The organism is Paenibacillus macerans, assembly GCF_900454495.1.
GTDB lineage: Bacteria > Bacillota > Bacilli > Paenibacillales > Paenibacillaceae > Fontibacillus > Fontibacillus macerans.
The window spans coordinates 1038090-1095760 of record NZ_UGSI01000001.1 but is presented as its reverse complement, the minus strand read 5'-3'; the positions used below and the strand labels follow the sequence as shown (position 1 = coordinate 1095760).

The window sequence follows — 57671 nt, the reverse complement described above, 5'->3', positions numbered from 1 at the left end:
AACAAAAGCTTTGACGATATGCCCGCGAATTTCGTCGGGACTCGCCACGGCGGCGCATTCCTTGACGGCAGGATGCTTCATCAGCGCTTCTTCGACTTCAAACGGCCCGATCGTATATCCGGAACTGATGATGATATCGTCGCCGCGCCCCTCGAACCAGAAATAGCCTTCTTCGTCCATTCGCGCCCGGTCCCCGGTAATAAAATACTCACCGCGCACGTTTTGTTGCTTCCGCTCCGGCTCCAGGTAATAGTTTTTAAACAAAGCCGGCATGCTAACATGAACGGCAATATCCCCGACTTGTCCCGCCGGAAGCGGAGTTCCCCGCTCGTCGACCACCTCCGCCACGCCCGGGGAAACCGCTTTGCCCATCGATCCCTGCTTAAGCGGAGTATCCTTCAGATTGCCGATCAGCAGCGTGCTTTCGGTTTGCCCGTATCCGTCGCGAATGGTGATGTTCAATTCCTCTTGAAATTTCCGGATCACTTCATCGTTTAGCGGCTCCCCGGCGGAAACGGCGCTGCGCAGGCCGGATAGGTTATAACCGCCTAGCCCGTCCGTTTTCGACATGATCCGATATTCGGTCGGCGTGCAGCACATGACCTGAATGCCGTAATTCTCCAATAGCTGCAGGTAGCGATGCGGTTGGAACGTCCCCTGATATACGAAACCGGTCGCCCCATTCCCCAGCACCGACAGGAACGGGGTCCAAATCCATTTTTGCCAGCCCGGCGCGGCTGTGGCCCACACTGTATCGGCGCTTCGAATGTCCAGCCAGGCCGAGGTGATCCTGAGATGCGCGTAACCCCACCCATGGCTGTGCACGACGCCCTTCGGATTGCCGGTCGTTCCGGACGTATAAGCCAAAATGGCCATATCGTCGCGGTGAGTCCGCACCGCCTCAAAGGTGTCCGGCTGCCCGTCCATCAATGAATCGAGCATAACCCACCCGGCTGGAGCGGGGACGGTTTCGTTGCTTCCGGCAACCGCGATGCGAAATGCCCATGACGGCAGCTCCTCATCAATGTTGTCCGCCTCCCCGGTCGCATTGTGCCAGGCGATGACCGCCCGCGCCCCGGAGTGCCGAAGCCGGTAAGCCAAGTCCTTGGCCCGCAGCATCTCGGACGAAGGAATGATCGTCAGCCCCAGCTTCAAGCAGGCCACATAAATTACGTAAGCATTAATATGCCGCGGCATCATCACCAGCACGCGGTCCCCTTTGTTTAATCCGAGCCCGGACAATCCTCCGGCAAGCCGGTTCGCCCCGGCCAGCAGGTCTCCGTATGAAATTTCCTCATAATCGCCTTGCTCGCTTAACCATTTTAAAGCCGTTTTCCCCGGGTCGTGGTTCTCCATCTCCGATGTTATATTGTAAAATTCCGGCGCCAGCCACTGCTCATAGTTCAAGTTGATCTATCCCCTTTTAAACTGAAGTTGCCAGTTATTTCGATCAACTCATTATACCACATAATAGTACCAGGTTCTAAGACTGGACGTGAAAAAACCTGCAAAAAGGTTTGCAGGTTTAACCGGACTAAAGCTTGCCGCCCTCCGTGATGACCTCATTGGGATCGGTATCGGGCCCCAGCTCGTCTTTGACGTATTTGTTATACAGTTGGAGCAGGAACTGCTCCTTCCCCAGATTTTCCAGCTCGGTATTGACCCAATCCCTCAGCTCCGTGTTGCCTTTTTGGACAGCCGGAGCGATCGGCGCTTCTTTTTCCAGCTTTTCTTCGATCAGATGAAACCCCGGGTTATCCTTGGCCCAGCCGATTAAGATGAAATTGTCCTGAGCGTAGCCGTCGCCGCGTCCGTCTTTCAGCGCCTGCAAAGACTCGGTGTTTTTATCGTATTTGACCAGTTCGATATCCGGGCGGTTTTCCGTCAGAAAAATATCGGCGGTCGTTCCCTTGGTTACGATGATTTTCTTCCCCTTCAGGTCGTCCAGCGTTTGAATTCCGCTGTTGTCTGCGACGAGCACCTGGGTCGCCACTTTCATCGTCGGGTTGGTGAAGTCTACCTGCTCGGCCCGTTCGTCCGTGACCGTCATATTGGCGACGATCAGGTCCACCTTGCCGCTTTGCAAGTAAGGAATCCGGCTGGCCGGCTCGACCGTGACGAATTCAATTTTCGTTTCGTCGCCGAGCAAATCCTTGGCGAACCGTTTGGCCAAATCGTTGTCAAAACCGATGAAATTTCCTAGTTCGTCCGTAAACCCGAAAGGCGGCTTGTCGGAAAATACGCCGACGATCAGTTTGCCGCGGTCTTTAATGGCCTGAATGCCGCCGCCGGAAGCCTCCTTGGCTCCCGCCGAGCCGCCGGCCGCGCCGGAGGAATCGCCGCCGCAAGCGGTCAGCATCCCCGCAAGCAGCAATAAAGATAATACAGATAATGCCCGTTTCCATGAGTTTTTCATAGGTTTCCACTCCCTTTTCCGGTTTCGATGGCAAAAAACTGCCCCAAAAACTGCCTGGCCCGTTCGCTTCGCGGTCCCGCAAAAAATTCATCCGGCTTTGCGGTTTCGCGGATTTCCCCCTGATCCATAAACACGATCCGGTCCGCCACGGCGCGGGCAAAACCCATTTCGTGCGTGACGATCAGCATGGTCATCCCCCGTTTCGCCAAATCCAGCATCACCTCCAGCACCTCTTTGACCATTTCGGGATCCAGCGCGGCCGTAACCTCGTCAAACAACATGACCTGCGGGTGCATGATCAGCGCGCGCACAATCGCAATCCGCTGCTGCTGTCCGCCGGAGAGCTGGCGCGGATAGGCGTCCTTTTTGTCCGCCAGGCCTACCCTTTCCAGCAACTGCAGCGCTTCCGCCGCCGCTTCGGCTCTTGAGCGTTTTTGTACCTTCAGCGGTCCCAGCAAAATATTTTCCAGTACCGTCATATGGGGAAACAGATGATAGCTCTGAAACACCATGCCGATCTTTTGCCGGACCTGCTGCCAGATCGCCTTGCCCGCAGTAAGGTCCTCGCCCTGAAAGCGAATGCTCCCGCCCTGCACCGGTTCAAGACCGTTCAAACATCGCAGGAGGGTGCTTTTGCCGCAGCCGCTAGGTCCGAGAATAACGACGACTTCGCCTTGCGCCACTTCCAGGTCGATCCCGTTCAGAACCGGATGTTTGTCGAAAATTTTCACGACGCCCTCCAGGCTTAATAAGCTTTCGCCCATGTCCTGTCCCGCCTTTCCGTTAAGTTGAACTACTCCGCCCACTTCTTCTCCAGCCGCCGCGAATAGACGGACAGCGGATAACAAATCAGAAAATACAAGGCAAACAGCGCGCCGTAAATGATGATCGCCGCCAGGCCGTATTTGTAATTCCGTTCGATGATTTGCTGCCCCGATTTGATCATTTCCGTAACTCCGACCAGCACGGTCAGCGAACTGGTCATCACGATCCGGGTGAACACGTTGATGCTCGGAGGTATCATCCGGCGCACCGCCTGCGGGATCAGCACATATATGTACAGCTGGCGGGTATTAAGCCCGATCGCTTGGCCCGCTTCAAGCTGGCCTTTAGGCAGCGACTGCAGCGCGCCGCGCGCCACCTCGCCGATTTCCGTCATGCCCCAAAGCGACAAAACCAGCACGGCCGAAGCAAAAGCGGGAATGTCGATCCCGAAAAACAACGGCAGGCCGAAAAAAAAGAAAAACAGCCAGACCAGCACCGGTACGCTGCGAAACAGCTCGAGCACCGCACGCGTTGCAATCCGCAGCCACAGGCGCCGCGAAGTGCGGAGCGCTCCAAACCCGAGGCCGCAGACGATGCTGATCGCAATCGTATAAAGCGAAATTAAAACCGTTTTCCATACGCCGCGGCCCAGCTCCGGCAAACTGAAGACAAGCAGTTCAATTCCCGTACGCTCCATGCCGGTACCTCCTTTCGATCCAGCTCAGCCCGAAAGACAGCGGCAGAAAAATAAGCAAATAACAGAAGGTCATCATCAACAGCATTTCATACGTTTTATAGTACAAAGAGATATAGCTTGTCGTGGTGAACAGCAGCTCGGGCACCGCGATCGCGGAGACGATGGTCGTCTCCTTCAGCAGAAAGATGAAGTTGGCGAACAGCGACGGAATCGCGATGCGCAGCGCTTGCGGCAGCACGATGTGCCGGAACAGCTGCCGGCGGGACAGGCCGATGGCCAGCCCCGATTCCTCCTGATTTTTGTCCACCGCTTCCAGCCCCGAACGGAACACTTCCGTAAAATAACCGCCGCCCAGAAACGCCATGGCGATAAAGGCGACCGTCAGCCCGGGCAGCTTGATCCCGAGGGAAGGGAGGCCATAGTACAGAAAAAACAGCTGGATCAGCAGCGGCGTGTTGCGGGCAACTTCCACATGTGCGCGGACAAGCGTCCTAAGAACCGGCACCCTGAAATAGAGAATCATGGCGTAAAGCACGGCCACGGCCAGCGACAGCACGATGGCGATGACGCCGATCCGCAGGGTAAGGCCGGCCGCGCGGACGAAGTCCGGAATATGTTCAATCATAAAATCCGTATCGAGTTTCATGCTGCGTTTCCCCTCCCCCGTTATGCCGCCTGTATACCCGGATTAAGAAAGCCGGGAAGGGATAGATTCCCCGATGTTAAGCAGCGGCGGCTCTACCTGGGCCGTTTCCGGATATTTGACGCCGGCTCCCGTGTTCAGCACGACGACCGTTTCGCCCTCCTTGATCCATCCTTGCTCCGCCAGCTTGCGGGCCGCCGCGAAAGCCGCCGCTCCCTCCGGACAGATGAACGCTCCTTCCAGCCGGGCGATTTTCCACTGCTCCCGCAGCAGCTCCTTGTCGCTGACGGCCACCGCCGCCCCAGCGGTCTCGTAGACCGCCCGCAGCACCAGAAAATCACCCAGCGCTTTCGGCACATTGATGCCAAACGCCGCCGTTGCGGAATCCGGCCAAAATTCCGAGCGCTCTTTTCGCTCCTGCCAGGCCTTGACGATCGGCGCGCAGCCCTCCGCTTGTACGGCCACCAGCCGCGGCAGCCGGCCGCGGATCCAGCCGATTTCGCGCAGCTCCAGCAGCGCCTTGTAAATCCCGATCAACCCCACGCCGCCGCCGGTCGGATACAAAATCACATCAGGCAATTTCCAGCCCAGCTGCTCGCAGATTTCGATCCCCATCGTCTTTTTGCCTTCGATCCGGTACGGCTCTTTCAGAGTGGAGGCGTCATACAGTCCGTCCTCCGCAACCGCCCGGGCGACGATTTGCCCGGCATCGCTGATCAGACCGTCCACCAGATACAGCCTGGCGCCGGCCAGGGCCGCCTCGCTGCGCGTGATCGCGGGCGCGTTCTGCGGCATGACGATCGTCGCCTCAATGCCCGCCCGCGCCGCATACAGCGCCCATGCCGCGCCGGCGTTGCCGTTGGTCGGCATGGCCAACTTCTGTACGCCGAGCTCCACCGCCTTGGAGACGCCCACGGCCGCGCCGCGGGCTTTGAAACTGCCGCCGGGCACCAGGCTTTCGTCCTTCATGCACAAGCGGGAAATCCCGTAATCGAGCCCCAGACGCGGCATATCGAGCAGCGGCGTCATCCCTTCCCCTAGCGTGACGATATTTTCGCGATTTAGGACCGGTAACAATTCATGATAACGCCAAAGCGTATTTTCGCGGCCAACCAGCGAATCGCGCGTCCAATCCTTGCCGAGTTCATTCAGACGGTACCGGGCCAGCAGCGGCGCACCGCACGGACATAACTGCCGGACCTCGTCCGCCCCGCAGGTTCGTCCGCAAACCGGACATTCCAAATGCGATAAATAGCTGAAGCTCATGCTCAAACAACCCGCTTTCCGTAATCTTATAAAGAAGTAAAAATATTAAAATTTATACAAAATCCTAACCGTGCGCACCTCCATTATTATTCATATAATTCCAATTTGTCAACACGGAATTATACACATAATACATGCCCGCATTCAAAAAAATGACAGCGATCACCGCCGCAAAACTTTCGGGCCAACGATCGCTGTCAAATAGAAAACGCCTCTACCTGGCCCGCTTGGCGCTTTTGCGGACCATACCCGAAATTCGGCCGCCCTGCGGGTTTGCCATGGCCGTCCGGTACAACTCCAGCAGCTGCCGGCTCGGCTCGTTCCAGCCTTGGGTCAGGGCGGCTTCCCGGGCTCGGTCCCCGATGCGGCGCAGCAACTCTTCATCCTGCAAGGGGAGAATGGCGTTAACCAGACTGCCCGGGACTTGTGGGTCGTACAGAAACCCGGTGATCCCTTCCTGGATTTGCTCCCGGCTGGGCGGGCTTGCGGCCGCCACGACGGCAAGTCCGGAAACCATCGCCTCCAGCAGGACGAGCCCCAGCGTTTCGGTCGTCGAAGGGAATACGAAAATATCGCTGGACGCATAAGCCTGGGCCAGCTGTTCCCCGTGCAAAAAGCCGGTAAACACCGTCCGCGTACCGGCGAAATGGGATTCAAGCCGTCCGCGGTGCGGTCCGTCGCCCACGATCGCCAGCCGGAAATCGTCCGAGGCGAGCAGAACGTCGCGGAGACGTTCGATTTCTTTCTCCGCGGCCAATCTGCCCACGTACAGCAGCAGCCTTTTGTCCGGTTCGCCGCCCGAAAGCATCCGGCGCATCTCATCGCTTCGGCGCCGGGCGCCGAACAGCTCCGTGTCCACCCCCCGCTGCCAAAGCCGGACATTGCCGAACCCGCGTGACAACAGCTCTTCCTGCACCGCCCCCGACGTGCAAAGATTCAAATCGGCACGGTTATGCAGCAGGCGCAAATATCTCCAGAGGACCGGCTTCAGCCAGGGAAGCTTGTAAAAATCGGCGTACTGCGGGACATGGGTATGATACGAAGCGACCAGCGGGTAGCGGCGCCCATACCATATGCCCGCTGCCCCCAGCACGGCCGGATTCACCACATGAACAAGGTCCGGCTTGAACGTCTGCAGCGCCTTGCCGACGCGTCGGCTCGGCAGCGCCAGCGGCAGGTTCGGGTACAGAAAAAACCGCAAGCTCGGAACTCCGATCACCTGGGCCCCTTCCACTTCGCTCACGCCCTGATCGGGGGCGACGACGAGCGCTTCGTGACCTTCCCGGACCAGCCAGCGGATGCTTTGCGTCAGCCGCGTGACGACGCCGTTTGTGGATGGATAAAACGTTTCGGTAATGAAGGCGATTTTCATTTGGCTTGTACGCCCCCTTTTAGCCCCAGCTCACATCGGGCAGCACATTGCTCATAACGACGCGGTCTTTATATTTCTGGGCGGTTTCGAAAATACCCAGCAATACCTCGTCCGTCAGCAGGTTCGGCGTAAGGCCAAGCTGCTGCAGCTTCGTATTTTTCGCGTGGAAATAATGCGATTCCTTTTCAACCCGAGGGTTGGGCAAATGGGCGATTTCCGTCTTATGACCTTCCCGTTCCGCCACTTTTTTTACCTTTTCCGCCAGCTCCAACACCGAAAACTCCTCGGTAAACTGGTTAAATACGCGAAACTCCCCGCGGTCGGCCGGATGATTGACGGTAATTTCGATACAGCGCACCGTATCCGTAATATTGAGAAAACCCCGGGTTTGCCCGCCTCGCCCGTACACGGTCAAATCGTGGCCGATCGCCGCCTGAATCAAAAAACGGTTTAGCGCCGTGCCAAACACGCCGTCGTAATCAAACCGGTTCATCAGCACCGGATCAAGCCGCGTCTCATCCGTATGCAGCCCGTAAACGACGCCCTGATTGAGGTCGGTCACCCGCAGCCCCCATATCCGGCAAATAAACATCAGGTTATGGCTGTCATGCACCTTCGACAGATGGTAAAAAGACCCCGGCTGCTTCGGATACGGCAGCACGTCCTTGCGCCCATTGTGCTCGATCTCGATATACCCTTCCTCAATGTCGATATTCGGCGTCCCGTATTCTCCCATCGTGCCAAGCTTGATCAAATGGCAGTCCGGCGCCAGTTCGCGGATCGCATAGGCCACGTTCAGCGTCCCCACTACATTGTTGACCTGGGTGAACACCGCGTGTTCCCGGTCGATCATCGAATACGGAGCCGACCGCTGCTCGGCAAAATGCACGAACGCCTCCGGGCGGACCTGGCGCATAACCTCGCACAAAAAGTCGTAGTGGTTCAAATCCCCAATATAATACCTGATCGTATTGCCCGTGAGTTCCTCCCACTTGGCCGCTCGCGCCTGAAGCGAAGCGATCGGGGTCAAAGAATTTGAGCGCAGCTCTTCATCCCATTTTCTCCTCGCCAAATTGTCGATGATCGCCACCTCATGCCCTTGTTTTGACAAATACAGCGCCGTTGGCCATCCGCAAAAACCGTCGCCGCCCGCAATAAGAACGCGCATTTTTTGGCCGACCTCCTTTAAATGATCGATGCTGAAATTTAAATTGGACTTGAGTTAACGATAACACCGCAATATTAAGGCGGCATAAAATGGCGGGAACTTTCCGGCAAGGCACGCGCATTTCGGCGAGGTACGTGCATTCCGGCGAGGTACGCTTTCCTTCATGGTCAGCCCGTTTCCGGCACGCTTTCGGCTTTCCCTTCTCTTTCCTTCTCTTTCCTGCCAGCGCACAGCCTCCAGTCCCTTTCGGCTTTACCGTTCTCCTCCTTCGCTTAGCATCCAGCCTTTCGCGCTTCCTCCCTTCGCCCTTCAGAAAGTGCTACAATAGATCATGTATACATAAGCGAAACTAAGACTCGGAGGAGATCAGCCTATGGAACCATTTGATACCCTGCTAGAAAAATACGCAGAACTGGTCATCAAAATCGGGGTCAGCGTGCAGCCCGGGCAGTGCTTGATGATCTACGCTCCCTTGGAAACCGTAGAGTTCACGCGGCTGCTCGTAACCAAGGCTTACCACGCCGGAGCCAAATATGTTCACGTCGATTGGGAGGATGAGCAAATTACCCGGATCAGGTACGAAAACGCTTCGGACGAATCGCTGTCGTATTATCCGCAGTGGCTCGCGGACATGGCCGAGCAGTTCGGGGCGGAAGGCGGCGCGGTGCTGCGGATTAAAGTGCCCGATCCGGAGCTGCTGGCCGGCATCCCGTCCGCCAAAGTATCCGCCGCCGTTAAAGCGGCCGCCAAGGCGCGCGAGAAGCATTTCGCCCAAACCCGCAACAATCAGATCAGCTGGTCGCTGATCAAAGCGCCCACGCGGGCCTGGGCCGATAAAGTGTTTACCGACCTGCCGGAGGAGCGGCGCATTCAGGCGATGTGGGAAGCGATTTTCCAAATGAACCGCGTCTACAGCGATGATCCGGTGGCGGCCTGGCGCGAGCATATCGATGAGCTTAAACAAAAACAGGAATACATGAACGCGAAACGTTACAAGCTCCTGCACTATCGTGCGCCAGGAACCGATCTATCCGTGGAGCTGCCCGAAGGCCATCTATGGCTGGGGGGCGGCGACTACAACGCGGCGGGCAATTATTTCGTGGCCAATATGCCGACGGAAGAAATTTATTCGATGCCCCACCGCAGCGGTGTAAACGGCACCGTTGCAAGCACGATGCCCCTGAATCTGAACGGTCAGCTGGTGGAAGGTTTAAAGCTGACATTCCGGGACGGCGAAGTGGTGGAATATGACGCCGAATCCGGCCGGGAGCATCTCGCCAACCTGCTGAGCACCGATGAAGGCGCCCGCCGCCTCGGCGAAGTTGCTCTGGTTCCGCACGATTCCCCGATTTCGCGGCTGAAGCGGATTTTTTACAACACCGGCATCGACGAGAACGCCTCTTGCCACTTGGCGCTCGGCAGCGCCTATCCGGTCAACATCGAGGGCGGAACCAAGCTGAGCAAAGAGGAATTGACGGCCAGAGGCGGCAACGTCAGCTTAACGCACGTCGATTTCATGATCGGCTCCGCGGAGCTCGATATCGACGGCGAACTGGCCGACGGCACGATCGAGCCGGTCTTCCGCAATGGCAACTGGGTGTAAGCTTTCAGACCCAAGGTTGGAGATGGGTGTTCTCCCATTGCGTTGCGGAACGGAGAATGGCCGTCACTTTAACCTCTCATTGGAAAAATCCAATAGATTGACGGGAATCGTACGCTATTGGGAGCTCTCATTGGAAATATCCAATAGAATTCACTCAAACCTTCCGTTTTGCGTCCTGCTGAACCTCATCTATTGGAAATATCCAATCAAGCCGCTGTATGTTTCACTTACTTTCCATTCTATTGGATATTTCCAATCAGAATGTGTTAAGAAAACAAGCCTTGAACCAAATGCAAAAAGAAGCTTCCTTTCCGCATCTGCCGCGAATCGGAAGCTTCTTTCGCTTTGTTTATCTATGGCTAATGGCCAACCCAGCGCAAGCGCACCCTGGCCCGGACCGGACGAAACGGCAGAGCTTACGCACTCTGCCCGCTGACCTGCGGGCATTCGCCGTCTTTCCCGCAGCGTTACGCGCCCTGCCCGCTGACCTGCGGGCATCCGCCGTCTTTCTCCGCTGCTTCAGCCGCTTGGAGCTGTGCTGCTTCGGACGTTTCGAACTGCCCCGCTTCAGTTGAACCGGTCTGCTCCGCCTGCCGCCGCAAACGGGCCAGCCCCCAAACCCCAAGTATCGCGATTGCCACCCCGATCGCTCCGAACCAGGTGATCGACGTCAACGTCACCTGGCCCACGGCCACGCCGCCAATGGCCGCGCCGGCCGCCATCGCCAACTGGTTCATCGATGAATTGAGGCTCAGCATGACGCCGGACGATTCCGGGGCCAGCGTGACGAGATTATACTGCTGCGTTGGCCCGGTGGTCCAAGCCGAAAATGACCATAGCATCAGCACCGCAAACACGGCGATCGGCGAATTTGCCGCGAAGGGCAGCAAAATCAGCGAAGCGATATGAATGATCATCCCGGCGGCCAACGTAAAGTTGACGCCCTTCTTGTCCGCGCTGAATCCCCCCGCTTTGGAGCCGATCAGACTGGCGATCCCGAAGGCCAGCAAAGCCGTGCTCAGCAGCCCTTCACCCATTCCCGCAACTTGAAGAAGATACGGCGAGATATAGGTATAGGCGATCGAATACCCGCCGAGCCAGAAGAAAGTGATCGCCAGCGCCAGCGCGATTTTCGGATTTTTCAGCATGGCAAGCTGGCCCGCCAGCGGTACGGGCTTGTCGCCTTGAAGCCGGGGAATCGTAAAGCGAATGACGATCATCGCCAAGATCCCAAGCAAAGCGATCCCCACAAACACAGCTTTCCAGCCAAAGCTTGAAGCGATTACCCGGCCCAGCGGAACCCCGACGATCAATGAAGCGGTAAAGCCCATAATTACAGTGGCGATTGAACTCGCCTGTTTCCCTGCAGGGGCGATTTGCGCCGCGATGCTAAGCGCCGTAACGACGACCATGCCCGCTCCCAGCGCCATGACCACCCGGGCGGCAATAAACCATCCGAAACCAGGCAGCACAAACGACAAGACGTTCGCAACCACAAATATGCCCAGCGACAGCAGCATGAGTTTGCGCCGGTCCATGGCGGCGGTGAAGGCCATCAAGATCGGCGTCCCGATCGCATAGGTCAGCGAAAAGACGGTGATCAGCTGGCCGGCCGCCCCAATGGATATGTCAAGCGCCCCGGCAATCTGGTCCAATATCCCCGAAATGATGTACTCCGACGTACCCACCAAAAAACTAATCAAAGCCAAAATATAAATCTTCCATGTATTCGACATTGGTGTTTTGCCCACTCCTTAAAGTTAATTATTATATTTCTAAAAACATAGAAATATACAGCAAAAAAAATTTACTTCAACAAATATGGCGCATATTTTTCCGCCACTTCGCGGTTCAAGCTGTAATAAATAAAGGTGCCTTCTTTCCGCGAATCCAGCAATCCGCACTCAAACAACTGCTTTAAATGATGCGATAGCGTCGAGTTGGCGACGGTCCTCAGCTTCTCTCCCAGCGAGACGCAGCATTGGTCCGGCTCGTTTGCCAGCAGTTTGACGATATTCAGCCGCGTCGGCTCTCCGAGCGCTTTATATACTTTTACGGCTTCGCGCGTCTCCGGGCTAATCTCCATTGGCAATGCCTCCTTTCTATACCGGTCTGCATATTTCTATATCGATGGAAATATAGTACCGTATTTCACCGTCCTTGTAAATCCCCAAAATGATATAATGCTGTTTCTTCCTGCAATACTCTAACGGTTGCCGCAAACGCTATTCCCGCAAAAATGGGGCATCCGATTTTCTAACGGATGTAATCGACGCTATTTGCCCGATAATCACCCTTAGCGGACGAAAATAGCCCAAATAACGCCGGTTGCATCCGTTAGATTTTTTCAAGCGAGTAAAATCAGCGATTTAACGGCGATAGCAACCGTTAGAAAAGCCCATCTAGAAAAGAACCCTGCGGCATCCCGCCGCGGAGCTCTTAACGACACTTGCTGCACTGGACTATTCCCGCACCCCGGTATAGATGCGGATCGCATCCCGCAAAAATTCGGCCGTACCCGGCTGCTGCTCATCATAATAAGCTTTAAAGCGTTCATCGTCCACGTACATTTGCGCAAGTCCGGCATGGGCTTCCTTGCTGTATTCGTTCCAAGAGTACGTCAGCCAACGCTTGTGCAAGTCGGCCGCTGTTTGCGCCAGCTCGCCGGCCGGATCGCCCGTTTTGAACGCGGCGGCCAAGACTTCCTTCAGTTCGCTTTCCAGCCGCGTCACCTCTTCATACTGCTCCTCGGTCATGTTCAGCAGCTTGCGGTTGGACTCCTCAACCTTGTCGTCCCCGTATTTTTGGCGGATTTCCCGGCCGTACTTTCTTTCGTTTTCTTCGATCAATTGCTTTTTGAAGCCCGCGAATTTTTCCTGATTGCTCATCATTATTCTCCCTTCACGCGCGTCAATCGTTTTTTCCACATTGGCGATCAGCGCGTCCAAGCGTTTTCTTTGGTCAAGGAGCTGCTCACGATGGTCCCGGAGGGCGCGAAGCTCATCAAAAGACGGGTCGGAAAGAATCGTCTTGATGTCTTCAAGGCTAAGGCCAAGCTCGCGGTAGAACAAAATCTGCTGCAGCCGGTCGACCTCTTTTTGTCCGTAAATGCGGTATCCCGACGAGTTCATTCTTGCCGGCTTAAGAATGCCAATCTCATCGTAATAACGCAGCGTCCGCGTGCTTATCCCGGCCAAACGCCCCAGTTTCTGAACGGTGTATTCCATGTGTTCACCTCCCGACGACTTCACTATAAACGTTGACGCAACGTGAAGGTCAAATCTTTTTTTAAAATTGTCCTAAAGACGGTTATTTTATGAAATCGGTCGGATTCAAACCGGTCATTTTTTTGAACAGCGTGCTGAAGTAAGGCACGTTTTTGTAGCCGACCCGCTCCGCCACCTCGTAAACGAGCATCTTCCGCTCCATCAGCAGCTCCCGCGCTTTTTCGATGCGGACCCGGGTCAAATAGTTGTTGAAGGTTTCGCCCGTCATGTTTTTGAAAATAATCGACAAATGGTTTCGGGAAATATATATTTTTTCCGACAGCTCGGCCAAGGTCACTTCCTCGGCATAATGCTCATGGATGTATTGGGTCATAAAATCGACGACCTGCCTGTGCTTGCTGTTCCCCCGCCACTGCCGGCTCGCGCAGATGAAGGAAATTTTGGCGGACAGCCACTCGGAGAGCTGCTCCAGGCTTGTCAAACCGACCAGCTCTTTGGTGATCCGCTCGCCGGGCACGAGATCGTCGAGAACGACGCCGGCCTCGTACAAGCAATACGTAAATACGCCCCACAGCTCGCTCGCCAGCACTTGAACGTATTCGGGCGTAAGGGCCTTCCGCGGCCCAAGCCGCCCCAGATAGTCGGCCACCAGCCTTTTGGCCGTCTCCTCCTGCGACGCTTTAATGGCCGAAGCCAGCTCCACATAAAATTTAACCGGCAGGGTCTCTACCGTTCCTTGGGACGCGCTCTCCTCCTTTTTGTACATATACAAATAATAACCGGGTTCCGTTCGGCCCGTCCGCAAATCGATGGCCCGGAACGCTTCTTCCGTGGAATCGGGAATCTCCAGCCACTGCCGCTTCAAGCCGCCGATCCCGACGAGAATGACCAGCTTCAGGCAGCTTTTGACGGCGTCGATCAGATTTCTCCCCAGCTCGGCCAGCTTCGCCGCAAGCCGCTCTTCCGGTTCTTCCGGCTGCGGATGAACGAGCAGCACCGCACGCGTACTGTGCAGCTCGGTATACTCTATCCGCGAAAACATCTTCCGGGCGACCTCGCCGGTAATGTTGCTGATGGCGAAGCGGAACAGGTTCCAATCCGACAGGCCCGCCGAGTTGGCGCGTTCGTCGCGCACCAAGTCAACGGCAACCGCGACGTGGCCGACCTCGGACCAATAACGGTATGGCTCCGGCAGCCGCCCTGCTTCGCGGTAAAAAAGGTCCAGCGTCCCCGCCGCCGCCGATCTGACCCATTCTTTTTCGACGAAAGGCTCGTACAAGCTCAGTTTTTGTTCCATTTCCCCTTGTTTTTGCTGTTGTTCCCTCTCCCGGGCCAGTTCCCCGATCACTTTGGACAAAATCGTTTTAAGCGTAGGCACGCTGATCGGCTTCGATACGTAGTCGCTGACATTAAACCGCAGCGCTTGCCGGGCATGCTCAAAATCGGAATACCCGCTGAAAATAACAAATTTTCCGGGGTAACCCTCCTTGCGCAGCTGCTCGATCATATCGATTCCGCTCATCGACGGCATATAAAGATCCGTGATGACGATGTCCGGCTCGGTAGCGCGCACCACGTTTAAGCCTTCCTCGCCGTTCAAAGCCTCACCCACCCACTGCGCTCCCAGTTGCTCCCACGGGATGGCCCGCTTCATGCCCTGCAGCACCTGGCGTTCATCATCGATGATGGCGATTTTCCACATTTTTAGTAGCCTCCTTCAGCTTGTTTCCAGGATGAATTTTCACCGCTTGCCGGTTCGATGCTTTCGGCGATTTCAAACGGATCATGGACAGGCGGAACCGGCGGCTCCTGAAGACGGGGCAGTGTAATGACGACGCGGGTTCCTCCTTCCTCCCGGTCGGACAGCTCCACGCCGTAAGCGCCTTCAAAGTACCCGGCGATCCGCTCCTTCACGTTGCGGATGCCATAGCCCCCGGTGCGCCGCTTGGGCCTCCGGTCCGCCGAAGGCTTCAGGCCGCTGCCGTTGTCTTCGATCACGATCCGGATCTGCTGCGGCCGATCCTCCAGCGCAATCGCAATATGCCCCTCGCTCCGCGCGTTAAATCCGTGCACGATGGCGTTTTCGACGAAAGGCTGCAGCGTCAGCTTCGGCAGAAACAGCTCTTGAAGCGGATAAGGCGCATGGATGTCGTACGTCAGCTCTCCGCCGCCCGCCTGCCAGCGGAGCTGCTGAATTTCCAGATAGCAGCGGATATGCTCCAGTTCCTCGCTAACCGTGATGAAGCTGTCGCCGTTGGACAAGCCGATGCGGAACATGCGCCCCATCAGCTCGAGAATCCGGCTCAGCTCATCCTGGCCGGCCTCGATGGCCATCCAGTTCAGCTGATCCAGCATATTGTAGAGAAAATGCGGGTTGATGTTAGCCTGCAGCGCTTCGATTTCCGCTTTGCGCTGCTGCTCGTAACGCCGCTGCAAGGAACGGTACAGCTCCTCGATCCGCTCGTTTTGTTTGCGGTAACCGGAAAACAGATAGCCGAATTCATTTTCATAATCGCCGGGCAGCTCGACATTGTTGCCGTCCACAAAATACAGCCGCATCGCCGCCACCAGCTGCTTGATCGGCTTGGTAAACTGCCGGCTCAAATAATGCGTCAGCAGCAGCACCAATAGCATCGCGCCGATCCCGATCAGCCCGATCACGAGCGCGAGCCCGAAACTGCTGCTGGTAATATCGCTCCAATCGGTAATTTCCACGAGCATCCAATGGGAATCGGCCGGTTTGGAATAAACGAGCAAGGAATCGCCGAGCCCTTCGCCGCCCCGGATATGCACGTAGCCGGACCGCTCGCTTTTGACGTCGATCCACCTGGACAACTCGGCGGACCTTGGCGTTTGCCCGATTTCCAGCGTCTGCTCCCCCAGCGTGTCGATCATCATCCGGTTGGCCGCGGCGGAAGGTCCGGCCAGCAGCTTCTCGATTTCCCGGGCCTTGACGTGAACCACCAGCACGCCCAGGTATTTGTCCTCCTCGACGATTTTGCGGGCAAAGCTGAGCACCGGCACATCGCCTTGAAAGCTGGGGATTTCGTGTTTTCCGGACCAGGCAAAATCGTTGTTGGCTAGCGCCTTGGAGAAGTCCTGACCCGCCAAATCGTCTAGGCTGCGGAATTGGATATAGCTGTTGGCGTCGCCCCGCAGCGGGCGCTGCATATATAAATCGATGCCCTGGATCAGCGGGATCGAATAAGTCAGGTTGGCGAGCGCATGCTCTACGCTCAGCGATCTGCGGTAGCGGTCGTATTCGTCCTGACGGTCCCGCAGAAACGTGATCAGCTCGTTGTCACGGGAAGTCGACAAGGAGATCTGCTCGATCATCACCAGCCGGGTCGAGATTTCGTTGTTTAGTTCGTCGAGCAGCAACTGCTGGTAGTGCGAGCTCGTCCGCACCAGCGAATTGGAGGAGATGCGGTAGCTAGCCCAGGCGATGCACAGCAGCACAAGGATCATAAGCACGGCAAAGCTGCGGAAAAAGAGACTGTCGATGCGGTATTTTTTAAAAGGATTGGTCATTCTTTAGCTGCACTCCCTTCAAGTCAAGGCAAAAAACGGTAAAGCCGCGAAACGTTATTTCACGCTTTACCGTTATTTAATTTGCCGCAAGCCGCCCTTATCCCTTTATTCCGGTCGTGGCAATCCCCTCGACGAAATATTTTTGCAGAAACATAAAGATGACGGTGGCCGGAACGATGGAAACGAGCGACATCGCCAATAGCTGCCCCCACTCCTGCGCCGACTGGGAATCGTTGATCATTCGCAGCGCCAGGCTGACCGTATATTTGTCGACCGAGTTCAAGTACAGCAGATGGCCGAGGAAATCGTCCCAATTCCACAGGAAGCAGAAAATCATCACCGTGACGATCGCCGGTTTCATCAGCGGCATCACCACGCGCAGGTAGATTCCGAACCAGGAGCAGCCGTCGATCTTGGCCGATTCGTCGAGCTCCTTGGGAATGCCGCGCACGAACTGGATCAGCAGGAATACGAAAAACGTTCCGCCCGCGCCGCCCGCCAGCATATGGGGCACGATAAACGGCCAATACGTATTGACCCAACCGAGCTGATGAAACAAGGCGTACTGCGGGATGATCAGCACTTGTCCGGGCATCATCAGCGTCAGCATGAACAGGGAGAACCAGAGGTTTTTCAGCGGAAAATTCAGCCTCCCGAAGCCAAACGCCACCAGCGTGCTGGACACGAGCGTGGCGGCCATCACAGCCAGCTCAAGGCCAAAGGTATTGAGATAAAAGTCGCTAAAGGAATGGCCCGGAACCGAGTTCCACCCCTTGACGAAATTGCTCCACTGCGGCGCCGACGGGAAAATATTCGGCGAAGCCAGCTCGCTGTTCGTTTTGAGCGAGGCGCCGATCCACCAAAGCACCGGATAAATCATAACGAGGCTGAACATAATCATAAACGCGTGCCGGATCAGCGGCTTCCATTTGAACGTCATCTGCCTTTTCTCCCTTCCGTCTCCGTTTCGTAGAACACCCAATATTTCGAGCTGCCGGCGATGATCAGCGTGGCGACCACGATCATAGCCAGCATGATCCAGGCGAGCGCCGAGGAATAACCGAGCTGATAGCGGCTAAACGCCCGTTCGTAAAGGTATAGGGCATACACGTAAGTCGAGTTCATCGGCCCGCCGTTCGTGATGACAAACGCCGATGTAAACATTTGGAAGGCGTTGATCACGCCCATGATCAGGTTGAAATAGAGAACCGGCGACAGCATCGGCAGCGTGATGTTGAAGAACTGGCGGAACCGGCCGGCGCCGTCCACCGCCGAAGCCTCGTACAAGTCGTTTGGAATCTGCTTCAAACCGGCCAGGAAAATGACCATCGAGGAGCCGAACTGCCATACGGTCAGCAGCACCAGCGTGCTGAGCGCGGTGTCGGGACTGGTGATCCACCCTTTGCCCTCGATCCCGAACACGGCGATGATTTTGTTGAAGATGCCGTCCACGCCGAAAATGTTGCGCCACAAAAGCGACACCGCGATGCTCCCGCCGATCAGCGAAGGGAAATAAATCGCCGTCCGGTAGAGGCCGATGCCCCGGACCGCCTTGTTCAAGATCATCGCCACGAGCAGCGCGGCGATCAGCTTTAAGGGAACCGACGCCAGGACGTACAGGAATGTCACCTTTACGGAGTTGACGAATTTGGAGTCCGCGGTGAAGATCAGTTCATAGTTGCGGGTGCCGACCCAATTGATTGGCTCCATCAAGGTATAGTCGGTAAATGAATAGTATAGCGACAAAAAAAGCGGATACGCCGTCAGGCCGATAAAACCGAGCAGCCATGGCGAAATAAACAAATAGCCGGCGACCGGGGCATTCCATTTCTTCGGCTTGGCCCGGCGCTTTTTGGCGATGGGCTTGGGCGCGTCGGTTGCGGCAACGGCTGGGGAACTTTTCATGCTTGCTCACCTCTGTTCGTTCAATCTTGTTTCTTGATTTAATTCAAGTATAAGGTGAGCATGAAAGCGCTTGTAGAAGAGGAATCCTCGATTTCTTTTAAAATATCACGAAAAAAGGGGACAACCCGCTAAAAACTAAAGCGGCGGGCCAGGCTGACTTAGAAGAAACTCCAGAAGCGCACAACATAGGTGCAAAAAATGTCCTTATTCCGGCGATATCCCCCCACTTGAAAGAAATAGAGGGCATTGATGCCGCTATTTTCCCGAATCCTTTGGAAAATCCAGCGTTCTGGTCCAGTCATCGGAAAATAAGTGCATCAAATGCCGCTAATGAATTAAACATGATGGGGTTCCTGATAATAAGTGCATCAAATGCCGCTATTCTAAAGGCCAATTTTTAGATTGCTGGGTTAAGGCGAGATTGCCCCCTTCTGTTTTGTCCCGCTGTGGCGGTGTCGGTCGAATTTATTCTTTTTGAACTATAGCTGCTTCCTGTTTCGCTTCGTCATTTGACGAACCGTGTCCGGGACCAAGCATCTGGAGGATCACCACCCCGGCAATAATCAAAGCGATACCGACAATACTGCCGGCATTGATCTTCTCCTTCCAAATGAGTACGGAGATGATGACCGTCAATACGGAACCGAGCCCGGACCAAATGGCGTAAGCGGCATTAAGCGGAATCGTTTTGAGCGACAGCGACAAAAAATAAAAGGCGCAAACGAAGGCCGCGACCGTGATGATCGAAGGCGCTAATTTGGTAAATCCTTGGGAAGCTTTAAGCATTGAAGTTCCGATCAGTTCGCTGGCGATAGATATCATCAGAAATAAATAAGCCACTATTTTTCCTCCTCGATCCTGTTTGCGATATAGCGGAGCACCTTTTCTTTTAATGCTTGATCCGGCGGGGCAAATCCAAACATTTCGGCAAACCACAGACCGTCGGCGGCAAGTCTGAAGAGTGTCGAAACCACGGGATCCAATCCGTCATTTTCGATGCTTTTTTGGAGCTCCCGGTATTCGGCCTGCATTTCCCGCAAAAGATGCGGATTGGTGAAAAGCGCGGTGGAGAGCGCGATCGACATGCCGTTTTCGTGTTTTATCGAATCATGGGTTGTCTCCATATAGGCTCTGATCCACTTCCCTTTTTCACTCGGGTCCTTGTCCGCCCGGGTCCTGACGCTGCCGACGAAGTCATCGGAAAATTGCTTGACCATGCCCGAGATCAATTCCTCCTTGTTCGGGAAATGATAAAGCAGGCCGCCTTTGCTGACTCCAGCTTCTTGGGCGACGGCATCCAGGGTTAGATGCTCAACGCCGCTTTCTCTAGCCACTTTTGCGGCAGCCTGTAATATCGCGTTCCGTTTGGAAGCTTTTTTTGAGCCGTCCATGAAATCACCTCCGAATATACTATACCGTCTGGACGGTTCAGTTTCAATTTTTTTTAACTGCTTGCTCTTTTGCCGGCTTAACCCGTGTTCCCCACGTTGGAAAAATCCAATAGATTGGCTTGATTAGCGGCTCCGATAGTACGTTGATTGGAAAAATCCAATAGATTTGCAGCAGTTCGGCACTTTTGCCGGCTTTCGTTCCGAATCTATTGGAAAAATCCAATCTAGCCAGCAGCGGAAGTTACCATTCTGAAGCTCTATTGGATAATTCCAATGAGAGGCATACAAAACGCGCCAACGAAAAAAGAGGAATGGCTTCCCATCCCTCCGAAATAAGTCCGTAAATGAAATTGAATCGTACAATGACGATCTTGGTTTCCTAAATTAATAAATCCGTCTGCCCCGTTCGTCGGGGATCCCGCTTTTGCGGTAGAAATACGTGTTGATCTGATCCCGCCATTCCTTAGCATGTTCCGCCTGCTCCGCCAGCCGGTCCGCAACCTGCTTGTACAGCGAATCGGGGATCAGGCCGGCCAGGCTGGACCAGGCTTCTTGCAGCCGGGCGGCGCGCTCCGCGCCAGCGAAATGCGTGTCGTAGATGTGCTGGATGACCGTTTTGCCGGAATGGAGGACATGGGTGTAAGGAACGTGATGGAAAAACAGCAGCAGTTCATCCGGACAGCTCTCCAAAGATTCGTAACGCCTAAAATTGGGCTCGGCGTATTGGGCCGTATAACCCGTTCCCGTCGCTTTGGTCCGGTCCACGCCAATCCCATGGCAATCGGCAAAATGGTACGTCCCCCACAGCGAATACTCATAACCGTCGACGTTGGGTCCGTAATGATGGCCGGGATTGACCATAAACCCGATGCCGAGCGGCGCCGTATAGGATTCGTAAATATTAAGGGAATCAAGCAGGATGCCGAGAATCGTCCGAACCGTACGCTCGCCGTCCCCAAACGTCAGGCGGATCCACTCCTCGGCGATTTGCTCCGCAGTCAGCTCCGGATTCCAGGCGAGCCGGCCGTATCCGTACAGATTGGCCTGAGCCAGCAAATGTCCGGTCCAGTTGGCGTCGTCCCCAATGTTGGACACGGCCGCGAAGCCGCCATATCGGTTCCCGTGCGCCGAACCGTCGACGATGCGTCTCACGGGCGTGCCCTTCCCCTGGAAATACGTATCAAATTCCAGCACTTCCTTCCATTGCGGCACCAAATAGCACACATGCCGCTGCTGTCCGGTATATTCCTGGGTAATCTGAAACTCGATCATCTGGTTCGTGGCCGGCATTGCGCCGAGGAGCGGCGACACGGGCTCCCGCACCTGAAAATCGATCGGCCCGTTTTTCACCTGCAGGATGACGTTTTCATGGAAACGGCCGTCCAGCGGCACAAAATGATCGTACGCCGCCCTGGCCCGGTCCGTCTTCCGGTCGCGCCAATCCTGCTTGCAGTTGTACACGAAGCAGCGCCAAATGACAACGCCTCCATACGGCTCCAGCGCTTCGGCCAGCATATTGGCGCCGTCCGCGTGATCGCGGCCGTAAGTGAACGGCCCGGGCCGGTTCTCCGAGTCGGCTTTGACGAGAAAACCGCCGAAATCGGGGATATACCGGTTAATCTCCGCCGCCCTGTAACGCCACCACCGCCGAACCTCAGGATCCAACGGGTCCGCCGTAGGCAGGCCGCCGATTTCCAGCGGCGCCGCGTAATTGACGCTGAGGAACAGCTTGATCCCGTAACCGCGGAAGATCCCGGCAAGCCCGGCCACCTCCGGCAGATACGCCTCCGTGATCAGCATCGTTTCCAGACGGTGCACATTTACGTTGTTGATCGCTAGCGCGTTCACCCCGACGGATGCCAGAAGCCTGGCGTAATCGCGAATTCGCCCCAAATCCGAGGTGATTTTGCCGCCCGCGTAAAAGATCGAATCCCCGGCATAACCGCGTTCGATCGAGCCGTCGATATTGTCCCACTGGTTGATCATGCGCAGCCTCCCCGCGGGACGCTCCCGGATATCCAGACCGCCGATGGCGGCGCCTGTGCCCATGAGCCGCAGCAAATGGAACACGCCGTACAATACGCCGGCGGACGCCTCCGCCCCAATGACGATCCGCTTTCCGCCGGAAACGGAGCGGATCGCATATCCTTCCGCGCCCAAGCGCAGATCCCCGGCGTCCGCAAACGCTTGGTCCACCGCGCCGCCGCGTCCAAATACGCCCAGCACGATGGAAGCTTGATCTCCTGCTTCATCAGCAATCTGAGGCGCGGAGCCCGCGATCCCCTCCATCCCCCGGACAAGTTCGGCGGCGGCATTTTGCAGGATGTCATCCTTGGCTTCAACGAGAATGCTTGTATAGGCGGCATATTCCTCAACCCGGCTTCCCGAGGCTGCCCGGCGATAACCGAGCCACGCTTCATAACCGGTAGGTTCCGACAACGCCGGATTGTTACTCACGTAAAACTCCTCCTATCCTATGATTTGAAAAAGCGGCTGATCCGCCAAAAAATGCACGGGCACGGACGGAAAAGCAGCCTGAAGACGCTTGGCGAGGTATTTCATGCCCGGGGCTTCGCTCGGACCGTGGCCCAGCACGAGCAGCGCCCGGTTCAGCCCCTGATGCGCCGCATCCCGCACGTATTCCGGCGTCTCCCATTCCGGGCCTTCCCCGGCTACGACCAGGTCCACGCCGCGCTCGGCAAACAGCGGAATCGCCAGCTCTCCGCCGCCCCGGTAGCCTACGAGCAGCCCGACGCGCGAGCACACCGTCCGGGCGTCGCCGACAAAGCGGACAAACGGCGCCTCCAGCTTGGTTCTTAAATGCTGCGCGATATCGGCTAGCGGGGTCGGGGGAAGCTCCAATATGGCTGCCGCGGGTTGATATTCCTTGACGTAAGCTTCCCAGCCGGCCTCTTCCACGAACCCCGCCATTATCCCGTCCGGCTCATAGCGGTGTATGCCGTCATGGAAACGGTAAACCGCAATCCCCGACTCCTCGATCAGCCGCCGTTTTTGCCGGACGACCGGGTCATTAGCCGCTGGCTGCTTGCCCGGGCGATGGCTGTAAAACAACCCTTCGTGCGTGATCAGCAGGTTCACCCCCAAGGCCACCGCCCGCTCGAGCACCTGCTGCGACGCCATAAACGCTGTCGCTATCGCCTCGACTTCGGCCAAGAAATTCCCCGTTTCCAGTCTGTCGACTGATTCCTCGCCAAGCGCCCCGCCTTCCTCCGTCAATTTGCCGATCACATCCCGAATCCGTATAGCCATAGCACCCTCCCTTTCCTGGAACATGCCTGGCCCGGAACCAAAAATTCGTTCCGGGCTAGCCCAACATGTACAGTATCACTCGTAAGCCAGCGCAGCTTCCTTCAGCTGTTTGTAGGCTTCTTCCGGCGTGATTTTGTTAAAGCTCAGCTGATCGTGAACGAGCGGCCAATCCTTGTCGATATAGTTGGTCCAGCCGCCCGGGCCGGCCGTCCAGGTCTGCCCGTCCTGCTCCGTGGCGCGCAGCAGCCCCATACCGACCTTGTCAACATCGCTCATACTCTCTTCCAGCGCCGTCGCGTTGTCCTTGTTTACCGGCAGCCCGCGCGAAGTTTTCAGGATCGCGGCGGCTTCCGGATCATTCACAAACCAGTCGATGAATTTCTCGGCTTCTTCCTTATACTTGGAGTTTTCCGAAACGGCCAGATACATCGACGGCTTCAGCCATCCGCCCGCTTCTTCGGCCCGCGGCATCGTCACCAGCGCATACGCGCCCGGCTTCAGACTGTCCCATGCGCCATAGTTGTTGGAGAAACTGTAGCGGAACAGGATTTTTCCGGCCACCATCAAGTCCATTTGCGGATCGAATTCTTTATCCGAGGAATTCACATCGGCCGGCGGAACCAGCCCTTCCTTGCGGAGTTCTTCGAACCGCTTCGTCCACTCCAGGAACGATTCCTGGTCGACATTGAATTTGCCGTCATCCGTAATGACCGTGCCTTTACCTTTGCTGTATTGGTATGCCGAATACATAAAATAGTTGGCCGCGTAATCCTTGGTGAAATATTGGCCGCTGGGCAGCTTGCCTTTGAATTCTTTGGCTAAGGCAAAGAAATCGTCCCAAGTCCAACCGTTTTCCGGGTTTTTGATGCCCAGCTTATCCAGCGCCGCTTTGTCGTAAATCAACCCGAAAGCAACGGAACCAAGCGGCATGGCATACTGTGTTCCGTCCTTCTGTCCCCCGGCCAGCAGCTTCGGATCGATCTTCGCAACGTCCACCGAATCCAGCGGTGACAATTGATTGCGTCCGGCCCAGTCCGGAGCCCAGCCCGGGTCCAGCTGGATGATGTCCGGCGCGTTTTTGGCGGCCGCCTGTGTCGACAATTTGTCCAAATAGCCGTCCATCCCGGAATATTCCGGCTCAAACGTAATGTTCGGATGGTTTTTCGTGTACAGTTCCAGTGCGGCCAGCGTGGCTTCATGCCGTTCTTGAGATCCCCACCACATCATGCGCAGCTTGATTTGTCCGTCTCCTCCCGCCCCCGATGCGCTCCCCGCACCGGCCGTTTCTCCGTTGGCTCCGCCCGGCTTTCCACCGCCGCCGCATGCCGCAAGCATCCCGACGAGGGAAAGCGCCATCAGCGAAACCAGTAAACGCTTCCATTTCAACATGGATGAACCCCTCCCATTCGCTTCTGAGTAACTTGTTTACATCTCTATAGTAACTAGTTCAAATGGAAGAGGATATGAGAAAAATGCACGATTTGTTATAAAATTCCTCGAAAATATGGATCAGGCGTACATCTCTTTTGAGTCTATTCGATAATAAGCAGCTTTTGACCGGAAATGAACCGCATCATAAATTCTTATCATCTTAAAAAATGCTCCAGTTAAACTCGCGCGACAACCGCTCCAGCAAATGGACGCCCGCGATACTGTTTCCTTTCGGGTTTAGCGCCGGTCCTACCACGCCAATTCCCCAGCGCCCGGGCACAAGGGACAAAATCCCGCCCGATACGCCGCTCTTGGCCGGCAATCCCGCTCCGATCGCAAATTCGCCCGAGCCGTTGTACATTCCGCAAGTCACCATAAACGTTTTGGCGATCTGCACAAAGCGCCGGGGAACCAGCTCCTTGCCGGTAATCGGGTCCGTGCCGTCCATAGCCAGCACCAAAGCCATACGGGCCAAATCGGCGCAAGTTACCTCGATCGAGCAGTGGCGGAAGTAAACCTCCAACACCTGTTCCACATCGCAACCCAGCGTCCCTTTATCGAGCAAAAAATAAGCCATCGAGCGGTTCAGATGGCCCGTCGCCGCCTCCGACCGGTACACCTCCAAATTGTAATCCAGCGCGGGATTCCCGGCCAATTCGCGAAAAAAATCCAGGATGCGGGCCGATTTGTTCAACGCGCCGTCGCCTTTGATCATCGAAGACACCACGATCGCCCCCGCGTTGATCAGCGGGTTAAACGGAATCGCCGGCTGCACCAGCTCGAGCTTCATGATCGAATTAAAGTTGTCGCCCGTAGGCTCCATGCCCACCTTGGAAAAAACCGCTTCTTCTCCATGATCCATCAACGCAAGGATCAACGTAAACACCTTAGAGATGCTCTGCATCGTAAACGGAGCCTGGGCATCTCCAACGCTTACAGATCTTCCTCCCGCATCGATCAGATGAATCCCCAGCAGATGCTTGGGCGATTTCGACAATTCGGGAATGTACGTGGCCACGGTCCCCTTTGCGCTTTCCAGCCGGCTCGTTTCCACCCATTCCGATAAGTATGCTTCCAGCCGATCGAGCTCGTTCATGGCCTGTTTCCTCCAATCGATCACGATGTTGACCGGGGCGAGACGCCGGCGATGCCTTCAAGTTCGCCCCAGCCATAATACGCTTACCGCTGCGAATCGCTCAGCTTCTGCTTGGCCAAACGGATCATTTCCCGGACCATCGAGCCGCCGATGGCACCGCCGATTTTACCGGCCTCCTCCGAGGTCAAATCCCCGTTATCGCCTTCCTTTAGCGGCACGCCAAGCGATTCGGCCACCTCGTATTTCACGTCGTCCGGATGCTGCGGATCGACAGGATAACCTTCACGCCGCATAACCTCCGCTTTGAACTGCTTCAGGTCCGCTTCATTGGCGCCCTCCGCCGCCGGACCGTTTCCTTTTCTTTTTACCATGGATATCCCTTTCTTTCAATCAAGAATTATCCATAACATGCCCCGATTCAGCTTTTCCCATGCCGGACGACCATATATAAACCATGCTTTTAAAATAAGTCCGGCCCGGTTCCTCAAAAGCACAGAAAGACAAGGCAAAATAAATCATGGAAAAAACGTATAACCGCCCGGCAAAAACGGAATGACATATTATTGAACATTGTTTTTCGTGACGCAGATCATAGTCCTTATGAGTGATAAAAATGATAATTTAATCCGATAACAATTTTTTATCGAAATATCTCGATGCCGACATCATGAACTGCTCCGTCATGGAAAGAAGACTTTTTGCACAACCTTTAAAGAAAAGAAGGGTTAGACATGAACCTGAATCAATATGTTCCGATCATCCCCAAACCGGTCAAAGCCGCCTTAAAACCGGCTCAGGAAGTGGGAATCATCCTCGTTTCCGCGCTGCTCGTCGCCGCCGGGCTTAATTTGTTTCTGATCCCCCACAAGCTGCTGTCCGGCGGGCTGACAGGGGTTGCCTCCTTTATCGGTTATTTTACGGACTGGAATATATCGATTCTGTACTTTCTGCTGAATGTCCCTCTTATCGCCTGGGGCTGGAAAGCGGTCGGGCGGCGGTACATCATTTTAAGCTGTATTTCCGTCGCGAGCACGACGTGGTTTATGGCGATCATCCCGCAGATCCAGGTGACCAACGACCCGATTCTCGGCGCCGTGTGCGGCGGGATCATCTCGGCGGCGGGCATCGGCTTTTCGCTGCGCGTAGGCGGCTCGACCGGCGGCTTCGATATTCTCGGATCGATCGTTACCCGTAAACATGACGTGGCCATGGGCAACATTTTGTTCCTCTTGAACGGCATCGTGATCGTGGCGCTCGGATTTCTGCAGAGCTGGGACCTGGCCCTCTACTCCATGCTGTCGACCTTCGTCAAAGGCAAGGTCGTCGACATGATCCATGTCGGACATATCAAGGTGACCTGCTTTATCATCACCAAGCAAAAAGAGAAAATGCTTTGCCGCTTGCGCCAGCTGCATCACGGCATCACGTGCATCCACTCGGAGGGCGGGTACAGTGAAGAGAAAAATTATATGCTCATGACGGTAACGACGCGATACGAACTGGCCGCCGTCCGCAAAGCGGTGGCCGAAACCGACCCGCAGGCATTCATGAACGTGGTGCAGTCCACGGAAATCTTGGGGAGGTTCGCCCGGACGGCGAAATAACGCCGAAAACATTTTCCCTGATTTCCGCGACAGCTAGCGATTCCCCAGCGTGAAATCAAAAGAGGCCGGTTCCCATGGTTGGAAACGGCCTCTTACTGTGCAGCCTTTAAATATTTAAGTTACTTTTCAAGCCCGTATATCTCGGACAGCTGGTCAAGCATCAGATTTGCCGCTTTGATGCCGCCGGCAGTATTCCAGATGGCGTCGTCCACTTTATAGGCTTTGCCGTTTTTCACCGCGTTCAGGTTTTTCCACAGCGGATCGTTCGTCCAGTCCAGTTCGGTCTGGTTGGCTTTGCCGTCGCCTATGTCATAAGTAAAGTAGAACAACCGGTCGGCGTCCGCTTCGGACAACCGTTCTTTCGTAATTTCATCGACGAACGTATCTTTGGCGTTTTTCGTCATTTCATTTCTGGCGATGCCAAGCTGCTCAAAAATAATTCCGGAGAACGTGTTCGTGTGATATACGCGGGTTTTGCCGTCCATGAACCGGACCACTGATACCGTTTCTTTCAGCTTATCGCCGGCTTTGGCTTTAAAGTCTTCGATCCGCGCTTCGAAGGCGGCCAGCAGTTCGTCGCCTTTGTCGGTCATTCCAAGCGCTTCGGCGTACAGCTTGAAGTTGTCCATCCAGTTGCCGCGCAGGTCTTCGGACATCACCGTAGGCGCGATCGCATTTAGTTGCTCGTAAACTTTCTCCTGGCGCATCTTGTTCCCGATGATCAAATCAGGCTGCAGTCCGGCGATCAATTCCAGATTCGGCTGGCTCTCCTCGCCAACTACTTCAACCCCGTCCATCTCGTCTTTAATATGCGCATACCATGGGTCCCCCGTCCAGGAGCGGACGGCGCCGACCGGTTTAACTCCCAGAGCAAGCAGCGCTTCCGTGCCTTCATTGGTCAAAACGACGACCCGCTTCGGCGTACCTTCTATTTTCGTCTCTCCCATCGCATGTTTAACGGTACGGACAGCGCCGGCGGCCGTATTACCGCTAGAGTTACCATTCTCCGCGGAAGGCGTCCCGTTTGACGCTTTGGTGGTATTATCGGAAGCTCCTTGGCTTTGATTGCTTCCGCATCCGCTCAGCGCCAGCATGAGCGCCAAAATGGCGAGCCCCCACCATACGGCGCGTTTTCGGATGATGTGATTACGAGTAAAGCTCATTAATGATCCCCCTTAAAAATATGTCTGCAAAGTACTTGTTATAGGTGATAATGATTATCATCTTCACCACGATGTTCAAAACTATAAAGCATGTCAGACCTCTTGTCAATCCATTAAGAATGATTCTCATAATCATTGACAGTCCGCACCGCATCTTCTAATATTTAATGGATATTATTTTCTTGAACTGGAAAGTGGGAATTTGCCTCATGAAAGGTTTCGGCTTATTGATTTCGCTATTTGCCCTGGCCGCAGCCCTCGTTTGCAGCATCAGCTTCGGCGTGACGGACATCCCTTTCGGTACCGTGTGGGAATCGTTTGTCCGCCCAAACGGCAGCAACGAGCATCTGCTCATTCAGACGGCCCGGGTACCGCGGGCCTTTATCGCCGCCGCTGTCGGCGCTTGCCTCGCGGTTGCGGGAGCGCTGATGCAGGTCGTCACCCGCAACCCGATCGCTTCGCCGAGCACGCTTGGCGTTAACTCCGGCGCGGCCTTCTTCATTATCCTGGCGACCGGGTGGCTGGGCATATCGGGCATGCAGCCCCTTACCTGGGTTGCTTTGACCGGAGCGGCCTTAAGCGGAATGGTCGTGTTTTTGCTCGGAAGCATCGGACGTGACGGCATGACGCCGCTCAAAATCACGCTTGCCGGCGCTTCGATGGCCGCTTTTTTCTACTCGCTCACGCAGGGACTGATGCTCTCCGACGGCAAAATGTTCGATCAGGTGCTCGTCTGGCTGGTCGGATCCGTTGCGGGACGGGGAATGGACCAACTCGTTGCCGTTCTTCCTTATATGGGGGCCGGGATGGTTATCGCTCTCCTTCTGTCCGGACAGCTGAATATCCTGGCAATGGGAGATACCGTAGCGCAAGGGCTCGGGCAACGCACGGGCCGAATTAAAACTTTGGCTACGGCGGCCGTGATTCTGCTCGCCGGAGGGTCGGTTGCGGTAGCCGGTCCGATCGCGTTTGTCGGGATCATTATCCCGCATATCGTCCGCTATTTCATAGGCGCGGATTACCGCTGGATCTTGCCTTACTGCGCCTTGTTCGGGGCCTTGCTCTTGGTGTCGGCCGACATCGGCTCAAGGTACATCGCCATGCCCAAGGAAGTTCCGGTCGGGGTCATGACCGCGCTGCTCGGAGTACCGTTTTTCGTATATATCGCAAGAAAAGGGGTGAAAAACTGATGGCCAAGCCCGGCAAACTTGAAGTCTCGGCCGCCAAATCGACCATACTGGCGAAGAAAAAAAGAACGATTTGGATCTGCCTGTTGTTGTCCGTAGTATGTTTGGCGGTTATGGTCATCAGCGTTGCCGTCAGCAGCAAATATATTCCTCCCCTTACCGTTATCAAATCTTTATTCGGCATGGCTGAAGCCGGGGATCAGGTTATCGTGCAAAAAATCCGGCTGCCGCGGATCATTATCGCCGCGCTGGTCGGCGCATCTTTGGCGGTGGCCGGGGCCATTCTGCAGGGCGTCATCCGCAACCCGCTCGCTTCGCCCGATGTGGCCGGCATTACGGAAGGCGCTTCGCTAGGCGCCATCTTGTTCATCTTTCTGTTTCAGGGCAGCATCTCGATTCACTGGATGCCGCTCGCCGCGATCGGCGGCGCGTTTCTCGTCACGGCGTTACTGTATGTGCTGGCCTGGAAAAAGGGCGTGTCTCCCTTGAGGATCATCCTGATCGGGATCGGCGTGTCCGCCGCCATTAAATCGCTGTCGTTCATGCTGATCATCTCCGGTCCTTTGCAATTGGCCAGCCAATCGCTCACATTCATGACCGGCAGTATCTATGGCGTGTCGTGGGAAAATGACGTGCTGACACTGTTGCCTTGGACGGCTGTATTGCTGGCCCTCACCTGGCTGCAAGCCCGCCAGGTCAACATCCAGGCCCTCGGCGATGATATCGCCACGAGCGTCGGCGCCCGCGTGCAGCTGCAGCGTCTGCTGCTGATCGCCCTAAGCGTTTCGCTCGCCGGTTCCGCCGTGGCCATCGGCGGCGCAATCGCCTTTATCGGCCTGATGGCGCCGCATATGGCCCGCAAACTGGCGGGGCCGTCCTTTTCCGGCGTGCTCCCGATCAGCGCGCTGCTGGGCGCTTTGATCCTGCTCATTGCCGATCTGATCGCCCGCACCGCTTTTTTGCCCCGGGACGTCCCCGCCGGCGTTTTAACGGCCGCGATCGGGGCCCCGTTTTTTATGATTTTGCTGTACCGGAACCGCAATCGGTTATAAAAAACATGTAAAAAGCAAAGAAATGGCGGTGCAAGGGAGTTATCCCTGCACCGCCATTTCTTATTCGTTACCTGACCAACATGAATCTCCAGTTATGGTCTGCGGTGCCGTTATCGTCCCATTGCACGATTTTTGCGCCTGCTTCCCTGGACATGCCGTCCACGCCGAGCACCATACCGCTGTGGCGGTTGACCAATTTGTAGCTGCCATCGCCCAGCGGCGCGAGCTGCCATTCATGATCGGCCGTGCCATTGTCGTCCCACTGTACGGCGGAAGCTCCTCTGGCCGTGGACATGTTTTCTATACCCAGCACTTTGCCGCTGTGGATATTCGTCAGCTTGTAATAACCGCTGTCTAAGCGCTCAAACCGCCATTCATGATCCGCCGTACCGTTGTCATCCCATTGGACCGCCTGCCCGCCGTTGGCCGTGGACATATTGGCAATGCCGATCACCATGTTGCTGTGTACGTTCTGAAGCTTATATACGCGGCCGTTTTCAACCGGCGTCTCCCCACCGGAAGAAGTCGCAAACTGCCAATAATCGAAGTTGAACAGACGCTGGCCGCTGGCGCCTTTAAACATAAAGTAAATATTATGAACCCCTGTCACACGATTAACATTCGTTTCTTGCAATCTCCAAACCTGGTTCCCCCCTGTAGGAGTGACATTAAGCGTGCCGATCACCTGGCCCTTCGGACTGTCGAGGCGAATTTCGATTTGTCCTACCACCGTTGACGCGACGTTAGCTTTAAACGATGTTGCGCCGGTTGATCCGAAATCGGCGTTCCCCACTGCAACCCAGTCCCCGTTGTGGATATCGGTTACATTCATATTTACGCTTGGCACCATGCCGCCCGGCGCTTGGGAAACTTCGGTCAGAATGCCGCCGTTCCACCCGATGGTTTCCGCCTCGGTTCTTTGATACGGATTCAGATGCTTTGTTTGCGAAACACCCTGCATCGTGCCCTGAACCGGTACGATTTCATTCCCGCTATACGTCAGTTCATTGATATGCGGGGAACGGTACCCCATGCCGTCACCTAAAAGGGCTTTGCTGACGGTTTGGGCATGGTAGGTAATATACCACTTATTATTAAAGCTAAAAATGGTGTGGTGATTATTGCCCCCGACGCCGAAGAACACAGCCGGATTCCTCAAGATGGATTTCACGTAAGTATACGGCCCCATGGGGTTGTTGCTCACCATATAGGCGATTTCACCGGGAGGCGGGCTGCCCGCCGGATGATTTCCGCCAAAGTTGGAGCAATAGGAATAATAGTATTTTCCGTTATACTTATGGATCCCTGAATCCTCGAAAAAGAAGGGGGCGTCAATCAATTGCGCACTGCCTTCGATATGAATCATATCGCTGCTTAATTTGATGACGCGGGCCGTCTTGGGACTTGCCCATTGATTTTGAGTTGGATTATCACCGCCAGGAATTCCCCCGCCAAAATATAAGTAGCCGGAGCCGTTATCATCTACCAGCACAGCCGGATCAAATAACCAAACAACGCCGCTGACTCCCGGGGTACTCCAGGAAACCAGCGCTTTTCCCAGCGGATCCGTCCACGGTCCGATCGGACTATCCGCCGTGAGTACGCCGATCCCTCCAGCGCTATTGGCAAAATAAAGGAAAAACTTATCCTGGCCATTTATTTTTTTGTGCGCTGCGGCCGGTGCCCAAGAACCCGACGCCCATTTGGCGATGCCGCCTGACCCAGCCACCGGAATAGCCCCGTGATCCGTCCAATTCACCATATCGTCGGATGAGATCAGATGCACTTTATTTAAATTGCTGAACGAGTTGGCCTTGATCTTTCCGTTACTGTCATATTCATAAGCATCGCTTGACATATAAATATAGACTCTACCGTTATAGACCAGCGCGGATGGATCGGCCCCAAGCTTGTGATCCATTAATGGGTTGGAGTTGCCCGGAGTTTTAGCGATGGCCGCTGTTTCCGCCTGTGCAACCTGTCCGTTCAACACTCCTGCCCACAGTATGACAAAGGCCAATAATAAAGCTTTCATTCGACTGCTATTTTTCATTTCATTCCCCTCTTTGCATGAGTTATCTAATAAACGTTGAATCTCCAGTTATGATCCGCCGTACCGTTATCGTCTTCCGGCAAGATAACCCTTCAACCATTTCATGGCCGGACGTTCGGCGCCCGAGCTGGTGATAAGATGAGATCCGTCCTCCCATGTTTGTCCTTGAATATACCCCCAGAGCGTGATGCCTTTCACGTTCGGGTGTTCCCACAGCACCGGAAACTTTTGCTGGTATCTTTGCAATTGAGTCGCGTCGTCGCCCGTCATATCCAACTCCGAGACGTAGATCGGCAGCCCGGTGGCAGACAGCGTGCCGAGGACGCTGTTCATCGTGCTTACGGAAACGGTATTCATGTTGAAATAGTGACATTGAATGCCGATGCCGTCGATCAAACCTCTGGCCTTCAGCAAGTTTATGATCTGAACGTATTGCCGCGCCGCATTCGGATCGCTGATTATGCCGTATTCGTTAATCAATAGTTTGGAATTCGGGAACGCCTTTCTCGCTTGCTCGAACGACCAGATGACCCAATCCCATCCCGTAGAGCCGTCGCCGCCGATCGCATTCCGGTAAGAAGGCTTGGCGTGCAGCGGTTCGTTCACAACGTCGACGAATTCCGCGTTGCGGTATTTTTGACCGGCCGCTTGAATCCATTCGGTAACTTCCGCCTTTTGATTCGCAGCCGGCAGCCCGGAAATCCACACCGGCTCTTGGTTTCCCCATACGAGCGTATGGAATTTGAACGGTAAGCCGTTGGCCTTGGCGTAGTTGTAGGCCATATCCGCTTGCGACCAGTTCATGGAACCGCGTACGCCTTCGACGGAACCCCATTTTGTGGAGTTCTCAGGTGTGACTTGGTTCCAATAAGCAGTGAAATTGGAGGGAACATAGCCAGCGATAATGTTGCCTAAAAATTTGGAGCCTGACACAAGCCCGGCATTCGCGATTTGCGGCGAGGAAAACACCAGCAAAGATACCACCATGACCAAAGCGGTCAATACATGCACAAATTTTGACTTTAACAAATACATAAAATCGCCTCCCAATAATGAATTTTGGAAATCGAGCCGCTTTGCACGGGGGATTCTCCGGATGATCACTCCGTTCCCGTCATCCGGTTTTCGATTCGGAAATAATCGACATCCACGTATCCGCCGGCCGATTGAGTCGCATAATTAAAGATGGCAAACCGATAACCCATGAAATGCGGAATGGTGTAGCTCATCTGCAGCCTGTTGCCGATCGCCGTCCACCGGTTGCCGTCCAAACTGTAATAAAAATAGGCTTTATCGGTTTTGTTTTTGAAGTCCATTTCCACTTTTAAATATACATTGTTCTGTGTAAGCGGCACGCTGGCCACTTCCACCGGGGTTGCCGAACTGCCGTTAACCATCACGACCGATTTGGAATTGCCGGACATTTTGACGCCAACAAGCCCGTAGTTCTTTTGAAGCGCCGCAAGCCCCGCATAATCGCCGTTTTTCATGCGGCTTACGTCTATTGCGATCCGTCCGGAGCTTTCCGGACCAACGGTTCTTTGCGTCAGCGAGTTACGGGCATCCAAAATACTTGTGCTGGTTCTTCCGGTCGTCAGTCTCAGATATCCTGAACGCGCCGTAAGCGACCAAAGATTGTTGTCGGGATTGTGATTCCACTGCCATACCAGCGAAAGCCGGGACTGATTGAATTCATCGGAGGCCACAAACCATTCATTCGAATTCACGCCGGCGACCGGCTTTTGCATCTGCGTAGGGACTTGGCCGTTTACGCCGAATACCGGCCAGTTGTTTTGCCAGGTGACAGGGACAATGAAGGGAATGCGTCCTACGGAGCCATGATCCTGAAATAACAGGCCATACCATTTTCCGTCCGGCGTATCCACGATTCCGCCTTGAGCTATACCGGCATAGTCCAAAGCGACCCGCCCTTCATAAGGACCTGTAATACGATCGGCTCTAAACACCAATTGGGTGCGGCCGGCTCCCTGCGGCCAGGTGATCAGGAAGACGTAATACTTGCCGTTGATTTTTTGAATATGCGCCCCCTCGGCCGGAAGGCCTACGTTAGGACCCGCTGCCAAACTGGCGTTGGGGATAATGACCTGATTTAACCCGCCCGGTTTGACGGCGGCGGCATCCGAGGTGAGTTCGGTAAGGCGAATATCTCCGCTCCCATGAACGAGGTACACTCTCCCATCATCGTCAAACAGCAAAGACATATCATGGTAAAAACCGATCGTGGAGCTTGTCCACGGACCGTTTTCGATATCTTGCGTCCGGTAGATGAAGGTCTTCCCCGCTATGCTGGATGAAAAAACTGCATAATAGGTGCCGTTATGATATCGAAGACTGCTGGCCCACGAGCCCTTGCCATACTCATTTTGGCCATTCCGTAAAGCTTGCGCGTCCAAATCCCCCAGTGTATCGTAAACATAGTTCACAATTTCCCAATTGACGAGATCATAGGATTTCATGATCGGCACACCCGGGTTCATGTGCATTGTTGTGCTCGTCATATAGTAAGCGTTTCCAATTCTGATTGCATCGGGATCGGGCACATCCGCCCATATAATCGGATTCTCAAAAATATTTTGATCCTGTGCAGTATTCTTTTGTATTACTTTCACCTCTCCTTTCGTTTAACCTCTGAATGGAATCAACCGGAGATCAAATCTTCAATAAGCTTTTACGGCCGATCAACCTCCTTAAAAATCATATAATAGAAATATATTACATTTTTACAATTTCACTATAAATGGATTGGCGATAAAATTTAATAGAATTTTTATTGAGTTTATTGAACTTTCTTTTGAAATATTAAATTACATAAACGGGCTTTTGCCGGAAATGCAAAAAAAAGCCCATCTTCCTTTCCGGTTGGAAGCATGGGCCGCACATTATTAAAAAGAGGCGACGAAAATGACACCAATTAAGCACATTTTTCCAGCGGGTCGAAACACGTTCTAGCTTTAAAATGGAACGTTACCTAGGCCATGGAGAGCCCCGATGGGATCAACTGCAAAAGTGCTTTCCATTCTCCGCAAATCTCCATTTTAGAGCGGTTGAAATGCAAAATGCATCTCTTTTGGGGATATACGATAAAAAAGTAGCTTTTGCCCCGAAATGAACTGTACTTTCGCATCTGAACCCACTAGCCATGCGTAAAATCTAACATAAAACGTTAGGAATTAAAGGGAACGAAAAAGTTCAAGCACTTTCCAGAATTTGGTCTTCCCAAGTAAAAAAAATTCTCCTAATGTGGAAGTGTGGCACACGTTATCCGTCACACTCACAAAAGGAGAAATTCCCATGGATAACGTACCGAATTTATCGACCATTTGTCAATGCCTAAAGTTGCTGGAGCTTCAAGATTTCCGTTCACTTCTGGGCGATCACTGGGCAAAGAAGCTCTTCACCGGAAACACCATTCAACTGCATGTCGCGGGCCAACTGCTCGGCGCCACGTCGTACGACATGATCACCGAACAACTGCAGGCGCATGTGCCGTTGCAAGAAATTACCGGGCTTTCGTCCATCAGCCCATCGACGTTGTCCCGGAAAACGACCACCCTGTGCACCGACACGCTGCAAGCTGTATTTGTGAAATTGGTCCAAGCGATTCAGCATCTCCATCCGGATCGACCGGACAAACTGCCCGGTGGGAAAAAGCTATGCCTTCTGGATGCGACCGAGCTGACGCTGCCCTTGCAGCGGGCCAGTTGGGCGAATTACTCCAAAAGCAAACACGGAGTCAAAATGCATACGCGCGTGGTGGTCGCGGATCCGGCGAAACTCGTCTATCCCGACCGAATAATCGCCAGCACCGTAGATGTAAATGAGACGGAATTGTCGCTTGAGCTCGTGACCGACCCCGAGGCCATTCACGTCATGGACCGCGGGTTCCAAAAGCATGAACACTTTGAACGATGGGACCAGCCGGCGAACAAAATCAACTTTGTCTCCCGCATTCGCGAGAATACGCAGTTCGTCGTGACACGGGACTTCCGGATCCCCAAAGCCGATCGGAGCTTCATCGTGTCGGATCGCAAAGTACTCCTCAACAAATGCAGTCGCCGGTTGCGGCTCATCGTCTTTCGCGACGAAGAAGAGAAGGAGTATTTCCTGATTACCAATTGCTTTGAGGTCCCCGCAGTGGAAATTGCACAGATGTATAAGTATCGCTGGCTCATCGAACTGTTCTTCAAATGGATCAAGCAGCACTTGCGGATGGTGAAGGTGTTTAGCTACTCACCACAGGGCATCTGGAATCAGTTGTACTTAGTGCTCATTGCATTTGCGCTCTGCACGCTCGTTCGCCTTCAGACCGCGACCTCAAAGACTGCATGGGAGGTCCTTAAACTGATACGCATCTATGCCCATTATCCGTGGGCGGCGTTACTACAGGCGCTAGAACGAAAGCCGTCGCGCACCTCTAAGGGCAGGCAGCGCTTGCCGGCTCCCCGTGAGCCGCAACCGGTTCAAAAGAAAGTTATCGTGCGATAGGTCGAACTGCATATTTCCATTAAAAGGAAAACTGTACCACTTCTCCGCGGACATTCTCCTTTTTGAATCTAAGACCGAAATAAACCTGTAAATATATTTAATTAATTACTAAAATAGTAATTGAACCATAATTTTAACTTTTCATGTCAGGTTGTTTGCATGGCTAGTGATCTGAACCACCTGTTTCGAGGAATTTCGACGAAAACCGCCTGCACTTTTGCATTTGTTGGATTTCCCCCGCTTCCTTATATCGCAACGTGCCGGGAGTGGCATATAGTGCCTTCCATGTAAAGGTTTCAGCACATTCAAGGTCCTGAATAGCGGCTTCAAGCTCCGCATCATTCCATCGCTGTCATCCCCATGCTCCCCTGCTTATAGGTTTTCGTGCTGATCGCACCGAAAGTTGAGTTTTTAATGATCACGCCCCGTCTTTTTACTAAACGTATAAGAGCGTCCGGCCTCGCCCGCAAACGTAACGGGGTCAAGACCAGGCGCTTCCAAGCGGCAAGGTCCGGAAACCGCGCAAGTCACGACCGCTTCCGTTATCATGCCCTCCATCCAGGAGAAGTCGACGGTAAAGCCGCCCCGGGCACGCAGCCCTTTGACGCTCCCCTCGCTCCAGTTGTCTGGCAAAGCGGGCAGCAGCCGGATCACCCCGGCGTGGCTTTGCAGCAGCATTTCGGCAATGCCTGCCGTTCCGCCGAAATTGCCGTCGATTTGAAACGGAGGATGGTTGTCGAAAAGGTTAGGCAGCGTGGAATGGTCCAGCAGCGCCCTCACGTTCTCGTAAGCTTTGCCCCCATCCTGCAGACGGGCCCAGAAATTGATGATCCACGCCCGGCTCCAGCCGGTGTGGCCGCCGCCGCTCGCCAGCCTGCGTTCCAGCGTTGTCCGGGCGGCTTGGGCCAATTCCGGCGTGCCTTCCAGGCTGAAAGCTTCGCCCGGGTATAATGCAAATAAATGAGAGATGTGGCGATGTCCCGGCTCCATCTCCTCGTAATCCTCCATCCATTCCTGTATCTGCCCGTATTTGCCAATCTGCGGTTTGGGGAGCCGCTTCAGGGCGGCGGCCAGCTCCCCGCGGAAGACCTCGTCCCGTCCGATGATTTCCGCACTGCGGATGCAGGCGCCGAACAGCGCATCGATAATCTGAAAATCCATCGAGGCCCCGGCGCAGAGCACCCCTGTCTCACCATTCGGCAGCCTGTAGCTGTTCTCCGGGGAGACGGACGGACAAGTAATCAGGCGCCCTTCATCGTCTTCGATCAAATAATCGAGCAGGAACAATGCCGCCTCCTTCATCGTCTCATACGCCCGCGCAAGGAAGAAACGGTCCTGGGTAAACCGGTAATGCTCCCACAGGTGCAGGCATAACCAAGCGGCGCCAATCGGCCAGTAGGAAGCCGGAAGATACTTATCCTGCGGTGCCGTGTCTGCCCAGATATCCGTATTGTGATGCGCCGTAAATCCCCGGCAGCCGTACATGACCCTGGCCGTTACCCGGCCGGGCTCCCGCATTCGCTCGATCAAATCGAACAAAGGCTCGTGGCACTCGGTCAAATTGCAGTTTTCCGCCGGCCAGTAATTCATTTGCGCATTGATATTAATCGTGAATTTACTGTCCCATGGCGGTAAATAGCTGTTGTTCCATATTCCCTGAAGGTTTGCGGGCAAGGAACCCGGGCGGCTGGAGGAAATGAGCAGGTATCGGCCAAATTGGAAATAGGTCGCGATCAGCCCGTGATCCTCAGCGCCCTGCCGAAACAGCTCCAGCCTATCATCGGTCGGCAGCGCGTCTTTGCCCGGACTTTCCGGCAGCTTCAGGCCAACCCGCCCGTACAGCTCGCGGTAATCCGCGATATGCCGGGCCAGAAGCTCGGTGTAGGGAACCCTGCTGGACTCATCCAACCGCCGCTTGCCGTAAAGCTCCGGGTCCGGGTGGCGAAAGGTCGTGCCGGCAGCCAGCAGCAGCGTCACCGCATCCGCTCCGTTCACCAGCAGGTGGTCGCCAAGGGTCCGGCAGTCGCCGCCTTCCGGGACCGCCTTCATTACGGCGCAAAAAGCGCCGCCGCCTTTGCCCCCGCACTCTCCGCGCATAACCAGCCCGGATAACCCCCATTTCTCCGACTTCTCCAGGTATCTCCAATTCTGCCGGTTAAACCGGGCCTTGAAAGATATCGCCTTCTCCTTGTCGGCGGAAACCCGGATGACGATCGCCTGATCCGGATAACTGGCAAACAGCTCGCGGGTGTACCGCACCTCGCCGATCCGATAGCTGATCCGGGATACGCCATTCTCCAGATCAAGCTCCCGCATGTAGTCTTGGGCAGGCTGTTCGTGATCAGCGAACGACAGCAGCAGATCGCCGAGCGGCAAATAATGGCGTTGCGCTTCGGGCAGCCCCGTCATCGTCAGCGCCGCCAGTTCCTCCGCCTCCTGCAGCCGTCCCTCCATAATCAGCTTGCGTATTTGGGGCAAATGGGGCAGCGCGTCTTCATTGTTGCGATCGCGCGGGCCGCCGTACCATACCGAATCCTCGTTGAGCTGAAGCTTCTCCTCAGCCGTGCCCCCGAAGATCATCGCGCCAAGCCGCCCGTTGCCGATCGGAAGCGCTTCGTTCCATTCGGCCGCAGGTTTCCTGTACCATAAGCGGTGCTTCTGTTCCAAACTGGTCATACTGCTCCTCCAATCCGCCAAAATAGCATATATGTTCAGCGATCAGTCCAGTTCCACCAAAGCCTTGATCACTTTCGATTCAGGCTTGAGCCAGCTGTCGAACTGCCCGATCATGTCTTCGAATCCGCAGCGGTGGGTAATGTAACGGCCGATATCCATGCATCCCGCCGATACGGCCGCAAGCACCTGCTCAAAATCCTCCCGCGTAGCATTTCTGCTGCCCTGAAGCGTCATTTCGCGGGCATGAAAATCAGGATCACTAAAGGTGATCGTGCTTTTCACCAATCCGACGAAGGTCAAAGAGCCGCCATGGCCGACAAGTTCGAAAGCGTTTTCCATCGACGGGACGTTGCCGGTAGCATCGATGACGAATGCCGGGAAGCTGCCGTCCGTTAGCGCGGCCAGCCGCTCCTGCGGCTCCCGGAGCGCGTTCACCGTATGCTCGGCCTTGGCCCAAACCTTGCAAAATTCCAGACGCTCGTCGTTCACATCCATCGCGATCACCTTTGCTCCGGCATATCCGGCCATCGCCATCACGCCAAGCCCGATCGGTCCGGCGCCGATGATGAGCGCCTGATCCCCGGCGCCCAGCCCCGAGCGGCGGACGGCGTGCGCGCCGATCGCCAGCGGCTCCAGCATCGCCGCCTGATCCAACGTCAGTCCTTCCGTCTTGATAAGACTCGATATTGGCACGGAGATTCGCTCCCGCATTCCGCCGTCCGTATGGACGCCCAGCACCTTCATATGTTGACAGCAATTCGTTTTCCCGCTCAGGCAGGCCCGGCAATGGCCGCAATGCATGTACGGGACAACGCTGACCTGGTCGCCGGCCCGCAGCCCTTCCCGGTTGTCGCCGATTTGCTCGATCGTCCCGGCCAGTTCGTGGCCGAGCACACGCGGGTAGGTAAAATAAGGCTGATTGCCCCGGTACGCGTGCAGGTCGGTTCCGCAAATGCCAATCCTCCGAATCCTTACGATCGCCTCGCCCTCATGCATTTGCGGCTCCGGCAGATCCTCCCGAAACACGAACCGCCCAACTTCCTCGCAGATGATGCCCTTCATGATCATCGCCCTCCGCTCCGCCGGACCGGCTCTCCGCCCCATTCCGGCCGTCCGCTCGGCCACGTTGCGCCATCGACCGGCTTCAGGATCTCCAATACTTCCCGCAGCAATGCTTCGTCCATCGGTTCTTCCGTCCACAAAATGTTGTTGCGGATATTTTCCGGGGTTGCCGTGCTGACCAGCGTCGTCGGAATGCGTTCATCCGCCGTGGAGAACTGGACCGCCAGCTTCGCGATGTCCGCTCCTTTACTCCGGCAATGTTCGGCGGCCCGCCGGCAAGCGGCCCTGATGTCCTCGCCCGCAGGATGCCAATCCGGCACGTCCCGGTTGCTCAGCAAACCCATGGACAGCGGCGATGCGTTGATCAGGCCGGTTCCCAGCCGTTCCAAGAGCGGGAGGAGACCAAGCAGCGTAGTATCGTTCAGAGAATAATGGCAGTACGATAAGATGACATCCAGAGCGGTACGGGACAAAACCGCTTCGAAGATATTCAAGGGCAAGCCGGATACGCCGAAAAAACGGATTTTCCCGGATTTTTTCAACTGTTCAAGCGCGGGGACTCCTTCCTCCACCACCTGCTCCAGCGAACCAAACTCGATGTCGTGCAGCAGTAAAATATCGAGATAATCCGTCCCTAGGCGCCGCATGCTTTCTTCCGCGCTGTGAATCACCCGCTCCCGCGAGAAATCAAATTCATCCTGCCCGTAACGCCCCGCTTTCGTGGACAAAACATACCGGTCCCGCGGAATCGCCCGCAGCGCTTCGCCCAGCACGGTTTCCGCCTTCGTCAGGCCGTAATAAGGCGAAACGTCAATCAGATTGATGCCCATGTCGATGGCGGTATGGACCGTACGTATCCCCTCATCCCGCTGAACGTCCCGGAACACGCCTCCCAGCGAAGACGCCCCAAAGCTTAACGCCGACACGTTCAGCCCGGTGTTCCCCAACTTTCTGTATTTCATCGCGTCGTTCCCCCAATCTCAATGTTTATTCAACTTGTAAAATTTCGCGGCGTTGGCGCCGAAAACAGCTTCGATCGCTTCCGCGGGCAGCCGGTCTTGCAACGCTTGCCGCAATATGTCTACGACTTCATCATAAGTTGCCGCCAGAAGACACACGGGCCAATCGCTGCCGAACATCACCCTCTCGGGGCCAAACAAATCAAGCGTTGCATGGACGTATGCCGTGAAATTTTCCTTTTTCCAACCCTGACGGCCGGCTTCCGTCACCATCCCCGAAAGCTTGCAGCAGATGTTCGGATATTGGGCGATTTCCGCCATATGGCTTCTCCACGGCTCCAACAACCCCGAAGCGATCGGCGGCTTTGCCAAATGGTCGACGACGCCCCGAAGCCTGGGGATTCGCTCCAGCAATTGGACAAGCTGCGGCAGTTGATTCGCCAGGACAAGCAAATCAACCGGCACGTCCTGTTCCGCAAAATATGAAAACGCTTCAAAATAAGCGGGCGATAAAACGGTGTTTGGGTCCTCCATCTCCTGGATCATCACGCGAAGCCCGATAAATTTCGGATGCTTGCAAAACCGCTCATACTGTTTCTTATAAGTAGGGTCCTCAAGATCCAGCCACCCGACCACACCGGCGATGAAATCGGCCGTTTCGCTTAATTCAAGAATAAATTCGGTTTCCTCAATCGTTGGCGCCGCCTGCACCAGAATCGTTTTGCCGATGCCGTGCTTTGGCAAATGCGGTTCAAGATCGGAAGGCAAATAATCGCGGAAAAGCACCGGAATTTCCGGCGTAATCCAGCCGTAATCGTTTCTGTCGATCTTCCAAAAATGCTGGTGAGCGTCAATACGCATCAAACCACCTCCATTCCACCTTATTGTGCGCCAGACTGCTTCATGCGAAGAAGTATGCACAAGGCCGAAAACGGTTTTGCCAAACGGCAGGAAATGTGACCGTCTTCTACTTTCACATCCGTATTGTTGTCCGGGAACATTTGCGTATTTTCGTAATGCCCCCATGCAGGAAGAGGCAGCTTTACACTTTCCGCAACATCACCTCCAAAGGTATGTACAACTGCCATCATCTGTGATCGGTCTTTGGATGTGCGCGTGATTCCTTGCCATCCCTTGGGATGACGATAGCTGTGCACCAAGGTGCCGTATCGATTTGTTGTACCTTCCTTAATGATCGGAGAAACCAGCTTATAGAAAGCAATGGCCTCGTCCACAATTTTCCACTGTTCTTCATTCAAATCATGGATATCGCCGGACAAACACATCCGGCCTAACATCGTGCCGGCCAGCGAGTACACCAAACGCTGCAAACTGTCATTTTTTCTAAGAACGGCCCAGATCTGGCTTTGCCTCGGCAAAATCACTCTATGCAAATTCGCGGCAACGATCGGGATTTCCTCGCATTCATGAGCGTCCGAAAATGATGACATACTTGTAAGTCCAACCATGGAAGGCTCCAAGCGGTGACCGCCGGATGCGCAATTTTCAATCACAATATCGGGTACTTCTTGTTTGATCAACCTGAAAAAATCCTGAACCGCTTGCATCTGCCGGCGTAATCCTTCACCGAGCGATTCCGCGCCGTCGCAGCCGATGCCCAGATTATCGTTATAATCAACTTTTAAATAGCCGAATCCATGATTTTTCAAAAAGGAGATCACTTTCTCTTTCAAATAGCTGACGACAAAGGGATCGCGGAAGTCCCAAAACCGCCGGTCACCGCTCGTGATCGGCAAGCCGTCCCGTTTTAAGAGATGATCGACCCAATGAAACGCCGCGGATTCCACGCCGCAAGCTTCCATTTCGAACCAAATGCCGGGAATCATCCCGCATTTTCTAATATGTTCGAGCGTTTGTTCCAGCCCATCGGGGAAATCAATCGGGTTCACATCCCAATCGCCCATACTGTTAAACCAGTGCGTCCCTTCCCGCTTATACCATCCGCAATCAATGACAAGATAACGTATTCCCCTGCCTTTGAGCCGTTCGGCAATCGCGTAAAGATTCGCAGCCGATGGAGACCCCCATGTTGTACAAAACTCGTTAAAGACGATCGGCAGATCTTCTTCCAGCGCCGGCCCGCGCAATAGAGGCCGGTCCTGCATCCCGGTTAACCGCTCCGCCGCACGGTCAACATCCCCCACTACTGCGGTGAGATAGGCGCTGGGAGTCTGAAATGCCTCTCCAGGGCCAATCGTCTTGGTCCAATGGCCAAATTCCCTGTCCGCCAGTCCGCCTGACAGATACAGGGCGTCATCCCGTCTGCCGATCTCGATCTGCCAGGAGGCGGGGTGGGCGATTTGAACCCCCCAAGTCACGCCAACGCGGGTGTCCTCCAAATATGCCGCCGGGAAAAATCCCCGCACCGGCATGGATCCTACCTGTCCGAAGCGCAGACATCGTGTACCCGAAGGCGCCCAGGCCGGTTCAAGGTTTAAATCTTCGATATTACTGGAATATAAGCGCCCTTCCGCGGACCATGAACTAAGGATTCGATGGAAAACTAACGATTCGGGAGCATCATTCTCGGCAAACGGGGTAAACCCTGTCAATGAGAAGGATGATATCATTTCCGCCGTAACGGGCAGTTCGCTTTCATTCTTGATGATTGTAAAAGACTCCAGTGCTCGATACCCCGAATACCAGGTTAAATGATGCTCGACCCGGCACGAACTCTGGCTGCGCCATGCGGACACCACCGTTACACTAGTATCGCGCTCCAATTTACGCTGTTCTTCAAATAACAGCGCATCCATGGTTCCGCTGTTGCGCATGGAATGGCCGTGCGCGAATCCGCCGGGATAAGCATCCCCGATGAATTTGAGTTGCACTAAAGGATCCGCCTTGTATTTCTTCTCACAGACATGGGATACCATGGATTCCGGCAGCAGGACCAAGCCCGCTTGCCCGGTTTGGCCGTCTTTAACATAACGGGCTATCATATCGCCGAATCTATAGTCCTTATTAATCTCCATTTCATCCCGACCTTCTTTTTTTAGGATTCGTCTCTGTCCTTTGCCGTTTCGTCTCTTTCACGGTAGGCGCCTGGCGTGATCCCCGTATACTTCTTGAACACTTTGGCGAAATAATGTTTACTCTCAAACCCGACCCGCCGCCCGATCTCGCTCACGGAAAGATGCCGGTGCGTCCCTAGCAATTTCTGCGCTTCCTTGATCCGGAATGCGTTTAAATAATTCACAAACGTGTCTCCCGTCACTTTCTTGAACAAGCTGCTGATGTAATTCGGATGAAGATTCATCAGTTCGGCAAGATGATCCAGCGAAAGGTCGTTCATATAATGCTGTTCTGTATAGGCCAGAATACGTTTCGTGTGCCGTTCACACTCCGAATCGGCTTCGGAAGGAAGCTCTTGATCGATATGTGTCAGCAGCCCGGCAATCTCATTTTTGTCAAGCGGTTTCAGCAAATAATCCACCACGCCCCAGCGCAGCGCTCTCCTCACGTATTCGAAATCGTCATAGCCCGTCAGGATAATAAATCGGTCGCACAATCCGCTCTCCTTGGCCTCCTCCATCAGCTCGAATCCGTTTTTCTCCGGCATATGGAGATCCGTCACCGTAACATCCGGCATATAACCTTTCATGACTTCAAGCGCTTCAAAAGCGTTGCCTGCCTCGCGCACCTCGGTACCGAGCGGAGCCGCATCCTTGATGACCTTGACCAATCCCCCAAGAATAAGCGGCTCATCATCCACAATCAATAATCTCATCGTTGACCCGCCGCCCCTTTCGATATGATGATGGTGAGACATGTTCCCCGGCCTTGCTCACTATCAAGCGCCAAGTGCGAAGCGCCGCCGAAAAACGATTTGACTCGCTCGTTGACGTTAATCAGACCTACGCCTCCCTCCATCTCCTGGACGGAATGTACATCGCCTCCCCCCGTTAGCCGTGAACGGAGCCTGGGCAGTTTGTCTTCCGGAATGCCTATTCCGCTGTCCGAAACGCAGATCCGGATTTCGCCGGCGGTTTCCGACGCCTGAAGCTTGATATGGACGGGTCGAAGCGTCGCGGACGCCCCATGGATGATGCAGTTCTCGATCAAAGGCTGGAGCATGAACCGGGGGCAGGCGATCTGCTCCGCGTCGACGGCGATGTCAATCTCGTAACTCAGCCTGTTCTGAAGCCGCATTTTGTGAATATTGAGATAGAAGACAACCGTCTCGATTTCCCTGGCAAGCACCGTCTGATCCTCCTTCGAAGACAGGCTGTAACGCATCAGCTTCCCGAACCAATAGGAAATGTCGGCTACCTCTTTATCGTTGTTGGATTCCGCCAGCATTCGGATGGTCTCAAGCGTGTTGTATAGAAAATGCGGTTTGATTTGGGCTTGCAGCACTTTATAGGCCGCTTCTTTGTTTCGCAGCTCGGCCCGGTGGACGTTGTTGATCAGCTCATCCATACGCTGGATCATCGAATTGTAGGTCATGGTCAGAAACCCGATCTCATCCTGGCGGTTCGGCTTGTCGTGCTTGCTGATGTACTGTTTCATATTGTCATCGCTCAAGTTGCGCATATGTCTGGCCAGGCGCAGGATACGTTTCGTAATGGTAGACGCGAGCGCATAATACGCAAGCGACAGTGCCGCCAGAAGAAGGACGATGGTGGAAATCAGAATAATCTCTTTGCGTTTGACCGCGTGAAACACTTCGTCTACCTTTCCGGTGACGACGACCCGGACGCCAAGCTCCTCGATGTAAAGCTGATTTACGATCGTTTTCCGGTTGATGAAATAGGCTTTCGTATCGTTCGTGCCGAGCAGCTTCCACGTTTCGTCGTCAATCCCGGCAGCTGCGCCTTCCGCCGCCGGCAGACCTCCTTGCTTCGGTAACAGGAACGCTTTCCAGTTGCCTTCTCCGCCTGTCGCGTTGTAAAATTTCCGGATCAGACCACCGCTGATGCGGAGCTCAAGAAGCCCGATGATCTCCGTAAAATCCGGGTTGTAAATGTTCTGATAAAAAACGAGCCGCGGTTCCCGGGCTTCCGGATCGGGCACAACCCACACTCCTTGACCAGGCTTCAGCGAACTGGCGATCTCCTTGCCCTGAGGATCCAGAGACGATATATCGAGAAACCGGTCGGTGATTTGAAGCGCGCGCTCCTTTGTGGTATATATCCTGAACCTCTCAATTTCCGGATTGGCATACAGCGACTGTGTAATAATCGGACTGATATACCGGTTGTAGGCGTAAATGCTGTCCGATTCGGATTCATAAATTCCGCCTAAATAATCCGTCACATACGGGTTATATTGCAGCAAGCGATGGATGGAGTCGACTCGGGTCAGATCCGCCTTCATGTTTGCCTTGGCCTGTTCCAATATTTTTTGCCGGCTCTCCACGAATTGTTGGGTCAGGTTGCCGTAGATTTGTACATAATAGTAATAGCCGAACGTGACGACCGGAATAAAAATCAAGATGACATATCCTAAAATGATTTTGCGTACGATGCTCACGGTAACGATTCCCCCCGCTGCCGATTTATTTCTTCTAACCGTACCATGAGCCCAGCAAAACCCGGTAGAGATTTGACCTCCCTACCGGTTGCGGCGACCTTCGCTTACTCGAACAAATCCTTCTTCTTCCGATAAGTCTCGTTTGCCCAATCGACAAGCTCTTGCAAGCCCATATTCTCGGCCGTCTTCACCATATTCTCGTATTTCGCAACGGCTTCCTCTTCGGAACTCGCCAGGTAAATTTTAACTTTCTCATTTTTGATCATCTCGTCGATCTTGGTTTTGATCGTCTTTTCTTTAGAATCCGGCTGGGTCTGAATCAGGCCGAGCGCCGGCTTATAGGCCGTAATGGCCTTTGTCTCCAGCAAGGCCTGTGTCTTCTGCGTGCCCGGAACATAGGACAGCATCCCTTCCGTGACTCCGTCGTTGTACAGATACCACCATTTAATTCCATTGCCGTTCATGAAATCGGCATCGGTCGGATTGTATTTCAGATCCGGATAACCCGCATCGTTCCATGTCCAATGCTCGCCCTCGACGCCAAACATGGTCAGTTTTTTGCCTTCGTCGCTCGCCAGGTATTGAATGAACTTGATTGACGCCTCCGGATCCTTGTTTTTCTTGGTGATGAAAGTACCGGCAAATCCGAGACCCGTGCTCACAACCTTCGCGTCTTTCGACAAGGCGCTGGGCAGCATTTTAAACGTAAATGAACCTCCGTTGCTCTTGATTTTGATGTTATCCGAGTCCGCCGCGGTAACGGTATAAACGTGAGCAAACGCTTTGCCGCTTGTTACGTACTGGTCGTCAATCTGGTCGTTTGCGAAGGCGAAATTTTCCGCCAGAATGTATCCATTGCGATATAAGCTATTCATAAATTTGAAGAAGTCCAACATCTTCGGCTGTCTGATGGCATAATCCACTTTTCCATCTCGTTCATACCAGCCATCCAGGAGGGCTTCGGTGCCGAACTGCTGCAGAAAATACTGCTCAATCCACTCTTTGTCCATCATCAGCGGCACCATATCGGGATACTTCTCCTTGACCATGCCCAGCACCTTCGTGAAATCGTCGAGCGATTGAATCGGCGGATTGCCGAGCTCCTTCAGGATATCTTCCCGCACGGCTATGCCGGGATTGCCGTCGCTGCCGATCGAATATTTATTTTGAGCCATTTCCTCCTGTGTGGCGAAGGAATTCCGTACCGTGTAGAAATTGCCGTCGTCCATTGTATGGATCGCAATTCTCGTCTGATCGATTTTGAAATCCGGCGCATATTTCCCGATCAACTCATTCCAGGGATAGGACAGCTTCGAATCCGACATCCGATTAATGTTGGCATACGTGAAGACGAGGTCCGGCAGATCTCCGGAAGCGATCATCAGCGGCAGCTGCTTATCGTCCGTTGCGACGGTAACGTTGAGCTTGACTCCCGTTTTCTCCGTAATTTTCTCTGCGATCGGTCCTTTCCATTCTTTAACCGGATACCATGGCGCATCGATGAACAGCGACAACTCCTTCACGCCGCCGGATTTCTCCGGCGAATCGCCGCCTTGCTTCGCGCCTTCGCCGTTGCCGTTGTTGCCGCAGGCGGACAGCAGCGTAAACGCAAGCACTGCCGCCAGTGTCGCTGCAAGCAGCTTGTAGCTTTGGAATGTTTTCAAAACAAACCCCTCCAATGGATATATTGTCATTTTAATGTAAGCGCTTAAAAATAGGAACAACTACTTATCCTTTCACAGATCCTAACATGATTCCATGCACAAAGTATTTTTGCAGAAACGGATAAACGCAGATGATCGGCACAATGGAGACCACCATCGACGTTACCTGCAGCGAGAAGCTCGTAACCCCTGCCGAGGCCGAAGCGCTGTTTGCAACGGCAATGGCATCCATTGGCGAGTTGCTCTTGTTGATCACTTCCATCATGCGGTAAGTAAGCGTTCTCAGGTTCTCCGATTGTACGAAATAAGCGGAATCCAGCCATGAATTCCATTGGCCGACGCCCATGAACAAGGCCATGGTGGCGAGAACCGGCGTCGAAACCGGCAGGATGATCCGGAAAAAAATCACGAGTTCGCCAGCGCCGTCCATGTGCGCCGATTCCTTCATCTCGCCGGGGATTTCCCGGAAGAACGAGATGGCGATCAGCAGAAAAAACGTGTTAAGCATGGACGGGACAATGTAAACGGCAAATGAATTAAGCAGTCCGATCGAACGCAGCACTACGTAATAGGGAATCAAGCCGCCGGAGAAGTACATCGCGAAAATGATGATCGTAAAATACGTCTTGCTGAACAACAAATCACGGTGGGAAAGAGCGTAAGCGACCAGGCTCGTCAGCAGAAGTCCCAACGCCGTGCCCGATATCGTCCGGGCAACCGTAACCAAGAAGGCGCGATACCATTTCGGATCGTCCAGAAAAACTTTGTAATTCTCCAGCGTAACGCTTCGGGGCCACAAATAAACGCCTCCCAGGAGTGTATCGGAACCTTTGTTAAATGAGGCGATCAGCACATAATAGAACGGGTACAGCATGGTGAGCATGATGATAAACAAAACGATGTAAATCACGCTGTCAAAAAGAAAATCCTTCTGTTTTTGACTTTTGAGCACCACCAACCCTCCTTTTTTCTAGAATAAGCTTGACCCTGACACTCGCTTGGCGATGAAGTTGCTGGAGAAAATCAACACCACCGAGATGACGGACTGAATTAGATCGATCGCCGCCGCATAGGAAAAACGGCCGTCGCTCAGACCGACTTTGAACGCGTAGGTTTGTACGATCTCCGATGTCGGATTGTTGATGCTGTTGCCGAACAGGTAGGCCTGCTCGAAGTTCGAACCGACCAGTCCGCCGCCGAGAATGCTGCCGATCGTCAGGACCAGCACAACGACGATGGTCCCCTTCATCCCCGGGAGCGTGATATAACGGATGCGCGCCAGCCTGCCGGCGCCGTCAATCTCGGCGGCTTCGTAAAGCGAGGGATTGATTCCCGTAATGGCCGCCAGGAAGATAATCGTCCACCAGCCCATTTCCTTCCAAATCGCGCTTCCGACGGCAAGCCCCCAGAAGTAATTGGGACTCGTCAAAATATTGAGCGGTTTGTCGATGAATCCGGCTTCGATCAGGGCTCTGTTGACCATGCCGACGTCCGCGGACAGAAAAGCGTAGGAAACGCCGACAACAACAACCCAGGAAATAAAATGCGGCAAATAGCTGATTGTCTGAACGAACCGCTTGAACGCCATGTTCTTCACTTCGTTCAGCATGATCGCGAGCAAGATCGGCGCGGGAAAAGCGAAGATGACCTTCAGAAAGCTCAAGACCAGCGTGTTGCGGACAATCGTAGCAAACTGATAATCGTGGATGAATTCATCGAAATACCTCAGACCCACCCACTCGCTGGTAAAGATCCCCTTAATGCCGTTTGAAATGCTGTAGTCTTTAAAAGCCATCAAAATACCGAACATCGGCGTGTACGAAAAAATCAGCAGAAAGATCATGCCGAGTCCGACAAATACATGCAGTACTTTTTGCTTTTTAAACCGCTTCCACAATTGGGTTCGCCGGCCAACCCCAGCCGCGGGGCTCATAAGCTGTGTATCCAGTTCCATATGCGCTCCTCCTCAAAGTTTTGTGCGCATTGCTTCCTGAGTAAGCTTCGTGCAAAACTCACTTCGGAACCATGGGCTTTACATCTAGTGTATCCTCCTGGACTTTATCGCCGTAAGCCAACATTTTTAAGAAAGCGTTGTCATTTTTTAAGAGCCAGTCTCGCCAGCCGGATCAAAAAGCTATAAAAAACCTGAAGCCAAAGCAAAGATTTCTCATTGCCTGGTTCAGGTTTCGGTTTAAGTGAACAACTCTTTTATAGTTGAAATCCAGCGTTTTACTTCTAAGCGCTGTTCGCTTCTAAGGCACGCAATACCGTAAACCACTTCTTCAGTATAGCTTAAGGGAACAAAGGCGATCTCATTGTCCTCTCCAATCACAAAGTCCGGCAGAACCGAAACGCCAAGATCGCTTTTTATCATGGTATGTACTGTATTTATGGTATCTCCATAGGTATAAATGGAATCGGGACAATTCTCAATAATTTTCCTGTTCATCCTTTTTAGTGTTGGAGGGGATTGGTGTTCGTCAAATAAAATGATCGCTTGATGATTTAATTGTTCGATGTCCAACATACTTTCATTCGCAATAGGATGATTTTTGGGCAGTACACAAACATAGGCCCCTTTAAGTACTGGATAAAAACAAAAATCAATGTCCTTTCCCAAATTATCTTCCGAAGTAAATATGATATCAAACTTTTGGTTTAACAAGTCTTCTTTCTCTCTGGTCAAATTAGACTTCTTCAACTGAATCTGAATCTGCGGGTATCTTTCCTTAAACCGCCTAATAATGTCCGGCAAAACTTGCTTCTCAAAAACAGTCTCCGTGTATCCGATAACCAAAGTGCTTTCATATTTTTCCGAGAGCAGTTTTGCTTTCTTAATGGATTGGTCTAATCTAAATAGCAGTCCTTCCATATCTTCGTAAAAGCTATTGCCGGCTAAAGTCAAATTAACGGTCCTTTTGTTGCGGACAAATAAAATGATTCCCAGCTCATTTTCTAAACTTTTTATATTGTGGCTTACAGCAGGTTGTGTCAAATTTAATTTCTCAGCCGTTGTTGAAAAATTCAGGGTCTCGGCAAGAGAAACAAAGCACTTTAGTTGCTGAATATTCATCTGAAACACCCTTTTTAGTAATAAATCCTTTTTATAAATCATAACATAGGGTAATTTCACTGTAACGTCAACCTATGCTATTCTTTCCTTGTGAAAGTTATCACTAGGAAAGAAGGAATACACATGCGTTATATTGTAACAGGCGTAGATGGTCAACTAGCAAGCCGTGTAGCGGAAACCGTGCTCGCAGAAGCAGATGGCCGCAATTTAACCTTCACATGCATGAAGAAAGACAGAATTCCCAAAGATACGGTTCAACGATGGGAAAATGCGGGAGTCAAAATCTTTGAAATCAATTATGATGACATTCCATCCATGGAACGGGCTTTCAAAGATGGTGACCGCATCTATATTGTCTCTGGCCTTGAGGTAGGCAGAAGAGTCCAGCAACACAAAAATGCGATTGATACGGCGATCAAAGCAGGAGTCTCCCACATCACGTATAGTTCATTTATCGGTGCGACAGATCCTAATTACGCTCACGTTTTTGTAACTCCGGACCATACAGCAACTGAAAATTACTTAAAGTCAACGGGCATTGCCTACAATGCAATGAGAAATAACTTATATTTAGAGAACTATCTGACAATGTATACGATGTTGGCACTAATGTCCGACAATAAATGGTTGAGCACTGCCGGCGAAGAACGGGCTACTTTAGTTCACAAAGATGATTGTGCAAGGGCCGCAGCCGCAGCCCTGCTCGGAAAAGCCAAAGACAACGAGGCTTATAATATCGTAGGATCAGAGTCTGTTTCCGTAAGGGATCTGTGCAACCTCATTAAAGAAGTTTCCGGTAGAGACCTGGAGTATATTCCTGTGAATGCGGAGCAATATTATGAACACCTGGAGAAACTGCACATTCCTAGAGAAATTACCGGGGATTTCTCCCGCTCGCCCGTTCCATTCTGCGGCGATGATCTCGTGACAACCGATGCCAGCATTAAAGAAGGGCTTTTAAACGTTCATTCCGATGCCATTGAAACTTTAACTGGACAAAAGCCAAAAACAGCAAGGGATATTATCGGAAAATATAAATATATTTGGGAGAACAATATCCAGAACTGGCGGGATATGAAATAACATCGTTCAAGCAGGCAATTATTCAAATAAGGAGAGATTTCATATGCAACCGAAAGAAGCTTTAAAAGACTTTGTAGGAAGCCATATGATTTATACTTATGAAAATGGTTGGGAATACGAAATCTACATTAAGAATGACCATACCATTGATTATCGGATCCATAGCGGCATGGTTGCGGGCCGCTGGGTGCGGGACCAGGAAGTTGATATTGTAAAACTAACGGAAGGCGTTTATAAAGTATCCTGGACCGAACCAACAGGAACGGACGTTTCCTTGAATTTTATGCCAAATGAAAAACGAATGCACGGTGTTATTTTTTTCCCAAAGTGGGTTCATGAACATCCGGAAATTACGGTTTGTTATCAAAATGACCATCTTGAATTAATGAAAGAATCGCGCGAAAAATATGAAACTTATCCCAAATATGTTGTTCCTGAATTTGCTGACATCACATTTTTGGAGAATGCCGGCGTTAACAATCAAGAACTAATCTCCAAAGCGCCTTATAAAGGGATGACAGACGACATCCGTGCAGGAAAATTGAAATAAGTAAATCTAAAAACGCATGAAAAATCGGCCTCTTCGCAGACGATGCGAACAAGGCCGATTTTTTAGATGGTATTCCTATTCTATTCATCTCCAAGTAATGTAAACGAGGACAGGCTTGCGCCTCCCGAGCCTCTATACGTAAAATATAACGCCTGTATGCCGTCCGGTATGACGAGATCGGCAAAATATTCCGTCCAGATATTCGAAAAATTAACCGTTATATTTCCGAGAGCCGGGCCGTCCCAAGCTGTTTTCACCTCAAAGACGCCGTGGCAATATCCGCGCACCTTGATTTTAATCTTCCTGATTCCATGGCAGTCAAAATACTTGAACCCGGCCGTAGCGGAATCCGTCATATTGGCGATGTACCCGATTTCTTCATCCCCGTCTTTTCCATCCTGGGTGATTTTCGGAAAACGGCTGTCCAGCCATGCCCCGGATTGGCCGAAACCGCCTGTATACAGCTCCTCGTCTTTACAAAACAGATTGCATGCCAGGTAAGCGGGATATTCCCCGCGCCCCGCAAGCGGTCCGCCATTCGGACCGCAGGAGGTCATCTCCGCCTGAAGGATCGTTCCGTCTTCCCGGAATGCGATCGGCTCGATACAGCCTTGCCGGCAGAAAGCTGTACCGTTGGTATGTCTATGGTAAAAAACAAACCATTTCCCGTCGATGTGGATGATGCTGCCATGGTTATTGCCGCCGTAATACATCGGTTTGTCCGCCGGCTTGTAGGAATCAATATGCAGATCGTTGTTGCTTACGACAACCCCCTGGTAAACAAATCCTTTCGTCGGAAATTTGCTGGTGGCATAACACAATTCATGCATGGCGATCGAGGAATAGACAAAATAATAGGTATCGCCCTTCTTCCTTATGGAAGGGGCCTCAAAAAACTCATGTCCTTCAAACCCGCTGCCCTTGCCGTAAGGTTCGCTCGGCGCGACAAATACCGGTTCTTCCACAATCGTGAGCATATCAGGACCAAGCACCGTGGCCATTGCGCCGTGTCTGGATTTGTCTCCAATCGCACAGAAACCGGTATACAAGTAGGTCTGCTCTCCTTCCGTCAACACGCCCGGATCAAACTGGGGCTCATCGCCTTCTCTTTCTCCCAAGCGTGTGCCGTCGGCATACCTGACGTAACCGTAAAATTCATACTTGCCGGCCGGCGTATCGCAGACGGCTACCGAAACGATGGAAACCTTATCCAGAACATAGTAGAGATAATACCGTCCATCCGGGCCGACGGTAACGTCAGGCGCATAAAGGCACATTCTGCCATCCGGATTCAGCGGGTCATCCGTTTTCTTGTAAATCACGCCTTCATACCGCCAGTCGCCCAGATCATCCACGGGCGCCGACCAGCACACATAGTCATCTAAACAAAAAGCGTGTCCGTTGAAACGGTCGTGAGAACCATACACATAAACTCTGCCGTTAAAAACATACGGCTCTCCGTCAGGTACGTATTCCCATGATGGGAGATAGGGATTCAATCCTTGCTTTTTCACTATAATTACACTCTCCTTGTTAACTGCAAGACTTTCTTCTCATACTTCAATCTCATCTTCCCTGACGACCACAGGGTCACCCTGATAAGAAACGATGCTTTGACCGGATTTCCCGGCGATTTCCACTGCGAATTGTCTGTCCCCAGGCATACCGTCATAACTGCCGGTCCGCCCCCCAATCGTCAGCGTGCGGTCCGATTCGCACCAGCGCATCTCAATCGTGGAATAAGCACCCGCCTCGTAGTTATAAGTATCCCCCTCATCTTCATAAAGCGTAAATTCGGCATCTTTACCGGGGTATACTTTCAGGCGAATAACCGCTTCAGGCCGTTCATCCGCATATTGCACGTCCGGTCCGACAGGAATGATGGAGCCGGCACGGACAAAAAGCGGAAGCGTCTCCAAATCGGCTTTCGCTTCAAGCGTTTGGCCGCCCTCGATTCTTTCGTCAGTCCAATAATCGTACCATTCGCCGGCCGGCAGGTAGACGCTGCGCGACTTGCTGACGCCTTGAAGTTCACGGGAACCGGGCCCGTAATACATCGCTGTCGTGACGGGCGCAACCAGAAAGGCCGGACCCAGCATAAACTGGTCGTCAATATCGTGCACACGCGCATCCTCCCGATAATCGAAAGCTAGCGCCCGGAGCATCGTATAGCTATGATGCGCAACCGCCCCCGCAAGTGAATAAATGTAGGGCAGCAGCCTGTACCGAAGCTTCAGATATTTCGCCAACGTATCGTAAAATGGTTCGCCCGGCTCGCCGAATTGCCAAATTTCCCTTGGCGTGTCCGTCCCGTGGGAACGGAACATCGGCAGACAAGCCCCCAATTGGAACCAGCGGACATACAGCTCGCGATACCCCAGATCTGCAACTCCATCGTTATAATCTCCGTTCCAGAACCAGAGATCTTTATGGTTATGAACGAAAAACGCGCCGATATCCAGCGTCCAATATGGAGACCCCGCCGCGCAAAAGTTAAGACCGTCCGCAATCTGCTTTCTCAGCGTCTCCCAGTTGGCAGATATATCGCCCGACCAAGTAACCGCGCCGTAACGATGCTGCCCGGCATAAGCGGAACGCGTCAAATTCACGACCCGCTTGCCGTCGGTTACGGAACGTTGTCCCTCATAGATGCCTTTGGAATGCAGCAGCGAATAGGCATTGATATACTCCGGATCGAGATAAAGCTTGGCTTCCGCCGTATTCATCAGCATTCGCTGTTCGGGCTCCGGCTTGACCGCCCCTTTCCAGTCCGCTTCGAACGGCTCGGTACAGTCGCACCACCATGCGTCTATCCCATGCGAGAACAGTCCGGCATGAGCTTGCTTCCAATACAATCGGCGGGCTTCATCCGTAAAAGCGTCATAGGTTGCCTGGTTGCCAAGCAGAAACCCATGTTCGCTCATTTCCCGATGATTGTCGCCGCCCTCTTTCATGATCGGCCAGATTGATACCATCAGCTTGGCGTTCAGCGCATGCAACTTGCGCATCATTTCCGAAGGGTCCGGGAAACGCTGCGGATCAAGCGTCTTTTGCCCCCATAGCTCCCCCGTCCATGATTGCCAATCCAATACAATGCAATCGAGAGGCAATCCGCGGCCGCGATATTCCTGTACGGTATCGATCAATTCCTCCTGGGAAACGTAGCGTTCCTTCGATTGCACATAGCCGTAAGCCCATTTCGGCAGCATCGGCGCTTCGCCCGTCAAATAGCGAATCCCGGCGATGATCTGATCGAATTCCGGACCGTAAATAAAATAAAATTCCATTTCATCGTCGACGTCAGTCCAAATGTAAGAACCGAAGGAGTCGTCATGAAAACTCATGTACGAATAGGAGTCCACCAAAATTCCATAACCTCTTGTAGATAAAAGGGCCGGGATAACTGCCTTCATATTTTGCTGATACAAATATTGATGTTTGCCCCGAAGATTCATCATCCCCTCTTCATGCGAGCCAAGCCCGTACAGCGCCTCGCCAGCTTGCCAATCGAACTCCAGCTTCGTATGATAGGCCTGCCTGTCGAAAATGCGGTTCATCCCCTCCGCTCTTGCGCGGAACCCGTCCGCCCCGCGATCCGTTTCAACCCCGTCCGCCGAAGCATCGAAGATCGTTCGGTAAACGTCGGTGCGCTCGAGCGTTTTTCCGCCTCCGGACGGTTCTGCCGCGAGCAGACTGCCGCTAGAATCCCAATAACTGAATGCACAAGTTGATTTGTCCACCATTACCTTAAGCAGCTCGGTC

General features: G+C 53.6%; 46 protein-coding genes (2 of these 46 cut by a window edge). 7 read left to right on the top strand and 39 right to left on the bottom strand.

The window, feature by feature from the left end; genetic code table 11:
- The 8 genes from DYE26_RS05025 to DYE26_RS04990 all read right to left on the bottom strand — a co-directional run.
- On the bottom strand, positions 1–1356 hold the 5' portion of the coding sequence (locus tag DYE26_RS05025; protein WP_051985863.1) for an acetate--CoA ligase. 204 nt of this gene lie to the left of the window's left edge; 1356 of the gene's 1560 nt are visible here — the first part of the coding sequence; the start codon lies at positions 1354–1356; its stop codon lies off the left edge, out of view.
- A 178-nt stretch (positions 1357–1534) separates the two neighbouring features.
- Complete coding sequence (locus DYE26_RS05020; RefSeq protein WP_036622720.1) at positions 1535–2416, bottom strand: transporter substrate-binding domain-containing protein; 882 nt, start codon at positions 2414–2416, stop codon at positions 1535–1537.
- Positions 2413–3180 (bottom strand): amino acid ABC transporter ATP-binding protein, encoded by a 768-nt coding sequence (locus DYE26_RS05015; protein WP_036622718.1) that lies wholly within the window; start codon positions 3178–3180, stop codon positions 2413–2415. Before DYE26_RS05015 ends, DYE26_RS05020 begins: the two co-directional genes overlap by 4 nt.
- Before the next feature lie 29 nt (positions 3181–3209).
- Positions 3210–3878 (bottom strand): amino acid ABC transporter permease, encoded by a 669-nt coding sequence (locus DYE26_RS05010; protein WP_036622715.1) that lies wholly within the window; start codon positions 3876–3878, stop codon positions 3210–3212.
- Positions 3859–4524 (bottom strand): amino acid ABC transporter permease, encoded by a 666-nt coding sequence (locus DYE26_RS05005; RefSeq protein WP_036622713.1) that lies wholly within the window; start codon positions 4522–4524, stop codon positions 3859–3861. The genes DYE26_RS05010 and DYE26_RS05005 overlap by 20 nt, the downstream gene beginning before the upstream one ends.
- A gap of 42 nt (positions 4525–4566) precedes the next feature.
- Positions 4567–5787 carry a threonine synthase gene (locus DYE26_RS05000; RefSeq protein ID WP_036622711.1) on the bottom strand — a complete coding sequence of 407 codons (1221 nt, stop codon included), beginning with the start codon at positions 5785–5787 and terminating at the stop codon, positions 4567–4569.
- 214 nt (positions 5788–6001) lie between these two features.
- Positions 6002–7159 (bottom strand): glycosyltransferase family 4 protein, encoded by a 1158-nt coding sequence (locus tag DYE26_RS04995; RefSeq protein ID WP_051985419.1) that lies wholly within the window; start codon positions 7157–7159, stop codon positions 6002–6004.
- A gap of 19 nt (positions 7160–7178) precedes the next feature.
- On the bottom strand, positions 7179–8327 hold the full coding sequence (locus tag DYE26_RS04990; RefSeq protein ID WP_036622709.1) for an NAD-dependent epimerase/dehydratase family protein: 1149 nt from the start codon (positions 8325–8327) through the stop codon (positions 7179–7181).
- A gap of 373 nt (positions 8328–8700) precedes the next feature.
- On the opposite strand from DYE26_RS04990, the gene DYE26_RS04985 reads away from it, so the two are divergent.
- Positions 8701–9930 carry an aminopeptidase gene (locus tag DYE26_RS04985; protein WP_036622707.1) on the top strand — a complete coding sequence of 410 codons (1230 nt, stop codon included), beginning with the start codon at positions 8701–8703 and terminating at the stop codon, positions 9928–9930.
- A 467-nt stretch (positions 9931–10397) separates the two neighbouring features.
- Here DYE26_RS04985 and DYE26_RS04980 read toward each other — a convergent pair whose 3' ends face one another.
- From DYE26_RS04980 to DYE26_RS04910, 14 genes are all read right to left on the bottom strand, one after another.
- A complete protein-coding gene (locus DYE26_RS04980; RefSeq protein ID WP_082207761.1) occupies positions 10398–11666 on the bottom strand; it encodes an MFS transporter in 1269 nt (422 codons plus the stop codon).
- Between the two features lie 71 nt (positions 11667–11737).
- Complete coding sequence (locus tag DYE26_RS04975) at positions 11738–12016, bottom strand: ArsR/SmtB family transcription factor (RefSeq protein ID WP_036622705.1); 279 nt, start codon at positions 12014–12016, stop codon at positions 11738–11740.
- A 376-nt stretch (positions 12017–12392) separates the two neighbouring features.
- Entirely contained in the window at positions 12393–13157 is a 765-nt protein-coding gene (locus DYE26_RS04970; protein WP_036622703.1) for a MerR family transcriptional regulator, read from the bottom strand.
- An 82-nt stretch (positions 13158–13239) separates the two neighbouring features.
- A complete protein-coding gene (locus DYE26_RS04965) occupies positions 13240–14859 on the bottom strand; it encodes a response regulator transcription factor (protein WP_036622701.1) in 1620 nt (539 codons plus the stop codon).
- Between the two features lie 2 nt (positions 14860–14861).
- Positions 14862–16688 carry a sensor histidine kinase gene (locus DYE26_RS04960; RefSeq protein WP_063836306.1) on the bottom strand — a complete coding sequence of 609 codons (1827 nt, stop codon included), beginning with the start codon at positions 16686–16688 and terminating at the stop codon, positions 14862–14864.
- 97 nt (positions 16689–16785) lie between these two features.
- Positions 16786–17628: a carbohydrate ABC transporter permease gene (locus tag DYE26_RS04955; protein WP_036622699.1), complete on the bottom strand. Its 843-nt coding sequence runs from the start codon at positions 17626–17628 to the stop codon at positions 16786–16788.
- Positions 17625–18593 carry a carbohydrate ABC transporter permease gene (locus DYE26_RS04950; RefSeq protein WP_036622697.1) on the bottom strand — a complete coding sequence of 323 codons (969 nt, stop codon included), beginning with the start codon at positions 18591–18593 and terminating at the stop codon, positions 17625–17627. Before DYE26_RS04950 ends, DYE26_RS04955 begins: the two co-directional genes overlap by 4 nt.
- 465 nt (positions 18594–19058) lie before the next feature.
- Positions 19059–19436, bottom strand: coding sequence for a DMT family transporter (locus DYE26_RS04945; protein WP_164815269.1), 378 nt, complete (start codon positions 19434–19436; stop codon positions 19059–19061).
- On the bottom strand, positions 19433–19984 hold the full coding sequence (locus DYE26_RS04940) for a TetR/AcrR family transcriptional regulator (protein WP_036622693.1): 552 nt from the start codon (positions 19982–19984) through the stop codon (positions 19433–19435). The genes DYE26_RS04945 and DYE26_RS04940 overlap by 4 nt, the downstream gene beginning before the upstream one ends.
- Before the next feature lie 384 nt (positions 19985–20368).
- Positions 20369–22441 carry an alpha-glucuronidase family glycosyl hydrolase gene (locus tag DYE26_RS04930; RefSeq protein WP_036622689.1) on the bottom strand — a complete coding sequence of 691 codons (2073 nt, stop codon included), beginning with the start codon at positions 22439–22441 and terminating at the stop codon, positions 20369–20371.
- 12 nt (positions 22442–22453) lie between these two features.
- Positions 22454–23254, bottom strand: a complete 801-nt coding sequence (locus tag DYE26_RS04925) for a Nif3-like dinuclear metal center hexameric protein (RefSeq protein ID WP_036622687.1) — start codon at positions 23252–23254, stop codon at positions 22454–22456.
- A gap of 75 nt (positions 23255–23329) precedes the next feature.
- The gene (locus tag DYE26_RS04920) at positions 23330–24643 is read right to left on the bottom strand and encodes an ABC transporter substrate-binding protein (protein WP_036622685.1); all 1314 of its coding nucleotides are present in this window, start codon (positions 24641–24643) and stop codon (positions 23330–23332) included.
- Between the two features lie 202 nt (positions 24644–24845).
- A complete protein-coding gene (glsA, locus tag DYE26_RS04915) occupies positions 24846–25781 on the bottom strand; it encodes a glutaminase A (RefSeq protein ID WP_036622683.1) in 936 nt (311 codons plus the stop codon).
- A gap of 83 nt (positions 25782–25864) precedes the next feature.
- The gene (locus DYE26_RS04910; protein WP_172531693.1) at positions 25865–26152 is read right to left on the bottom strand and encodes a small, acid-soluble spore protein, alpha/beta type; all 288 of its coding nucleotides are present in this window, start codon (positions 26150–26152) and stop codon (positions 25865–25867) included.
- Between the two features lie 360 nt (positions 26153–26512).
- Between DYE26_RS04910 and DYE26_RS04905 the strand changes: the two genes are divergently transcribed.
- Positions 26513–27385: a YitT family protein gene (locus DYE26_RS04905; protein WP_051985418.1), complete on the top strand. Its 873-nt coding sequence runs from the start codon at positions 26513–26515 to the stop codon at positions 27383–27385.
- Between the two features lie 119 nt (positions 27386–27504).
- On the opposite strand, the gene DYE26_RS04900 is transcribed toward DYE26_RS04905, so the two are convergent.
- Complete coding sequence (locus DYE26_RS04900) at positions 27505–28548, bottom strand: ABC transporter substrate-binding protein (RefSeq protein ID WP_036622681.1); 1044 nt, start codon at positions 28546–28548, stop codon at positions 27505–27507.
- A gap of 209 nt (positions 28549–28757) precedes the next feature.
- Here DYE26_RS04900 and DYE26_RS04895 point away from each other — a divergent pair, with 209 nt between their 5' ends.
- The gene (locus tag DYE26_RS04895) at positions 28758–29738 is read left to right on the top strand and encodes a FecCD family ABC transporter permease (protein ID WP_036622679.1); all 981 of its coding nucleotides are present in this window, start codon (positions 28758–28760) and stop codon (positions 29736–29738) included.
- Positions 29738–30787: a FecCD family ABC transporter permease gene (locus DYE26_RS04890; protein WP_036622677.1), complete on the top strand. Its 1050-nt coding sequence runs from the start codon at positions 29738–29740 to the stop codon at positions 30785–30787. The genes DYE26_RS04895 and DYE26_RS04890 overlap by 1 nt, the downstream gene beginning before the upstream one ends.
- 67 nt (positions 30788–30854) lie before the next feature.
- Here the strand turns inward: DYE26_RS04890 and DYE26_RS04885 are convergent, their stop codons facing one another.
- The 3 genes from DYE26_RS04885 to DYE26_RS04875 form a co-directional block, all read right to left on the bottom strand.
- Positions 30855–32840, bottom strand: coding sequence for an RICIN domain-containing protein (locus DYE26_RS04885; protein WP_082207759.1), 1986 nt, complete (start codon positions 32838–32840; stop codon positions 30855–30857).
- A 66-nt stretch (positions 32841–32906) separates the two neighbouring features.
- On the bottom strand, positions 32907–33827 hold the full coding sequence (locus tag DYE26_RS04880) for an endo-1,4-beta-xylanase (protein ID WP_227872778.1): 921 nt from the start codon (positions 33825–33827) through the stop codon (positions 32907–32909).
- Between the two features lie 113 nt (positions 33828–33940).
- Positions 33941–35470 (bottom strand): glycoside hydrolase family 43 protein, encoded by a 1530-nt coding sequence (locus DYE26_RS04875; protein WP_227872742.1) that lies wholly within the window; start codon positions 35468–35470, stop codon positions 33941–33943.
- Between the two features lie 682 nt (positions 35471–36152).
- Between DYE26_RS04875 and DYE26_RS04870 the strand changes: the two genes are divergently transcribed.
- Positions 36153–37346 carry an IS4 family transposase gene (locus tag DYE26_RS04870; RefSeq protein WP_115311180.1) on the top strand — a complete coding sequence of 398 codons (1194 nt, stop codon included), beginning with the start codon at positions 36153–36155 and terminating at the stop codon, positions 37344–37346.
- A gap of 411 nt (positions 37347–37757) precedes the next feature.
- On the opposite strand, the gene DYE26_RS04865 is transcribed toward DYE26_RS04870, so the two are convergent.
- The 11 genes from DYE26_RS04865 to DYE26_RS04815 all read right to left on the bottom strand — a co-directional run bounded on the left by DYE26_RS04865 (position 37758) and on the right by DYE26_RS04815 (position 52276).
- Positions 37758–40022 (bottom strand): glycoside hydrolase family 95 protein, encoded by a 2265-nt coding sequence (locus DYE26_RS04865; RefSeq protein ID WP_115311179.1) that lies wholly within the window; start codon positions 40020–40022, stop codon positions 37758–37760.
- 42 nt (positions 40023–40064) lie between these two features.
- Entirely contained in the window at positions 40065–41084 is a 1020-nt protein-coding gene (locus tag DYE26_RS04860; protein ID WP_036622673.1) for a zinc-binding alcohol dehydrogenase family protein, read from the bottom strand.
- Positions 41085–41086: 2 nt separating this feature from the next.
- Positions 41087–42046: an aldo/keto reductase gene (locus tag DYE26_RS04855; protein ID WP_036622671.1), complete on the bottom strand. Its 960-nt coding sequence runs from the start codon at positions 42044–42046 to the stop codon at positions 41087–41089.
- 18 nt (positions 42047–42064) lie between these two features.
- Positions 42065–42904 carry an amidohydrolase family protein gene (locus tag DYE26_RS04850; protein WP_036622668.1) on the bottom strand — a complete coding sequence of 280 codons (840 nt, stop codon included), beginning with the start codon at positions 42902–42904 and terminating at the stop codon, positions 42065–42067.
- 20 nt (positions 42905–42924) lie between these two features.
- Positions 42925–45039, bottom strand: coding sequence for a glycoside hydrolase family 36 protein (locus DYE26_RS04845; protein WP_036622666.1), 2115 nt, complete (start codon positions 45037–45039; stop codon positions 42925–42927).
- A gap of 20 nt (positions 45040–45059) precedes the next feature.
- On the bottom strand, positions 45060–45794 hold the full coding sequence (locus DYE26_RS04840; protein ID WP_036622664.1) for a response regulator transcription factor: 735 nt from the start codon (positions 45792–45794) through the stop codon (positions 45060–45062).
- Positions 45791–47539, bottom strand: coding sequence for a sensor histidine kinase (locus DYE26_RS04835; protein ID WP_036622662.1), 1749 nt, complete (start codon positions 47537–47539; stop codon positions 45791–45793). The genes DYE26_RS04840 and DYE26_RS04835 overlap by 4 nt, the downstream gene beginning before the upstream one ends.
- Positions 47540–47643: 104 nt before the next feature.
- Complete coding sequence (locus DYE26_RS04830) at positions 47644–49203, bottom strand: extracellular solute-binding protein (protein WP_036622660.1); 1560 nt, start codon at positions 49201–49203, stop codon at positions 47644–47646.
- Positions 49204–49267: 64 nt separating this feature from the next.
- Complete coding sequence (locus tag DYE26_RS04825; protein WP_036622658.1) at positions 49268–50155, bottom strand: carbohydrate ABC transporter permease; 888 nt, start codon at positions 50153–50155, stop codon at positions 49268–49270.
- Positions 50156–50173: 18 nt separating this feature from the next.
- Positions 50174–51157, bottom strand: coding sequence for an ABC transporter permease (locus DYE26_RS04820; RefSeq protein WP_036622656.1), 984 nt, complete (start codon positions 51155–51157; stop codon positions 50174–50176).
- A gap of 237 nt (positions 51158–51394) precedes the next feature.
- Positions 51395–52276, bottom strand: a complete 882-nt coding sequence (locus DYE26_RS04815; protein WP_036628078.1) for a LysR family transcriptional regulator — start codon at positions 52274–52276, stop codon at positions 51395–51397.
- Between the two features lie 123 nt (positions 52277–52399).
- On the opposite strand from DYE26_RS04815, the gene DYE26_RS04810 reads away from it, so the two are divergent.
- Both DYE26_RS04810 and DYE26_RS04805 read left to right on the top strand, forming a co-directional pair.
- Positions 52400–53359 carry an NmrA family NAD(P)-binding protein gene (locus DYE26_RS04810; RefSeq protein WP_036622654.1) on the top strand — a complete coding sequence of 320 codons (960 nt, stop codon included), beginning with the start codon at positions 52400–52402 and terminating at the stop codon, positions 53357–53359.
- Positions 53360–53402: 43 nt separating this feature from the next.
- Complete coding sequence (locus tag DYE26_RS04805) at positions 53403–53909, top strand: phenolic acid decarboxylase (RefSeq protein ID WP_036622652.1); 507 nt, start codon at positions 53403–53405, stop codon at positions 53907–53909.
- 80 nt (positions 53910–53989) lie between these two features.
- On the opposite strand, the gene DYE26_RS04800 is transcribed toward DYE26_RS04805, so the two are convergent.
- On the bottom strand, positions 53990–55423 hold the full coding sequence (locus tag DYE26_RS04800) for a family 43 glycosylhydrolase (protein ID WP_036622650.1): 1434 nt from the start codon (positions 55421–55423) through the stop codon (positions 53990–53992).
- A gap of 39 nt (positions 55424–55462) precedes the next feature.
- Positions 55463–57671 carry the 3' portion of a glycoside hydrolase family 31 protein gene (locus tag DYE26_RS04795; RefSeq protein ID WP_036622648.1) on the bottom strand. Its footprint extends 218 nt past the window's final position, so only the last 2209 of its 2427 coding nucleotides appear in the window; the start codon falls outside the window, past its right edge; it ends in the stop codon at positions 55463–55465.

Bases quoted from the DNA above. Each gene is read 5' to 3' on its own strand.
- DYE26_RS05020 (WP_036622720.1), bottom strand. From the start codon at position 2,416: ATGAAAAACTCATGGAAACGGGCATTATCTGTATTATCTTTATTGCTG.
- DYE26_RS05015 (WP_036622718.1), bottom strand. From the start codon at position 3,180: ATGGGCGAAAGCTTATTAAGCCTGGAGGGCGTCGTGAAAATTTTCGAC.
- DYE26_RS05010 (WP_036622715.1), bottom strand. From the start codon at position 3,878: ATGGAGCGTACGGGAATTGAACTGCTTGTCTTCAGTTTGCCGGAGCTG.
- DYE26_RS05005 (WP_036622713.1), bottom strand. From the start codon at position 4,524: ATGAAACTCGATACGGATTTTATGATTGAACATATTCCGGACTTCGTC.
- DYE26_RS05000 (WP_036622711.1), bottom strand. From the start codon at position 5,787: ATGAGCTTCAGCTATTTATCGCATTTGGAATGTCCGGTTTGCGGACGA.
- DYE26_RS04995 (WP_051985419.1), bottom strand. From the start codon at position 7,159: ATGAAAATCGCCTTCATTACCGAAACGTTTTATCCATCCACAAACGGC.
- DYE26_RS04990 (WP_036622709.1), bottom strand. From the start codon at position 8,327: ATGCGCGTTCTTATTGCGGGCGGCGACGGTTTTTGCGGATGGCCAACG.
- DYE26_RS04985 (WP_036622707.1), top strand. From the start codon at position 8,701: ATGGAACCATTTGATACCCTGCTAGAAAAATACGCAGAACTGGTCATC.
- DYE26_RS04980 (WP_082207761.1), bottom strand. From the start codon at position 11,666: ATGTCGAATACATGGAAGATTTATATTTTGGCTTTGATTAGTTTTTTG.
- DYE26_RS04975 (WP_036622705.1), bottom strand. From the start codon at position 12,016: ATGGAGATTAGCCCGGAGACGCGCGAAGCCGTAAAAGTATATAAAGCG.
- DYE26_RS04970 (WP_036622703.1), bottom strand. From the start codon at position 13,157: ATGGAATACACCGTTCAGAAACTGGGGCGTTTGGCCGGGATAAGCACG.
- DYE26_RS04965 (WP_036622701.1), bottom strand. From the start codon at position 14,859: ATGTGGAAAATCGCCATCATCGATGATGAACGCCAGGTGCTGCAGGGC.
- DYE26_RS04960 (WP_063836306.1), bottom strand. From the start codon at position 16,688: ATGACCAATCCTTTTAAAAAATACCGCATCGACAGTCTCTTTTTCCGC.
- DYE26_RS04955 (WP_036622699.1), bottom strand. From the start codon at position 17,628: ATGACGTTCAAATGGAAGCCGCTGATCCGGCACGCGTTTATGATTATG.
- DYE26_RS04950 (WP_036622697.1), bottom strand. From the start codon at position 18,593: ATGAAAAGTTCCCCAGCCGTTGCCGCAACCGACGCGCCCAAGCCCATC.
- DYE26_RS04940 (WP_036622693.1), bottom strand. From the start codon at position 19,984: ATGGACGGCTCAAAAAAAGCTTCCAAACGGAACGCGATATTACAGGCT.
- DYE26_RS04925 (WP_036622687.1), bottom strand. From the start codon at position 23,254: ATGGCTATACGGATTCGGGATGTGATCGGCAAATTGACGGAGGAAGGC.
- DYE26_RS04920 (WP_036622685.1), bottom strand. From the start codon at position 24,643: ATGTTGAAATGGAAGCGTTTACTGGTTTCGCTGATGGCGCTTTCCCTC.
- glsA (WP_036622683.1), bottom strand. From the start codon at position 25,781: ATGAACGAGCTCGATCGGCTGGAAGCATACTTATCGGAATGGGTGGAA.
- DYE26_RS04910 (WP_172531693.1), bottom strand. From the start codon at position 26,152: ATGGTAAAAAGAAAAGGAAACGGTCCGGCGGCGGAGGGCGCCAATGAA.
- DYE26_RS04905 (WP_051985418.1), top strand. From the start codon at position 26,513: ATGAACCTGAATCAATATGTTCCGATCATCCCCAAACCGGTCAAAGCC.
- DYE26_RS04900 (WP_036622681.1), bottom strand. From the start codon at position 28,548: ATGAGCTTTACTCGTAATCACATCATCCGAAAACGCGCCGTATGGTGG.
- DYE26_RS04895 (WP_036622679.1), top strand. From the start codon at position 28,758: ATGAAAGGTTTCGGCTTATTGATTTCGCTATTTGCCCTGGCCGCAGCC.
- DYE26_RS04890 (WP_036622677.1), top strand. From the start codon at position 29,738: ATGGCCAAGCCCGGCAAACTTGAAGTCTCGGCCGCCAAATCGACCATA.
- DYE26_RS04885 (WP_082207759.1), bottom strand. From the start codon at position 32,840: ATGAAAAATAGCAGTCGAATGAAAGCTTTATTATTGGCCTTTGTCATA.
- DYE26_RS04880 (WP_227872778.1), bottom strand. From the start codon at position 33,827: ATGGTGGTATCTTTGCTGGTGTTTTCCTCGCCGCAAATCGCGAATGCC.
- DYE26_RS04870 (WP_115311180.1), top strand. From the start codon at position 36,153: ATGGATAACGTACCGAATTTATCGACCATTTGTCAATGCCTAAAGTTG.
- DYE26_RS04865 (WP_115311179.1), bottom strand. From the start codon at position 40,022: ATGACCAGTTTGGAACAGAAGCACCGCTTATGGTACAGGAAACCTGCG.
- DYE26_RS04860 (WP_036622673.1), bottom strand. From the start codon at position 41,084: ATGAAGGGCATCATCTGCGAGGAAGTTGGGCGGTTCGTGTTTCGGGAG.
- DYE26_RS04855 (WP_036622671.1), bottom strand. From the start codon at position 42,046: ATGAAATACAGAAAGTTGGGGAACACCGGGCTGAACGTGTCGGCGTTA.
- DYE26_RS04850 (WP_036622668.1), bottom strand. From the start codon at position 42,904: ATGCGTATTGACGCTCACCAGCATTTTTGGAAGATCGACAGAAACGAT.
- DYE26_RS04845 (WP_036622666.1), bottom strand. From the start codon at position 45,039: ATGGAGATTAATAAGGACTATAGATTCGGCGATATGATAGCCCGTTAT.
- DYE26_RS04840 (WP_036622664.1), bottom strand. From the start codon at position 45,794: ATGAGATTATTGATTGTGGATGATGAGCCGCTTATTCTTGGGGGATTG.
- DYE26_RS04820 (WP_036622656.1), bottom strand. From the start codon at position 51,157: ATGGAACTGGATACACAGCTTATGAGCCCCGCGGCTGGGGTTGGCCGG.
- DYE26_RS04815 (WP_036628078.1), bottom strand. From the start codon at position 52,276: ATGAATATTCAGCAACTAAAGTGCTTTGTTTCTCTTGCCGAGACCCTG.
- DYE26_RS04810 (WP_036622654.1), top strand. From the start codon at position 52,400: ATGCGTTATATTGTAACAGGCGTAGATGGTCAACTAGCAAGCCGTGTA.
- DYE26_RS04805 (WP_036622652.1), top strand. From the start codon at position 53,403: ATGCAACCGAAAGAAGCTTTAAAAGACTTTGTAGGAAGCCATATGATT.